We start from the raw sequence: 55603 nt of genomic DNA on the forward strand, positions 1-55603 counted from the left end.
GCGCCCCGAAACCGGTTCAGCCCAAAGGCGAGTCGGCATCGTGGATGTGATCCTCGGCAGCTTTCAGCAGATCGCCGTCCTTTAGCGCGGTATAGGTTTCATCCAACGCTTTCTTGGCGCGGGTCATGAAGGTGTTGATTTCTTCGGGCGTGATGACCAGCGGCGGGGAAATGATCATGCGGTCGCCGACATGGCGCATCACCAGATTGTTGGCAAAGCACCGTTCGCGGCACATGTAGCCGACGGTGCCCGCGTCGCTGGCAAATTTCGACCGTGTTTCCTTGCGCGGGGACAGTGGCAAGGACGCCATCATGCCCGAGATGTTGACGCCGCCCACAAGCGGATGTTCGGACAGCTTATCCAGCCCTTCCTTGAGGGCGGGACCGGCGACAGTGTTCACGTGATCAAGGATGTTTTCGTCTTGAAGGATACGCAGGTTTTCCAGCGCGACGGCAGAGCAGACCGGGTGACCGGAATAGGTGTACCCGTGATTGAATTCGCCTGAATTGATGACTTCGGCAATTTCGTCGCAGACGATCGACCCACCGATGGGCTGATAGCCCGAGCTGAGCCCCTTGGCGATTGTCATGATGTGCGGCTTGATCCCCATGGTCTGCGAGCCGAACCAGTTGCCGGTACGACCGAACCCGCAGATCACTTCGTCAGCGATGATCAGGACATTGTATTTGTCGCAAATGCGCTGGATTTCGGGCCAGTAGGTGCTGGGCGGAACGATAACGCCGCCAGCCCCTTGGACCGGCTCACCGATAAAGGCCGCGACGTTGTCCGCACCAAGCTCAAGGATTTTCGCCTCAAGTTCTTGCGCACGGGCAAGGCCAAAGGCTTCGGGCGTATGATCGCCACCCTCGGCCCACCAATCGGGTTGGTTGATGTGGTGGATGCCGGGGATCGGCATGCCGCCCTGTTCGTGCATGTAGCTCATTCCGCCCAGCGATCCGGACCCCATGGAGGACCCGTGATAGGCGTTCTTGCGGCTGATGATGTGGGATTTCTCGGGCTTGCCCTTCATCGCCCAATAGGTGCGGACCATGCGGATGTTGGTGTCATTCGCCTCGGACCCCGAGCCGGCAAAGAAAACATGGTTCAGGTCGCCGGGGGCGAGGCTTGCGATTTCCTTGGCCAGTGCGATGGCAGGCACATGCGATGTCATGAAGAAGGTGTTGTAATAGTTCAGTTCCAGCATCTGGCGCGCCGCGACATCCGCCATTTCCTGACGGCCGTAGCCGATGTTGACGCACCACAGGCCTGCCATGGCGTCCAAGATCTTGTTGCCTTCGCTGTCGGTCAGGTAAACGCCCTTGGCGCTGGTGATGATGCGCGCGCCCTTTGCGGCAAGTTCATCATTGGTTGTGAACGGGTGCATGTGATGCGCGGCATCCAGAGCCTGGAGTTCAGCGGTGGGCATGTGGTTGGTGATATGGGACATTTGTGCACCTCAGGGCATGAGAAAAAGCTTTGGCCAAACAATATGATCAAATTATGCCGAGTCAATCGAATCGCTGCAGATGTGTCGGAAATTAAAGCGAAGCCTGAATTTGCCGCATGCCTTGGGCGACGTCTTCGGCCATGGCATGGGCTGCGGCAGCCGCGTCGCGGTTCTGGAAAGCGGCGAGAAGATCGGCGTGTTTGTCGGGCAGGTTCAAGGTGCCGAAACGTCCGCACACAACCCGCAGCGATGGCCCGAAACGCAGCCAAAGCCGGTCCACGGTTTCGCTGGTGATCGGAGCATCGGCGCAGCTGTAAATCTGGGCATGAAACTGGTAGTTCCGGGTCAGGTATTCGCCGATATCACCGCGCGCAATGGCCGAGTTGAGCAGGACATCGGTCTGCGTCAAGCGGTCCAGTCCTTCGGGTGTCATCCGTGTTGTGGCGCGGCGGGCCAGCTCTGGTTCCAGTGTTTTACGGATAAAACCCAGTTCTTCCGTGTCAGCAGCGGTCAGGCTGGGAACAACGACGCGGCGATTGCCCTGATGGATCAGGGCACCTTCGGCGATCAGGCGGCGCAAGGCTTCGCGCACGGGCGTCATCCCGGCATTCAGAAGGCTGGTCAGCCCTTGGATGGTGACGGCTTGTCCCGGTGCCAGATCGCCGAAAAGGATCAAGGTGCGCAGATGTGCATAGACATGTTGATGCGCCGGAATTTTCGACGCAATGTCCGGTGTCAGATCGGGTGAAATCGTGACGTCAGTTAATGTCATGTGCCTGCTCAAAATATGGTCAACGGGTGAAGCTTGCGAAGGGTACGCTTGCATGAAACGATAAATCAACTTGTCGCAAGACGCAAAACTTGATCAAATTGATGAAAGGCCGGGATCAACCGGGTCTAACCAACGGGAGCAATCGAATGAAATACGGCATATTAAGCGGCGTGGCCGCAACTGCCCTGATCGCAACCTCTGCCTTTGGCGAAGAGGTGCGTGTTTACAACTGGTCCGATTATATCGACGAATCCTTGCTGCAAAAGTTTGAGGACGAAACCGGGATCGACCTGATCTACGACGTGTTCGACAGCAACGAAGTGCTTGAAACCAAGATGCTTGCGGGCGGGTCCGGCTATGACGTCGTCGTGCCGTCGGGCACCTTCCTGCAGCGCCAGATTTCGGCGGGCGCGTTTCAGAAGCTGGACAAATCCAAGCTGCCCAACCTCGCGAACATGTGGGATGTGATCGATACGCGGGTGGCGAAATATGACCCCGGTAATGAATACGCGATCAACTACATGTGGGGAACCACCGGCCTTGGCGTGAACATCAACAAGGTCAAGGAAGTGCTGGGCGAAGATGCGCCGGTTGATTCGCTTGCATTGGTCATGGACCCCGCGAACATGGAAAAGCTGGCGTCCTGCGGCGTTCAGTTTCTGGATGCACCGGTCGAAATGATCCCGGCGGCGTTGAAGTACATCGGTGAAAACCCTGACGCGCAAGACGTCGAGACCATCGAGAAGGCAGAACCCGTTCTGACCGCCATCGCGCCTTACGTTCAGAAATATCACAGTTCCGAATACATCAACGCATTGGCCAACGGCGAAATCTGCGTGGCCTTCGGATGGTCTGGCGATATCCTGCAGGCGCGCGACCGCGCGGCAGAGGCCGACAATGGTGTGGAAATCGAATATTACGCCCCGAAAGAAGGTGCGTTGATGTGGTTTGACAACATGGCGATCCCGGTCGATGCGCCGAACCCCGATGGCGCGCATAAGTTCCTGAACTTCATCATGGATGCGCAGAACATGGCGGCGGCGTCCAACTACGTCTATTATGCCAACGGCAACAAGGCGAGCCAGGAGTTCCTGGTCGAAGACGTGATTGGCGATTCCGCGATCTATCCTGACGAGGCAACGCTCGAGAACCTCTATACCACGTCGCCTTATTCACCCAAAGTGCAGCGTGTCGTCACGCGCCTGTGGACAAAGGTCAAATCCGGTACCTAATCTGATTTGATCAGGGGCAGGGCGTTTTGGTCCTGCCCTTTTTTTCTGCCCCCCGTCCGTTTCCGGTCTGTGCAAAGGAATGCCCCAAAGTGAGCCAGAAAATATTTGCCCCTTGGGATGACCCGGATCAAAAGCCGCTGATCCGGTTCGAGAATGTCACTAAGAAATTCGGTGACTTTACGGCGATCGATGATCTGACGCTGAATATATACGAAAAGGAATTTTTCGCGCTGCTTGGCCCATCCGGCTGCGGCAAGACGACGATGATGCGGATGCTTGCAGGGTTTGAAAACCCGACCTCGGGCAAGATGGAGCTTTCTGGCAAGAATATTGCGGGCATCCCGCCGAACAAGCGCGCGGTGAACATGATGTTCCAGTCCTACGCGCTGTTCCCGCACCTGAGCGTCTGGGAAAATATTGCCTTCGGTCTGAAGCGTGGCGACATGGCCAAGGATGCGATTGCGGCACGGGTTGATGAGATGCTCAAGCTGACCCGGTTGACGAAATTCGCGCGGCGCAAACCGCATCAGATTTCCGGTGGCCAACGGCAGCGCGTGGCGCTGGCACGGTCCCTGGCGAAGGCACCGAAGCTGTTGCTGCTGGATGAACCGCTCGGCGCGCTGGACAAGAAGTTGCGCCAGGATACGCAGTTCGAATTGATGGACATTCAAGAGAGTACCGGCACCACCTTTGTGATCGTGACCCACGACCAGGAAGAAGCGATGACCGTTGCCAGCCGTGTGGCTGTCATGGACGAAGGCCGCGTCATTCAGGTCGCCACGCCGGACGGCATTTATGAGGCCCCGAATTCAGTCTATGTTGCTGATTTCATTGGGGATGTTAATATCATCGAAGGCAAGGTCAAAGCCGCAGGTGACGGGATGTACCACCTTGACTGGGCCGCCAACGAAGCGCCATTGCTCGCGACGTCGGAAGTGCCGTTTAGTGACGGGCAAACTGCGCATCTCGCGATCCGCCCCGAAAAGATCGCGATCACGACGGAAAAACCGGACGAGGCGAAGAACGCCGTGCAGGGCAGCGTGCTGGACATCGCCTATCTGGGCAACCTCAGCACCTACTATGTTCAACTGGCGGGGGGGATGATCATCAAGGCGCAGACCGCCAACACCCGCCGTTTGTCCCGCCGCAGTATCACTTGGGAAGACAAGGTCTGGGTGTCGTGGAACGGCACCGCTGGCGTGTTGCTGGAGCGATGAACATGCGTCGGTTCTTTCTGATCGCGATACCCTATGCGTGGCTATTGGCGCTGTTCCTGATCCCCTTCGTGATCGTGTTCAAGATTTCGCTTTCCGATCTTGCGCTGTCGATCCCGCCTTATGCGCCAACGATGAAAGACGGTTTTGCGCAGATGTTCGCAGATTTCGATCTGGAAAACTTTGTGTTTCTGACGACCGACGATCTGTATTGGAAGGCCTATCTGAGCAGCTTGAAGATCGCCCTGTTTTCAACGGCATTGGCGTTGATGGTTGGCTATCCGATGGCCTACGGGATGGCGCGTGCGCCGGAAGAATGGCGGCCAACACTGATGATGCTGGTAATCTTGCCGTTCTGGACCAGCTTTCTGATCCGGGTCTATGCGTGGGTGGGCATTCTAAGCAATGAGGGGCTGTTGAACCAGTTCCTGCTTTGGACGGGCATCATCGGTGAACCGCTGACCATTCTGAATACGACGACAGCGGTCTATATCGGGATCGTCTACACTTACTTGCCGTTCATGATCCTGCCGATTTACGCCGCACTTGACCGACTGGACGAATCCCTGATCGAAGCCGCCGAGGATTTGGGCTGTTCGCGCAGCAAGGCGTTTTGGCTGGTGACGGTGCCGCTGTCGCGCAACGGGATCATCGCTGGCTGCTTTCTAGTGTTCATCCCTGCGCTAGGCGAATTCGTTATTCCGTCGCTTCTGGGTGGGTCCGGCACGCTGATGATCGGCAAAGTCCTGTTCGAAGAATTCTTCAACAACCGGGATTGGCCCGTCGCAAGTGCGGTGGCAGTGATCTTGCTGCTGATCCTGATCGTCCCGATCATCCTGTTCCAGCGCAACCAGCAGCGCCAAGCGGAGGCTGAAACGTGAAGCGCACAAGTTGGTTTACCGTCACGTCGCTGACCCTTGGGTTCGCATTTTTGTACCTGCCGATGGTGCTGTTGGTGATCTACAGCTTCAACAGCTCGAAACTGGTGACCGTCTGGGCCGGTTTTTCAACCAAATGGTACGGCGAATTGATGCAGAACGAAGAGTTTCTGGATGCCGCTTTGGTCACGTTGAAGGTCGCCGTGGCATCGTCGACCTTGGCGACACTTCTGGGGACAATGGCAGCCTACGTTCTGGTGCGGGGCGGGCGGTTCATGGGGCGCACTTTGTTTTCCGGTATGATCTATGCCCCGCTGGTGATGCCCGAAGTAATCACGGGCCTGTCCTTGTTATTGCTTTTCATCGGCGTCGGCCTTGATCGCGGTGTGCTGACCATCGTGCTGGCGCATACGACATTTTCGATGTGCTATGTCTCGGTTGTCGTGTCATCGCGTCTGGTGTCCTTCGATCGCTCGCTGGAGGAAGCGGCGCTTGATCTGGGCTGTTCTGCCTTTGACGCCTTTCGGTTGGTGACCCTGCCGATCATCGCGCCGGCCGTAATCTCGGGCTGGCTGTTGGCCTTCACGCTGTCGCTGGACGATCTGGTGATTGCGTCGTTCACGACCGGACCGTCTGCAACGACGCTCCCGATCAAGATCTGGAGCGCCGTGCGCCTTGGTGTCTCTCCCGAGATCAACGCGCTGTCGACGATCATGATTGCCATCGTCACCGTCGGCGTGATTAGTGCATCGCTTGTTTCCAAACGTAGCGCGATAAAGGCACAGCAGGACATGCAGGCCGCAGAACGCGGGGCCACGTGAAACATATTTACGACGCCTTTGCCTACAGCGATGCGCCGCGGGCGCAGTGCTGGTGGGATCAGACCTGCGATATTCCGGTGCGACCAGCACTTGAACAGGATGAAACCTGCGATGTTGCTATCATCGGCGGTGGTTTCACGGGCATTTCAGCCGCGCTTCATCTGGCCGAGGCTGGCGTGAAAGCGGTCGTGCTCGAGAACCGGTATGTCGGTTGGGGTGCCTCGGGACGCAATGGCGGATTTTGTTGCCTTGGCGGCGGGCGGTTGGGCGACGCCGCGCTGGACCGCAAATTTGGCCGCGAAGACCGATTGGCGTACCGCGCTACAGAAATGGCGGCCATCACTTTGGTTGATGCCTTGACCAAACGTTTCGACATCGACGTTGACCGTCATTCGAACGGCGAAACCGAATTGGCCCATCGGCCCCGTGATATGGACGATTTGCGGGCGCGCGTTGCACAGATCAAGGAAAACTACGGGCTTGATGCAACGCTCATCGAAAAGAAAGACCTTGAAGCGCATGGTTTGAAGGGGCCCTTTCATGGGGGGCTGACGATTCCGGCGGGGTTCGGGCTGAACCCGCGTAAATATATCACCGGGCTGGCGGCAGCAGCAGAAGCGGCAGGCGCGCGGATTTATCATGATACGGCAGCGCAGCAGATCAATCGGCGCGGGGACAGCTACGAAATCAGAACGCAGGGCGGGATCCTTAGGGCTGATAAGGTGATCGTTGCGACGAACGGCTACTCCTCGGAAGATTTGCCCGAGTGGCTTGCCGGTCGCTACATGCCGGCGCAATCTTCGGTAATCGTGACACGTCCCCTGTCGATCCAAGAGCTGGCAACCGCTGGCTGGACCAGTGATCAAATGGTCTATGATACGCGCAACCTGCTGCATTATTTCCGTCTAATGCCAGACCGCAGGATGCTTTTCGGCATGCGGGGTGGACTTATGACAGGCCCGACCGCCGAAGGTCGCGCGCTTGATCGTGTCAGACGCGACTTTGAGGCGATGTTCCCGGCATGGTCCGGGGTGGAAACCCCCTATGCCTGGTCCGGTATGGTATGCATCGCGCGCGATCAGATGCCTTTCGTGGGCGGGATTCCGGGCCATAACAATCTCTTTGCGACCCTGTGTTATCACGGCAACGGGGTCGCGATGGGAAGTTATTCAGGTGCCATGATCGCAAACGTCGTGATGGGTAAGACCTTTGATGGCCCCTACCCAAAATCGATGCAGAGGCCGCTGAAGAAATTTGAATTCGGGTCGCTTCGCCGCGCGGTTATGCCTTTGGCCTATCTTGGTTTTGCGCTTGCTGATCGTTAGATGGAATTGACACGGGCGTGCGTTTGGCGCAGTTAAAAACCAAATTTAATTAGGAATACTGATTTATGAAAATTGCGATGATTGGCACCGGTTATGTTGGATTGGTTTCCGGCGTTTGCTTCTCTGATTTTGGGCATGACGTAATTTGTGTCGATAAAGACCCCAAGAAAATCGCCCAACTGGAAAAGGGGATCGCCCCGATTTACGAACCCGGCCTGGAAGATCTGATGGCGAAAAACGTGGCCGCTGGCCGGCTTTCGTTTACGCTGGACCTTGCGAAGGCGGTTGATGGGGCCGATGCTGTCTTTATCGCTGTCGGGACCCCAACGCGCCGGGGCGATGGCCACGCCGATTTGACCTTTGTCATGGCCGCAGCCGAGGAAATCGCTTCTGCCTTGACGGGTTATGCCGTGGTTGTAACCAAATCGACGGTACCGGTCGGGACAAACCGGCAGGTTAAAAATGTCATCGAAAAAGCCAATCCGGCGCTGGAATTCGACGTTGCATCGAACCCGGAGTTTCTCCGTGAGGGGGCTGCGATTGATGATTTCATGCGCCCTGATCGTGTGGTTGTCGGGGTCGAGAGTGATCGCGCAGCCGAGGTGATGAATGATATCTACCGCCCACTTTATCTGCGCGAGTTTCCAATCATGTCGACTGATTTGGAAAGCGCTGAAATGATCAAATACGCAGCAAATGCGTTTTTGGCGACAAAGATCACCTTTATCAATGAAATTGCCGCTTTATGCGAACGTGTTGGCGCAGACGTAAAAATGGTGTCGAAAGGCATGGGGCTGGACGGTCGGATCGGATCAAAATTCCTCCACGCAGGACCAGGATACGGCGGCAGCTGTTTTCCGAAAGATACGCAGGCATTGGCCCGCATGGGGCAAGATCATTCAAGCCCGATGCAATTGACTGAAACCGTCATCAAGGTAAACGATGAGGTTAAGCGCCGCATGGTCGATAAGGTTGTCGACATTTGCGGCGGGTCGGTGAACGGCAAGGTGATTGCTGTTTTGGGGGTGACCTTCAAACCTAATACGGATGACATGCGCGATTCGCCAAGCTTGACGATTGTCCCTTCTTTGGTCGGAAACGGTGCAAAAGTTCGTGTCGTCGATCCGCAGGGCAAGCGCGAGGGTGAAGCTTTGCTTCCGGGAGTGTCTTGGCTTGAGGATGCCTACGAGGCAGCACAAGACGCGGATGCCGTCGTTCTGATGACTGAGTGGAATGAATTTAGGGCATTGGACCTTGAGCGCATGGCCAAGCGCATGACATCGCCGGTCATGGCGGACCTTCGGAATATCTATAATCCCAAAGACGCTGAGCGGGCTGGCTTCACGGCCTATGTGTCAATTGGCCGTGAAGGATACGGTATTTAGTCAGTCTCACGCAGCGCTCTTATCTGATCAGCCGTAATCTCGCTCCCTCCTGCCAATATCAGGCGGGAGCCGCTATTCTCGATACGTGCCTCGACAATGCGAGAGTAGCTTTCGGCTGGCGTGGTACTGATCACTTGACCACTCGCTTTGCTTTCGACGCCAAAAGTATAAAGGCCGTTTGCGAATGGTGTACCATCACTTGAAACGCCAGCCCATTGCACTTGGCTTTCAGAAAGAGACAGCGGGCTGCGTTGGACCTCTTTGCCCTGTGCGTCGTAAACGATGAGTTGAGCCGAATCGGCCGACGCCGCTATGTTCGGTGCGATTGTGAGAGGGGCACCATTGAATTGCACTGGTGCCGTCGAACGCGCTTCCATCCCGATCCACCCGGCGACCTGCCCGATATTACCACCCCCGATCTGGGTGGTTAGCGCCGTCAACAAGTCGTTTGACTTCACCTGCTGTTCAACCATCGAAAACTGGGCCAGCTGTGCTGAATATTCTGAGGAATCAATGGGTTCAAGCGGGTCTTGATACCTTGCCTGTGTCGTCAGCATTTTCAAGAATGTTTCAAAATCTGAAGATATAACACTTTTTGATTTGGGCTGAGCCTCTGTGGCGGCAGGCGTTGCGGCTGTCAGGGAGGTAGCAGTTATACTCATGGTTTTTCCTTTATATCCGCAGGTCAAGACCGGCCTGAGGGCCTGTTGAAGGTTGTTCGCCATTCGCTGTTGAACGGGGCAACTGGATTTCTTGATCGGCGTTCGGCGAATCTCCAGTAAGGGATGAGCTGCGGTCCCTGCCGGGATCAGGGTTTTCATTGCTGAAAGAGAATCTAGGGTTTTGATAACCTAGTTCGCGAAGCTCTTGATTGAGCTGATCAATGTGACGACGAAGCAGCTCCAAAGTCTCAGGACGCTCGGCGAGAATGCTGACTACTACCCCGTTATCTGCCGCAACAATCGAAAGCTTGACGCGTCCCAATTCTTCCGGGCTTAGTGCAACATCTACGGATTTCCCGTTGTTTGCATGAACGACCTCAGCCAGTTGTCTTGGAATATGCTGCGGCATATCTGCTTTCCCGACTGCGAGTCCCATGTTCTGGGTCGTAGCCCTTGGATGATCGGTGCCCGGCAGGGACCCCAGCTCATCAGAAAGAGGAGGGTCGATTTCTAGGTCCCCAGTGCTTAGGTTGGCTGTGGAGTCAGTGACGAAAGAAGGCCTTTGGTGCCCCTGTCCAGAAATTTGGGTTTTCGCACTCTGCCAAGCATTTGACTTGCCGACGACATACAGTGCTGTCGTCTGATCTGAATCCTTTGGAACAGTGTGACCTTCAACATCTCGTTGAAATACTTTTTCGCCTGTTGTTGATTTTTGTACGAGAGTGGCTTGCTCAACATTAATAGGAATATTTTGAATTGCCGAGCCTTGCTGAGTTCTTGAAGTAGAGGGTTCTTGGGTTGCTTGGCCGCCATGTAGCTGCGTCGGGAAATCCCCGTCACGCAGCAATGGTGGGGCTGTGTTTTGCTGCCTTGGCATCGCCGAGTTCTGTTGTACGGAACTCATAAACCTTTCTTCAGGAACGATGCGTGAAATCTGTTCATCGGCTGGCAGCTTTTCAATGCCTGTGTTGTGCTGGCGAATGTTATAGATTTGATCAGTTTTTTGCTGGCCGGTTTCGGCGATTGCCATCTTTGTCTCGGATTTCGGTATGTTGTGATTTTCCGCGCTTACTAACACCGGGGGCCGCGTAACATCTGAAAGTGTGCCTTCACCCGTTTGGGCCAAGGGTTGAGAGTTAAGGAGGACCAGTTGCTTTTCCGTTGCGGTCGGCGATTGAGACATTTTTATATCCCCGGTTTGGCCGCCTAGGCTGTCATGCTGGTTCCGTGGCACTAGATGTGCTTCTGAAGCCGTGACTTGGGTCCTTTCTCGCAAAGAAACTGTTTGCGAAGCCTGTGAATCTGGAAATTGTATCTTCTGGAGCCGAACTGCGTTCAGGGCTAGATCTGGATTAGGTGAAGGGGTGTTTTGGCGTATTTGCAGGCCCGGAGTTTGAAAATTCTTAGTCTCCGTTTCTCGGGCCGACTGAGGCCCAGTGGCGGGGGCAGAATTTCCGTTGTCATCAATTTGGAGTGCATTATTTCCTAGCTCGGCTGCATTGGGAGCATGGCTTAACGATGTCATCACCTTTGACAATGGCTGCACCAAGCTTGGCATTATCATACCCTCAAGCACGGGAATGATACGCGTTGTTTTCTGGGCGGATGTTGACGGGTCGGGTTGATCGATGTCGATTTGATCCCGTACTTCGTGCGGGTCTTTGCTGTCCAAAGCACGCTGGTCCTGAGGTGTTTCATCCAAAACCGCGTCAGTTTTCTCTCGCGCTGTTTTTGCTTCTGGGGCGGTATCGGATGCTGTGTTGTGGGCCTTATCAACAGCCTCGCGCTTTGTGGGAAGCGCCTGATCAGACACTTCCGTTTCAGGTGTATCCTTAGAAACCCCTTCGAAAACATCTGAGAAAAGTTGGGTTCTCGATGACTGGTTTTCGCTATTCGCATGAGCATATGCGGGATTGGCCTGAGAGGTTTTGACCTCAGTTGGCGCAACTGGAAGCGCTTGAAGAAATTGCATTTGGATTCTCCGCGGGACATCGTTCATCGCCATATTCTTTGCACGGAGGTGGTTACCGGATGTTTACTGGTTTTGGGCAATCATCAGGAAACTAGATGCAATTTAAAGGATGTTGAGATGAATATCATAGAAAGGTCTTTGCCTGATCGTGTCATGCCGCCAAAAGACAAGCTGATTTTTGAAGCGGCGCAGAAACTTGAGGCCACGTTTCTAGCCGAAATGCTGAAATCGGCCGGTTTTGGTGAGGCGCGGGAAACCTTTGGAGGGGGGGCTGGCGAAGATCAATTCGGGTCGTTTCTAGTCCAGGAACAAGCGATGCAGATGGTGAAGGCGGGGGGAATCGGCCTGTCCGAAACGCTTTTTGAAGCCCTGAAGGAGAGACGTGATGAAAAGTGAAATCGGACCGATAATGGACTCTCTCAACGACCTGCTCGAGGCGGAAAAGGCCGCGCTTCTTGCTGGTGATCTGGAGAGATTGACAGGTATGGCAGAGCGCAAAGAGGCGCTGATTGAGGCATTAAACTCTGCGGAGCAGGCTGATCTTGAATTGCTGAAGGAGCTTGATTTGAAGGTAAAACGCAATCAGGGCCTGCTGAACAGTGCCTTGGATGGTATTCGAACAGTTGCCCGACGCATGGCGGCATTTCGGCGCGTACGCGGATCGCTGGAGACCTATGATGCCAAGGGTGAAAAAAGCATTATAGAGGTCGATCCTGAGACATCTTTCGAAAAACGCGCATGACGTTTGAATAAAATGATCGATATCAGGTCGGGCCGTATTAGGGCGCTGTTAAGTCAAAAAATGACATGTTGGCGATGCATCCGAGGTCGGATGGCGCACCATCAAGTCCATTGAATGTGTGCACAGGTCAGAATGGCATTTTGGTCCAGCCCCAAGGGGGAGGGCCGCAAACGGACGCAAAGCGTCAATGACTAAAGGAACATGTTCATGTCGAGCATTAATACAAACAACGGTGCAATGGTTGCGCTTCAGAGCCTTCGTTCGATCAACAGGGATTTGTCGGCAACGCAAAGCGCGATTTCCACTGGTAAAGACATCAACTCCGCGAAGGACAACTCAGCAATCTGGGCCATTTCAAAGGTTATGGAATCCGACGTTGCTGGCTTCGACGCAGTTCAGGATTCGCTTGCAGTAGGTGAATCGACAGTTGCTGTTGCATCTGCCGGTGCTGAGCAGATCGTTGAAACCCTCAAAGAGATGAAGGCCCTCGCGGTTGCGGGTCAGTCCGAAACGTCTGACTTCGCCAAGATCGACGCGGATATGCAAGAGAAGATTGCACAAATTACAGCGATTACAAACGGATCGCAGTTTAACGGCGTAAATTTGTTGAAAGACGATATTGATGGAAACGCCAGCACCTCATTGACTGTTGTCTCGTCCCTCGACCGTGTCGGTTCCAGCGCTCCGAGCGTTTCGACGATCGACGTAGCTACAGTCGATTTCACAACCAACCTCGACGCTACAACAATCACCACAATCACTGACTCGGCGACTGCGGCGACCGCGTTTGACGATATTGAGGCATTCTTGACAGTGGCGATCGACGGTGCGGCTGCTCTGGGCGCTTCGGCGCAGCGCATTTCTGACCAAGGTGAGTTTGTCAGCAAACTGACTGACGCGGTGAAGTCAGGGATTGGCTCGCTTGTTGATGCCGACATGGAAGCGGCGTCTGCGCGTCTGCAGGCCCTGCAAACACAGCAGCAGCTTGGCGTTCAATCGTTGTCGATTGCGAACCAGGCACCACAAACGATCCTGTCTCTCTTCCGATAAGAAGTGAATTTCGGGCGCGATACGTCGCGCCCGAGAACCCGCTTCAGTTTTTTCATGATACAGGTAAGGCTATTCCATGAATGTAATCAACATGGCTCAGCGCGCCTATGCGCCTACGGCTGCCCCGACGCGGTCTAACAGAAGCATAGAGTATGATGTAATCGCACGGATTACATATCGGTTGAAGAAAGCAATCGAGAAGAAAGATCTTGGGCCACTTCTTGAAGCGCTTCATGAAAATCGCAAGCTATGGCGAACTTTGGCGCTTAACGTTTCACAATCTGATAACGGCCTTCCCGAAGAATTGCGCGCCCGGCTCTATTATCTGAGTGAATTCACAAATCACCATACCAGTGAAGTAATCAGAAATAAGATCTCCGCAATTCCACTGGTCGAGGTGAACACTGCAATATTGCGCGGCCTTAAGACTGAAGGGGCAATGCAATGAGTGGTCTTGTTTTGAAATTGAGCCCCAAGGAAAGGGTTCTGATCAATGGTGCGGTGATCGAAAATGGCGATCGACGTAGTCGGCTGGCAATCATGACGCCAGACGCAAATATTCTCCGTCTGCGGGACGCGATTCATCCAGAAGATGCCAAGACACCCGTCCGTCGGGTTTGTTATGCGATCCAGCTGGTACTGACCGGTGACAGTGCGCCGGAAGCTGTGCACTTGTCTTTGCTACGTCAGATTGAGGAGCTGAGCCAAGTCTTTACGGACAATGATAGCCGGACAGTTCTTGGGGATGCCAGCCAGGCGTTAATCCAAATGCAGCATTACCGTGCTATGAAGCTCCTAAAGGGGTTGTATCCGCGCGAGGATAGGCTCATGGCTGTGAGGCTAGACTAATGTTTCAACCGATCATCCCACTTCCCGGTCTATCGGGGTGGCGCTTTTTGCAAACCACCTACGATCGGCAGTTTGAGACTTTTACAAAGTCTGTCGAACTGAAACGGGATACTGAATACTTTCAAAAAAATATAGGCGCGATAGAAACAGCAGAAGGTCTTGTTAAGGATCGTCGCCTTTTGACAGTTACTTTGGGTGCGTTTGGTCTCCAAGACGATATCAACAATCGATACTTTATCAGGAAAGTGCTGGAAGAAGGCACGACCAATGATGATTCATTAGCAAACCGTTTCGCAGATCCGCGTTATGCTGAACTGTCAAAGGCCTTTGGGTTTGGCCCCAATGAGTCGCGTAAGAACGGTGCTTCTGGCTTTGCGGCAGAAATTTCAGCGAAATTTCAAGCCAATAGCTTTGAAGTTTCGACGGGTGATCAAGATCAAGCGATGCGCATTGCGCTGTATGCGCAAAGGCAGCTGGTAGACATCGCGGAATCTGACGGATCAGTTGATACAAAATGGTTCACGATTATGGGGGACCCTCCCCTGAGAAATCTCTTTCAGAAGGCGCTGAACCTTCCGGAATCTTTTGGGCAGATTGATATTGATCAGCAGCTCGGTGTCTTCAAAGAACGTGCAAAGAAAGCGTTTGGAACAGAAGATATTGCAACCTTTGGCGACACAGAAAAGCTGCAGGAGCTAATCACGAAGTTCATTGTCAAAGATCAAATAGACAACCTCGGAAGCTCTCTTTCGTCAGGGTCTATCGCCCTTACTTTATTGCAACGCTAAACAGATTTTATGAAATTTTTCTTTAACTATGTTGGTACGGCTTTCGCCCTGCGCAGTATGATTTCAAGCTTCCGAAAGCTCTGACTTATTTCAGCTGACTCACGGGCCCCAAAAAAAATGTCTAATTCTGGCCAGAGTGCAATGGACTGGTCTATCTCAGGGTCACTGCCAGAGGTATAAAGCCCGGCACTGATCATCATCGAGTTCCGTTCATAAACTCCCAGTATTTTCCTCACCTGCTTAAGTATCTTGTTTTCTCCTTCGGTAGCTGCCGCAGGCAAGCTGCGTGAAACGGAGCGTAAGACATCAATGGCGGGGAAACGCCCCCTTTCAGCGATCGCACGATCCAGAATAATGTGGCCGTCCAGGACTCCGCGCAAGATATCAGCGATCGGTTCATCCATGTCTGACCCGGCGACCAAAACGCTGAACAGCCCTGTAATATTACCTTGACCTAAATGCCCCGGCCCCGCGCGTTCGCAGAGTTGCATGATCATATGAGCTGTCGAAGGCGGGTATCCCCGTAAAACAGGAGCTTCGCCTGACGAGACGGCAATTTCACGGTGTGCCTCGGCAAATCGTGTGACTGAGTCGGCCAGAAAGAGAACTGACTTTCCCTGATCTCTGAAAAATTCGGCAACGGCCATTGCTGTCCACGCGCAGCGACGCCTTAGCAGGGCCGACTGATCTGATGTCGCTGCAACGACGACAGTACGCGCAAGGCCTTCTGGGCCAAGCACGTCATCAATAAAGTGACGTACTTCTCTCCCCCTCTCTCCGACCATAGCAATGACAACGACGTCCGCCTGCATCTTTGACGCCAATGTCCCCAACAAGGTGGATTTGCCAATGCCCGAACCGGCGAAAAGACCAACGCGCTGACCTTCGACGATCGGTAACAGCGTATTGGTTATCTCAAGCCCTGTTTCCAAGCGCTGGCCCAGCGGTTTTCGTTCTGCTGCCCCTGGAGGGGAAGCACGAAGCGGTTGGGCCTGCGGACCACAGGGTAGCGGTTTACCGTCCAGCGGATGCCCAGATGAATCGATGACACGACCAATCCATTGAGGTGACGGGAAAATTTCACCAGCCGATGCAAGGAAGACGCGATCGTGAACTGCTACGCCATCTGGGGCATTTTCAAGCAGTGCGGTCAGAATAGTACCGTCAAGCTGCACAATCTCACCAAATAAATCACTGCCTGACCGGCGGCGAATTTTTACCCTATCCCCAAGGCAAGCCTCTGTTCCCAAACCGGAAACCTGGACGGCTCCTTGGTCTACCAGAGTTATGCGTCCAAATGGTTGCACGGCCTTGAGGGCATTAAGCTGTCCGATCAGTCCATCGATCTCATCTACTCTTTTCATGTCGATCCTTTGTCCCCTGCAAACTGTTTCTAAAGGAATCAGGGTTAAGCCTTGATTGAAATTAGACGAAGGAGAATCCTTTGATGTTCGAACAGCTCGATGTTTTCAGAATGTCTTCAGCAATGGCGATCCATGCCGGGCAGCGGCAAGCCATTGCTTCCCAAAATGTAGCTAACTCGGACACGCCCGGGTATGTTGCCAAGGATATCGCTGCGTTTGAAACCTTGTATCAGTCAAGCCGTGATGGGACCGTGCAGCGCGCTACACGTACGGGTCATTTGAACGGCAGCGTTGATGGCATGCAGGTCACCGAACCCTTTGAGGTCCGCGATGAAGCATCGCCAAATGGCAATGCCGTGTCGCTCGAGACGGAAATGCTCAGGTCGCTGGATGCGAAGCGCCAACACGACCGATCATTGGCAATCTATAAATCAGCTTTGAGCGTGCTGCGCTCGACCATCGGTAAGTGAGGGGCTGAGATATGAGCGATTTTTCTAATGCCCTTGACGTATCATCAAGCGGGCTGCGCGCACAGGCAAACCGTCTTCGTCATTTGTCGGAGAATATTTCAAACGCTGATACGCCGGGTTACCGGCGCAAGCTTGTTTCCTTTCAAACGGCATTCTCCTTGGGAGATGCACCGGCAAAAGTGCAAACCGGGAAGGTCCACCTTGATCAAACGGCGCTTGAAAAAGTGTATGATCCCGCGCACCCGTTGGCCGACGATACCGGCCAATATGATGGATCGAACGTCAACCTGCTGATCGAACTTGCAGACGCGAAAGAAGCGCAGCGAAGTTATGAAGCCAATCTGAAAATGTTCGAACAGACCCGCAAGATGTCGTCAGGTCTAATGGATTTGTTACGGCGCTAAACCCCCTATTTCACGCGAAGGAGATCCAGAATGGATATCAAAGCTATTTCCGCAGCCCAGAAATACTCAGCTGCTATCCCCGCCGTCACTCCCGATGAAAATGCATCATCTTTTATGAAGGATATGGCATTGGACTTCGCGGATACCTTGGCTCGGGGTGACCACATCGCCAAAGAGTCGATGATCGGAGATGCCGACCCCCATGCCCTGGTGCAAGCGCTTGCCCAGACGGAGTTGGTCGTTGAAACGGCGGTCGCTGTGCGAAACAAGGTTGTCGAGGCTTACCAAGAAATATTGCGGATGCCTGTCTGATGATAGACGAAGTCATCTTTTATGACACTTTACGTCAGGGTCTTTGGGTCGCACTCATTATCTCGGTCCCGATCTTGACCGTGGCTTTGATCACCGGCGTTACCATCGGTCTGGTACAAGCCCTTACATCGATCCAGGAAATGACCCTGACATTCGTTCCCAAGCTCGCCGGGATCGGCGCGGTGTTCTGGGTATCAATGAGCTTCATGACGGAAACGCTCGTCTCGTTCTTCCACGATCGCATCATTCCGCTGATTATCGGAGGATAAAAATGGATAATGCCAGCTACACAATTCTGACCCGTCAAATGGGCCTTGCCCGCGAGATGCAGATGGTCGCGAATAATATCGCAAACGCCGCGACCACAGGATACCGGTCCGAAGGCGTAATTTTTTCCGAGTTTGTTCAGACCGTGGATCGCGGACCGTCATTGTCGATGGGTACCGCGAACGTTCAGAACACGAACTACATGCAGGGAGCCTTGACGCAGACAAACGGGACCTTCGATTTCGGCATTGAAGGCGATGGATACTTCCTGATCGAGACGCCAGCCGGCGAGAGACTGACCCGAGCAGGTTCTTTTACACCGAATTCAGCTGGCGAACTGGTCACATACGACGGTTTTCGGGTCCTCGATGCCGGGGGGGGGCCTATTTTTGTTCCGCAAGATGCAGGTGCATTGGGGGTCTCCAGTGATGGGACGTTCAGCGTCAATGGCGCGCCGATTGCGCAGCTTGGTATCGTCAGCCCGATTGCCCCATTGGACATGGTCCGCGAAGATGGTGTCATGTTCCGGGCTGACGAAGGCGTTGAACCGGCCGTAAATGCGCGTGTGGTTCAAGGCTTTACCGAAGGGTCGAATGTCGATGCTGTCAGCCAGCTCGCAAGGATGATCGAGGTTCAGCGAGCTTATGAAATGGGACAGAGTTTCCTCGAAAGTGAAGATGAACGCATTCGGACCGCCCTGAAGTCGCTTTCACAATAATTGCCTGAAAATCAACTGGAGGTGCATCATGCGTGCCCTAAAAATTGCAGCCACGGGAATGAGCGCCCAGCAAATGCGTGTCGAGACCATCTCGAACAACCTCGCGAACATGAGCACCACCGGCTACAATGCCCGCCGGGCCGAGTTCTCTGATCTTCACTATCAGCAATTGGCACGTGCCGGTTCTGTGAGCGCCTCGGACGGGACGGTTTTGCCCACTGGTGTGCAGCTTGGCCTGGGCGTCCGACCGGCTGCAGTTTCGATGCAACTTGCGCAGGGATCGTTGTCGGTAACAGGGGGCGATCTTGATCTTGCTATTGAAGGCAAAGGTTTCCTTGAGGTGACTCTTCCCTCTGGCCAAGCGGCATATACGCGCGATGGCGGGCTAAAACGGACTGGTGAGGGGCTGATCGTGACCTCTGATGGTTTCCCTGTCGCGCCGGAAATTGTGATACCGGAAGACGCTCGAAGCATTTCGATCAACGCCTCCGGCGAGGTCTTTGCTTACTTCGATGGTAACATCGCGGCTCAGCTTTTGGGGCAATTTACGATGTCCGGTTTCAGTAATGCCAAAGGGCTTGAGGCCATCGGCGGAAACCTGTTTGTCGAGACCGAAGCTTCCGGTGCCGCCTTGGTCGCTACACCTGGCCTCAACGGATTGGGCACCCTTCGGCAAGGCTATCTCGAGGATAGCTCGGTTGATGCGGTGCGCGAGATTACCGAGCTGATCGAAGCGCAACGTGGCTACGAGATGAATGCAAAAGTTATTTCAGCGGCGGACCAGATGATGGGTGCCACGACGCAGATACGCTGATGAAAATTACTTGGGTAATTCTTGCGTTCTTGGTTTCGACACCCAGTTTGGCTCAGGTCGTCGTGCCCACGCGCACCGTCCGTGCTGATGCGATCATTACGGAAATGGATGTGATGATTGGCAACGTCAGCGCCGCCGATGGGTTTGATCGTTTAAGGGACGTCATCGGACAAGAAGCGCGGGTTGTTCTTTATGCAGGGCGTCCGATCATGCTGGATCAGATAGGGCCGCCAGCAATCGTCGATCGAAACCAGATTGTCAGCCTGTTCTTCGAAGGCAGAGGGCTGCGAATTGCAACGGAAGGTCGCGCGCTCGAAAGGGGCGGGGTGGGCGACAATATTCGAGTGATGAATCTTGCGTCTCGCGCCACGTTATTTGGCCAAGTCCAGCAGGACGGCACAATTCAAATAAGGCAGTAGGGATCCGAAAAATGAAAAAAGTCATGCTGAGTTTGACTATTGCTGCCTTTTCGGCAGCTTGCGCGCGCACGGATCACATGGGGAGTACTCCGACATTCAGTGAGCCGATGCAAAGTGCGGAACATAATGCGATGGTCTACGAAGCACTGCCAATTCGGTTGGCACCTGTCCGGCTTGTCGACCGATCGTCGCTTTGGTCCGGGACCCGCAATTCGCTCTTGGGTGATCGCAGGGCGATGCAGCGGGGTGATATCATGACCGTTGTCATTGAAATCAATGAAAACGCTGAAATTTCCAATCAAACTGACCGATCCAGGTCCGGTTCGGAATCTTTGTCTGTTCCGAATTTGTTGGGAATCCCCCAGCGTTTGGACGAGAAGCTCCCTGATGGTGCGTCCTCCGCAGATTTGGTCGGGTTGAGTTCGTCCAGCAACTCTTCCGGAAATGGATCGGTAAAACGGAAAGAAAATTTAACTTTGCGGGTGGCTGCGACCGTGGTGGATGTGTTGCCGAACGGTGTCCTATCCATCTCGGGCACACAAGAATTAAGGGTCAATTTTGAACTGCGCGAATTGCTGGTAACCGGGTTTGTCCGGTCTGAAGACATCTCGCGCCAGAACGAGATTACCTATGATAAAATTGCGTCCGCGCGTGTGTCCTATGGTGGACGCGGGCAGATTTCGGACATGCAACAGCCACGGATCGGTCAGCAAGTGCTTGATGCCGTTCTTCCCTTTTAGGAGCTTTCGAAATGGCAAAACTGATCCCTATTCTTGTGCTTGTCATCTGTGCCGCTCTGGGTTTGACGGCGGGAAAGTTCTTGCGCCCCCCTCCCGCTGAACCTGCTGAAAGTGTCTCAGAGGAGATTGATGGGGAAAAGCCGGCAGAGGAAGCCGAGACTTCAGAGCAAGAACCTGAGGGCACCAGCCCGGACAGGGACTACGTCAAGATGAACAATCAGTTCGTCGTTCCAATCGTCACCGACAACCGTGTGTCTGCCATGGTTGTCCTGTCGCTAAGCATTGAAGCTCCTTTAGGCAAAGAAGACGATGTCCTGCGGCGTGAACCCAAATTAAGGGACTCCTTTTTGCGAGTCCTTTTCACGCATGCGAACATTGGCGGCTTTGACGGAGAGTTTACATCAATCGAGAAGCTTGGAGGTTTGAAACGGGCGCTAAAGGAAGTTGGCCAACGAGACGCCGGGGCTGACCTTGTCAAGGACGTTCTGATCGTTGAAATTGCGCGACAGGATTACTAGGCAAATAGCCGCATTATTTCATTCCAAACAGATCGATGGCCCGGGAAAGCTCATCCCGGGCCTTTCGCTTTTTGATATCACCGCGCAGGTTACCCGCAAGTTCCCGCGCGACGATCAGTTTCCCATAAGCTGTGCGAACTTGTTTCAGATGATGTTCCTTTATCGCCAACACCTGTGCAAGCTCTCCATTCAATGCTGCCTTCTTGCGGCCCAACCACGCTTGCCACGCGATATCAGCACCGACGGATCTCATCTTGGCATCCTCTGAAAGGGAGGCCCGCATTTCGATAGCATTTTCTTTAAGCCGCTCAATGTCGGTACGCAGCCTCGTCTCATGTGCAACGAGGCGCTGAAAGCTCTGCTGTTGTTTTTGGTATCGAACCTCCAGAAGGCTCTCAACCTGGAGGAGTTGATCCAATTTTTTCATCCGCGTGCCTTTGCCTTGAGGCGCATCGCTTCCGCAAATCTGATTGCAGCGGCGACGGCTTGAAAATGCTCTGGCGCAATCATGTCACCGATGTCTGTGGTTGCATGAAGGGCGCGTGCCGTCGGTGGGTCACTATGCAGGGGCACACCGGCTTCGGCACCCTTGAGACGTATGGCTTTTGCGATTTCATCAACGCCCTTCGCAACACAAACAGGGGCTTCTCCGGGCAGTCTGCTCCATTTCAGGGCGACGGCGTAGTGTGTCGGGTTGACGATAATCACGTCAGCCTTCGGGACATCCGCCATCATCTGACTTTGTGAAACAATCATCGCGCGCTGCCGTCGCTCTTGTTTCAGATGTGGATCACCTTCCGAGTTCTTCTGTTCATCCTGGATTTCTTTTCTCGACATCCGATTTTTGCGCAAATGTTCAAAATGCTGCCAGAGCGCATCTATTCCGCCGATTGTCGCTGATATCAGGATCGTAACAAGCAGAAAACTTAGACAAATCTCAATCATGAGTGAAATTGCAGATGCGGGATCCGTTTGAAGCGCGGCAATCATTTCGTGCAGATTTGCCCGTATGAACAGTACTAAACAGATCGAATAGATACAGAGTTTGAAAAAGCTTTTTGCAAATTCGAAAAGACCATTGCGGCCAAATTTATTTTTCGCGTTTGAGATCAATGAAATCCGCGACAGCTTCGGGGCAATTTTGGATGGCGCAAAGACGAACGCACGCTGTGCTGCAATCGCAACAAGCACAGCAATTGCAGGGAGCAAAAAAATCGGAAGCGCCGGGAGAATTATAGATATGATGAGACCGCTGGCGGGCGCAGCCGCACTACCGTCGAAGAAAATATCAATCAGGCGATCAGGTTGATCCAGCAAGACCATCAGCGCGGTGCTGATCAGGGCAATCCCTTCTGATCCAACATAGGCGAACGCAACGAACAGTCCTGCATAGCCGGCTGCTGTCATAAGATCGGTGGACTTCGCGATATCCCCCTTACGACGTGCTTCCAACAACTTCTCTGCGGTCGCTTCGAATGACTTGTCAGAATCGTCGTCTTCGCCGCTCATGGTCGGGCTCCGAATGGGTTTATCAGATACTGATCGAGAGCGCTTAACCAAGTGCCAAGCAAGAGTGGTGAGGCAATACAGAGAATGAACAAACCACCGGCAGTGATCACAGGCGCACCGACAAAGGCGACCATAAGCTGCGGCATTGCTTTGTTGATGGCACCTAATGCCAGATTATAGAGCAACGAGAGAATGACAAAGGGGGCCGCCAAAGTGAATGCCAAGGACATCGCGTGGCTGGTCTGGGCAAGCCCCCATTCAGACAGATCCGAAGGATTCGGGAACTGTCCCATCGGCAGGGTATCGTAGGAATAAATGAGCAGAGAGGCAGCTTTGACATGTAGCCCCGCGGTGACGGCCAAAGCCAAAGCCGCAAATACCAGAATATACCCCATGGCTGGAATGGGTTCGACGGCAGCGCCCCCCAGAATTTGTGAAAGCGATGTGGACTGTGCCGCGATTGATCCGGTTGTCTGAAGGGCCAAAATGAAGAGGCGAACGCCAATACCTAACAATAATCCATTCACAGTCTCGGAAAAAATCAACCAAAGGAGATCCCCAAGCAAAATTGTTGCGTATGGCGGTACCTGTATGGAAGGCGACACGATCAATGTAAAAGCGAAGGCAAGAACCAGCTTTACGCGTGCCGGCATGACGGATTCACCGAAAGCCGGCATGAGTGACACAAATGCGCCGACACGCAAAAAAACCGCAAAAGCGTGCCATAGCGCCTCCGCGATCCAAGGGGCCAAGCTGTCGTGGATCGGTATCAAGCCGCAATCATTCCAACAAGTGATGGACGCGCGTCCAAACCGATTTCTTCGAAAGAGAGCACAGGATTGGATATTCCTTTCGCGCGCATGACAGTTCGAAGAAAACGACGCCGTCGGGTATTCGTCACGATGGCGGCAAAAATCCCATTCTGGCTGGCCTGTGAAAGGCTGGCGGACATGCCGTCAGCCAAACGATTGAACACGTCAGGCGGCAACGCAATGTCCAGTCCGCGGTCTGCGTCAATCTGATAGGTCTCGAACGTATCCTCCCACTCGGGTGCCAGTTGGACGAGGGGAAGGCTACCGTCAGGCCGCCGCATTTCAGCGACCAACTGGAACCCCAGTTTTTGACGTACATGTTCGCAAATCGCTTCCGACTGTGAGTTGTGCGCTCGCGCTTCAGCCGTTGCCTCGAGGATAAGAGGAAGGTTCCTGATGGACACTTGTTCGTCCAAAAGCAGCCTTAGGACGTTGTGAAGCACGTCAATCGGGACCTTGTCAGGGATCAGTTCATCCAAGAGCTTCCGGTTTGCTTCGGCCCGCGCCGGATTTGAAATATTTACCATTTCTCTTAGCAACCGGCGCAGCGATTTGAGCGTGAGAAGACGGCTGAAGTTTTGTTTGACGATTTCCAGCACGTGGGTGGCTAGTATCTCGGTCGGCGTGACCAGGGTTATCCCCGCAAGTGCGGCCTCTTCCTGATCGCGACTGTTGATCCAGCGGGCCGGGGCACCATAAACAGGCTCCTTCGTGTCGCTTCCCGGTGGCAGTAGCACGTTATCTTCGGGTGCAAGGGCAAGGATTTGATCCGGGTTCAGCTGCGCGCGTGCTTGTTCGACACCTTGTATGCGCAAAATATAGGTTCCAACCGGCAGGCCTGGATGATCAGTCAGGCGAATTTCAGGTAATATCACCCCATAAACAGAGGCCACATGAGTGCGCATGTTTGCGATACGGGCATCCAGACCGGTCCCGGGGTCCAGCACCATATTCACAAGATCAGGTGCGAATTCCACATGAATATCATCCAACTCAAGAATATCACCCAACGGCTTTTGTTTGGGCGTTATGTCTTTGACGGTCGTGGATGACGTTTCCAATTTCGCCTTTTGGAGGCTTCGGTAAGTTAGATATGCGGCGACGCCTAAACCTGCTCCGCCAAATAGAAACGGGAGGAAAGGAAGCCCGGGAAACAGGGCAAACATTACCATAAGGACCGCAACGGTACCCAACGCAGCGGGATGTTTGCCAAGCTGGCTGAAAACGGCAAGGTCCGTCGCACCCAAGGTCCCGCCCCGAGCCAACAAAAGTGCTGAGGCAATTGAAATTATGACAGCCGGTATCTGTGATACAAGTCCGTCGCCAACAGTGAGGATCGCATAGGTTTCAAAGGCTTGCCCGACAGGCATCCCGTGAACAACGACACCCATGATCAGGCCTGCGACCAGATTGAGTATTGTTATCAACAGGCCTGCTACAGCATCACCCTTGACGAATTTCGATGCGCCGTCCAGCGACCCGAAAAACGTTGTTTCCAGCTGTTCCCGTTCCCGGCGTTCACGCGCTTGTTCATGGGTGATTGCGCCGGCGGACATGTCACTGTCGATCGCCATCTGCTTGCCCGGCATGCCGTCCAGGGCAAAGCGCGCGCCGACCTCTGCCATGCGGGTCGCACCCTTGTTGATCACCATAAAGTTGACGATCAAGAGCACACAGAAAACAACGAGTCCCAAGAAAACGGACCCGCCCATCACGAACTGTGCAAAACCCTCGATCACGTCCCCGGCGGCGTTTGTGCCCGTATGCCCCTGGCCAATAATCAGCTTTGTTGAAGAGACGTTCAAAGAGAGACGCAGCATCAACGAGGCAAGCAGGATTGTCGGGAACGCCGAGAAATCCAACGGGCGATCAATGAAGAGCGTTACCGTAAATATCAGAATCGCAAGCGCGAAGGATGCCGCGAGGCCCGCATCAAGCACCCACGACGGCATTGGCAAGATCATCATGACGATGACTGTCATCAGGGCCACAGCCAAAAATATGGTAGGATTCAAAAATGAAGAAAATAGTGTCTTTTCTCGCATGTAACTGCCTTTCCTAGTCATCTCACGTAAAGGGCCTGGAGATTAAGACGTCCCTAACCAAAGGGCTCAGGAAAACTTACCGTCAAATTATACCGATAAAATTAACGCTGATCGCGATTTCGAAAATTGGAGCTAAGTGGAAGGAGCTAAGATTTTATTTGTATTGCTCGGATGGTTTGAACCGATTGAAGCGAAGGCTGCCTTAATCATCGGCCTGCGGCACATCATGGTGCTTCGAAAGATTGACCTGATACCCTTGTCCGCTTTTTGGCTTTGTCAGAGATGATTGCTCAGGATGGCCCCTGTTTGAGAGGGGCAATATGCGGGCTAACGGCCTTAACTTAACCTCGGGGAACGGGCCAGGGCGGTGGGCTGTTCCAAGGTTTCCAGACCGACTTGTCCAACCCTGCCAGCGTGCTGCCCATTTGAGCAGCCAAGCTTTTAGATACAATTTTTTGTAATCGAGCAGAAAAATTGTTTTGCTTTCGGGCCTCACTGTGCAAACCTTCAAGTGAGTTCAACAAATGTAAAGGAGGTGATCCAGTGTCAAGAACGGTATTGGAGCGAGGTGTCGGAACAGCTTGGGAGGATTCCCGCTAGGGCAGCCCTTGGCGGTTGAAGAAACCCAGGTGGATCGCTGATCTAACCGATCCTGCCTCCTTAAACCTTTCGATTGGGCCGCTCCTGTGTTGGGGCGGCCCTCTTCGTATCTGCCCCTTCACCTCGGACCGCAGCAGTGCGATAGTGAAACTGAAGGGTAAAACATGCTGCATATCGCCAATGACATTGCCATCCAGGATTGGGAACTGACCGAGACGTTCATGCGTGCCTCTGGTCCGGGTGGTCAGAATGTGAACAAAGTCTCAAGCGCGGTCGAGTTGCGGTTCGAAGCCGCCACGTCGCCTTCTCTGAGCGCGCCGGTCAAGACACGTCTGCGCAGGCTGGCAGGTCGCCGATGGACTACTGAGGGTGCATTGGTGATCCAATGTGACGAAACCCGGAGCCAGGCCCGCAACCGGGAGATCGCCCGTGACAGGCTTAAGGCTTTGATCATTTCTGCGCTTACCCCGCCCAAGCGCCGCATCCCGACGCGGCCTACTTTGGGGTCGAAAAAACGCCGCCTGAAAGAAAAGAAGGTCCGCGGTGAGGTCAAGAACCTGCGTGGCAAGGTTGACCCGGATACCTAGACCGTAACGGCAATCCTGTCGGATTTCGGTGGCCAAAACGATCGCCTCTGTTAGCGTGCTGCAAGCGGGAGATGCCCCGCAAAGGTGCGTTGACATATGCCGATGAACAAAACGACCCTCGCGATCATTTTCTCGCTGATTGCCTTGCTGCTGTTTGATATGATGGGATTGATCATCAAATATCTGTCGCCGCATTACGGTGCAGCCGAACTTTCTGCCTATCGCAATGTCGCCGGACTGATTCCGGCGGGCATCGCGCTCTGGTGGTCACCCGAGTGGCACAAGAACGGGCGCAAGCTGAAAATCCGCCAGTGGCAATTTGCGCTGATGCGCGGGGTCGTTCTAACCTTCGCGCAGTTCTTCTTTTATCTGTCGCTTGGCTTGCTAAGCTTTGCCACCGCGTCGACCATCACCTATGCCAATGCACCGATCATGGTTGCCCTTGCGGTGCTGCTGCTTGGTGAAAAGGTCGGTGTGCTGCGGTGGGGCGCAGTCCTGATGGGCTTTGTCGGAGTGATAATGGTTGTCGGGCCGGGGCGCGATTCATTCCAGCCTGCGGCCCTTTTGCCGTTGGCCGCTGCAGCGTGCTATGCGCTGGTCGCCGTCACCACACGTATGATGGACGATGACGTTCCAAGCGCGTTGATTAACCTTTATTCATCCGCCTTTGCCGCTGTTGGGTCGCTAGGCCTTGCCTTCTTCACCGTGGGATTCAGCCCATTGCACGATGCCACGGATGTTTTCTGGATTATCGCCATGGGTGGGTTCGGCGGTACGGCAGTGCTGTTTCTGGTCATTTCCTACCGCATGACCGAACAAAGCAACCTTGCTCCGTTCAGCTACTTCGGGATTCCCTTCGCCTTTGGGTTGGGCTGGCTTTTCTATGGCGAAGCGCCGTGGTCCGAACTTTTCCCCGGCGCTTTGCTGATCGTTGCAGGTGGTCTTCTCATTGTCTGGAGAGAGCGGCGGCAGCGTGTAAAAGACGCAATGGCTGCCGCCTAGACGATCACCTTTTGCGGCGTTTGGTCGCCGACGCCGAAAATGCGTTTGTAGCGGTCTATCTCGCTTTGGGGGCCCATCGCCTTGTTGGGATTGTCCGAAAGTTTGACTGTCGGGCGACCGTTTGCCGCCACGGCCTTGCACACAAGGCTGAACGGGGCGAGGGCATCGTCGGGCACCAAGCCGCGGAAATCGTTTGTCAGCAATGTACCCCAGCCAAAGGATGTGTGGACCTTGCCTGCGAATTGGCTGTGCAATTCCTTGATCTTGGGCACATCCAAGCCGTCGCTAAAGATCAAACGCTTCGTGCTTGGGTCTTCGCCGCGCGATGCCCACCAGTCGATGGCGATCTGGGCTGCTGTCGCCGGATCACCGCTGTCAATTCTGATGCCCGTCCAGCCAGCGAGCCAATCCGGCGCATCGTCCAGAAAGCCCTTTGTACCAAAGGTATCGGGCAGAATAATCCGCAGATTTCCTTCATGTTCATCCTGCCAGTCTTGCAGAACATCATACGGCGCTTGGGCAAGTGCGGCATCATCTTCGGCCAAGGCGGCATAGACCATCGGCAGTTCATGGGCATTCGTGCCGATCGCCTCGACCTCGCGGTCCATGGCGATCTTGCAATTTGACGTCCCGGTAAAGGCGCGCCCCAGCCCTTCTTGCATGGCCTGAACGCACCAGTCCTGCCACAAAAACGAATGGCGCCGGCGTGTGCCGAAATCTGCGATGGACAGGTCGGGAAACGCACGCAACTCTTCGATTTTTTCCCAGACCCTCGTCATTGCACGGGCATACAGCACTTGCAGTTCGAACTTGCCCATCCGGTCAAGCACGGCGCGGCCGCGCAGCTCCATCAACACCGCGAGCGCTGGAATTTCCCACAGCATCACCTCCGGCCACGACCCTTCAAACGTCAGTTCGTATTGGTCGCCGACACGTTCCAGATGATAGGGGGGCAGGCGCAGACCTTCAAACCACTCCATGAAATCGGGGCGGAACATCTGGCGCTTGCCGTAGAATGTATTGCCACGCAACCAGGTGCTTTCCCCGCGGCTGAGGCTAAGCGAGCGGATATGGTCCAGTTGTTCGCGCAGTTCGCCCTCGTCTATCAGATCGGCAAGGGGAATGTGCTTGGATCGGTTGATCAGGCTGAAGGTGACCTGGGTTTTCGGTTTGTTGCGGAAAACCGACTGGCACATCAAAAGCTTATAGAAATCCGTGTCGATCAACGACCGCACGATCGGATCGATCTTCCATTTGTGATTCCAGACACGTGCGGCAATATCTACCATTGCGATCCCCTTTTGCGGATAACCCGCTTTTGGCAAAGATACAGGTCTGATGACAAGGGGAAAGGCGTGGCGGTAAAAACCCGCCTTTGCCGGACGTCTGTCATGTTTATGCCACGCTGCGCCGCCAAGCGACGTGTCAGGACCCGGTCAAGGAAACGCCAGCGCCCGTCATCGCCTGAACGGCAGCGTCCAGCGACCCGTTCATGTCAATTGCGCGGCACAGATCGCGGCGCACGTCGACCTGAAACCCCAGTTTCGCAGCATCCACGGCTGAATAGTTTACGCAGAAATCCAGGGCGAGGCCGACCATCGTCAGGTGCGTTATTCCCCGCGTGCGCAGATACCCTTCCAGGCCCGTCGGGGTCGTCCGGTCATTCTCGAAGAAAGCGGAATAACTGTCGATGCTGGGCGTATAACCTTTGCGAATGATCAGATCGGCGCTTGTTTGATCAAGCAGGGCGTGGAAATCCGCACCCTTGCTGCCTTGAATGCAGTGATCCGGCCAAAGAACCTGCGGACCGTAAGGCATGTCGATCATGTCATAAGGCGCTTTGCCAGCATGCGAAGATGCAAAGGACGAATGCCCGGCTGGATGCCAGTCCTGTGTCAGAATGACGGCGTCAGCCTCGGCCATCAGGGCGTTGATCCCCGGGATGATTCCATCCCCGTCCGGCACCGCAAGCGCCCCGCCCGGGCAAAAATCATTTTGCACATCAATCACGATCAGGGCGTTGGTCATCATAGTCTCCTTGTTCCATGGTCATTTTAACATTGTTTGCGTCATGCGGCAGTCTGAAACCACCCTCTTGCCCCAAACTGTCCAGAGGCGTATCTGAACGCCCATGTATACAATAGCAGCCCTATATCACTTTACCCGTTTCAGCGACCCGGACAGCTTGCGCGCACCGCTTAAGGCGACGTGCGAGGCGCATGATGTGAAGGGCACGCTGCTTGTCGCCGGTGAAGGAATTAACGGTACGATCGCCGGCCCGGCCGCCGGGATCGATGCCGTCATCGCGCATATCCGCGCTCTGCCCGGATGTTCTGATCTTGAATGGAAGCGCAGCACTGCGACAGAGCCGCCTTTCGGCAAGATGAAAGTGCGCCTCAAGCGTGAAATCGTGACGATGGGGCAGCCCGACGTGGATCCGTTGGCGCGGGTCGGCCACTATATTGATCCAGCCGAATGGAACGATCTGATCGGGCGTGACGATGTCGCCGTGATCGATACCCGCAATGATTACGAAGTCGCGATCGGTACATTCGACGGTGCGATCGACCCCCAAACCCAAAGCTTTGGTGAATTTCCAGCGTGGTGGGAGGCGAACAAGAACCGGTTTCACAACAAGAAGATCGCGATGTTCTGTACGGGCGGAATCCGATGTGAAAAATCTACGAATTATCTGATCGGTCAAGGTGTTGAAGACGTGTTTCACCTGAAAGGTGGCATCCTGAAATATCTCGAAGACGTTCCTCAGGAGAAGAGCACCTGGAAGGGCGATTGTTTTGTGTTCGACAATCGGGTGAGCGTGGGACATGGCCTGAAAGAAGGCCCTCATATGCTGTGCCACGGGTGTCGCAGGCCTATTCTGCCGGAAGATACGGCGCGCCCCGGCTATGAAGCCGGCGTAAGTTGCCACCAGTGCGTCACGGAAACGTCCGAAGCCGACAAGGCCCGGTTTCGCGAACGGCAGCACCAAATCTTGTTGTCCCGTGCGCGCGGCGAAGACCATCTGGGCTAAGATTACCTCGAATTGGATATGTTAAGCCGAGTGTAACGCCTTTCCCGCTACAGCTTATTCTGGGTGAATAAGAGGTGGTGGAAATGGCAGCGCATGCAAATGCGGCACCAGTCATCATTAAACGTAAAAAGGTAGTCAAAGGCGGCGGGCATCATGGTGGTGCCTGGAAAGTCGCTTATGCGGACTTCGTGACCGCAATGATGGCGTTTTTTATGTTGATGTGGCTGCTGAACGCGACAACGGAACAACAACGTAAAGGTCTTGCAGATTACTTTACCCCTACGATTGCGATCAATCGAATTTCGGGGGGCGGGGATGGCCTTTTCGGGGGCGAAAGCATTTTCACGGAAATGACTTTGCCCAAGAATGGGACAGGTGCGACATCTCCGATGACGCCGGTAGAGGGTCAGGAGAGCGGGGATGTCGGCGCGGGAACAAATGGTCCGGACGAAGAAGGCAACGCCGAACTTTTCAAAGTCGTTGATGCCCAATTGATGGGGCGCGGGGGCGAATCCATGGTGATGGACAACATCGCCCGCCATGTCATCACGCGTCAGACCGAAGAAGGCATGGTCATTGAACTTTTTGATGTCGAGGATGTTCCCCTGTTCAAGAACGGGGGCGATCAACCGACCCAAATGCTGAGAGAATTACTGGAAGTCATCGTCGATGCTTCCAAGATTGTGACCAACAAGATCGCTGTCGCGGCGCATGTCCGGTCCAACCCGATCGTTGCAGTTGAAAACCCCGTTTGGGATTTATCTGCAAAAAGGGGTACCCAGACCCGAATCTTGCTTGAAAAACTGGGTGTCAAACCTGCCCGGATCGAACGCGTGACAGGTTTTGCCGATCGCAAGCCCGCCGCAATCGATACCATGGATGTCCGCAATAACAGGGTCGAAATCATCTTGTTGAGATAGATTCAACTAGATCAGATTTTATCTGTTAGCGCGGTGTTAAGTGAGCGTGCCCTATCAGTTGATTTAACTACGGTTGGAACAGCAGAAAGGCTCGCGCATGACCATATCATCTTCGCTCAATGCAGGGGTTGCAGGATTGCAAGCCAATGCGACACGGTTGGCATCCGTTTCCGATAACATCGCAAACTCGTCAACCTACGGCTACAAGCGCGTCGTGACCGACTTTAACTCGTTGGTTTTGTCAGAGGGATCTTCATCATATACAGCTGGCGGGGTACGGGCCAGTTCGCAACGCTTGCTCGGTGAGGATGGTGCCCTTGTCAGTACGACAAACTCTACGGACTTGGCGGTGCGTGGCCGGGGTTTCTTGCCGGTAACGACAGCGACGGAATTTAACGCGAATTCCGAGACACCGGAAATGATGCTTACCACAACCGGTTCCTTCCGCTTGGACGCCGAAGGTTTCCTCAAGACGGAAAGCGGTCTTCTGTTGATGGGATGGCCTGCGAATGCAGACGGGTCGATCCCTATTTATCCACGTGATACGGACGATGGGTTGCGACCTGTGCAATTTGCACTGAACCTTAACGGTGATCCAACGACACGTGTTGATATGAGCCTGAATTTGCCCGCGACAGCAACCGCTGCGGGCGGGAGCGGCGAGCCGCAGATTCTATCGATTGAATACTTCGACAACCTGGGCACCTCCAAGAGTATCTCGATGGAGTTCACGCCAAATGTTCCAGCGACTGGTACGACGAACGAATGGAATGTGAAACTGATGGATTCTGCGCAGGGCGGTTTGCTTGTCGGCGAGTATACGATCCTGTTCGATGACAGTCGCGCATCGGGGGGGACAATTGCATCAGTAACGACAATCACTGGCAATGCTTATGATCCGGTCACCGGTGACCTTATTGTCGATGCACAAAGCGGACCAATTGAATTCAATATCGGTGCGATCGGCAGTTCGTTTGGCCTTTCTCAGCTTTCTGATAGTTTTGCGCCCATTGCATTGACGAAAGATGGCTCCCCAATTGGGAATATGGCTGGCGTAGAAGTTGACGAAAACGGCTATGTCAACGCGATCTATGATAACGGGCTTCGCAATACGATCTATCAAATTCCGCTGATCGATATGCCGAACCCCGAAGGAATGGTTTCACTCGACGCGCAAACCTATCTGCCATCGACGAAAAGCGGGGCTTATTTCCTATGGGATTCCGGCGAAGGGCCAACGGGTGACATCAAAAGCTATTCCCGAGAGGAATCCACCACAGATGTAGCGACCGAATTGACAACCATGATCAGGACGCAACGGGCATATTCTTCAAATGCGAAGGTCATTCAGACTGTGGATGAAATGCTTCAGGAAACGACGAACATTAAACGATAACTTTGCGCTTTTGACTAAAGGGTGAGTTGGAAAAAGGGGTCGAGATGAGTATTTCCGGTGCATTATCAAGCGCTATGCAAGGTCTTCGCGCGGCTGGGCGAGGGTCAGAAGTCATCGCGTCAAATCTGTCAAACGCGCTCACGCCTGGCTATGGGGTGCGTTCGCTTGAACTTTCTGCTGATACCACTGCAACACATGGGGGTGTCAAAATCGATGGTGTCAGTCGACTTGTAAACGAGAGCATTGTTCATGACAAACGTATCGCGGAGGCGGGCCAAGCAAACGCATCTGCGATCCTCGATCTTTATATAAAAATCGAGGACTTGCTTGGCGCGCCGGACGATCCTGCATCTTTGTCCGCGCAAACCGCGCAACTCGAGAAAAACCTGATCACGGCCGCAAGCCGTCCCGACGCACCTGAGCGGTTGTCTACAGTCGTTGCATCAGCGCGTATTTTGGCAAACACTTTCAATGAGGCGTCGGATGGGCTTCAAAAAGTAAGAACCACCGCAGATCGAACGATCGAACTTCAGGTTGATCAACTCAACAATGCACTTTTGCAAGTTCAAGAGTTGAATGCGCAGATCACCAAAACACAAGTTCAGGGCAACAACAGCTCTGGCCTTCTTGATCTGCGACAGCGGGTTATCGACGAGATCAGCGTTTTGGTCCCGGTACGGACAGTCGCAAGGGATAATGGTCAGGTCGCGATCTATTCAACGGGCGGCGCGGTGTTGCTGGATAGTCTTGCGGCCGAGATCGGCTTTGAGCGTTCCAATCTAGTCACACCCTACATGAGCGAGAGCGCAGGTACGCTGTCGGGTCTGACGATCAACGGCATTGCGTTCAGAACAGGGTCTTCGAGTGGGGTATTGTCAGGCGGATCTATCGCTGCACAGTTTGAAATTCGGGATGAGATTGCTGTAGAAGCTCAGGCGCAAATTGATGCTTTGGCACGAGATCTGGTGGAGCGGTTCCAAGATCCTGCCGTTGACCCTGGTCTGGCGATTGGTGACGCAGGACTGTTTACCGACGAGGGAAATTTCTTCGACCCTGCAAACGAAAACGGGCTGGCGCAGCGGCTTGTCCTGAATGCAGCCGTCGACCCGGATCAGGGTGGAGAAACCTGGCGGTTAAGAGATGGGATTAATGCTGCGGGTCCCGGCGATGTCGGAGATGCAACGCTTCTCAATAACATGATTTCTGCGCTTTCAACGGGCCGCGTTTCCTCCAGTGGGATTTTCAGCGGGGGATCCTATTCAACAATTGACCTGACATCGACACTTACATCGCATTATGGGGCTGAACGTCTGAACGCCGAGCAAATTCAGAGCTTTAGTGCGACACAAGTGACGGAATTAACCGAACGCCTCTTAAGTGAAGGGGTGGATAGCGATCAGGAACTGCAAAAACTCTTGCTCGTTGAACAGGCCTTTGCTGCCAACGCGCGGATGGTTCAAGCGGTTGATGAAATGATGCAAACTTTGCTGAGGATATAAGACCATGAGCCCTACATCACTCGGGGATCTTGCACAGTCTTTCATGCTGAGGCATCGAAATACTGCCCTGAAACAAGAAATGACACGTCTGACCCAAGAGCTTTCGACTGGACAGGTCGCTGATATACGTCAGGCGCTAGCCGGAAATTACAGCTATATTACTGAACTTGAACGAAACATGGAGGTTTTAAGTGCCTATCAGGTGGCGACAACTGAAGCTCAAATATTTGCCGAAGTCACCCAAACTGCACTTGGTCGGTATGAGGAAGTTGGCGAAAAACTTGCAAATAGCCTGATCGTATCCGGGACGTCGACAGTTGGCGCACAAGCAAATGACACAGCGGAAGAGGCTCGGGTCACCGTTTCCGTTTTGATTAGTACGCTCAATACGAAATCAGCCGGACGCAGTATTTTTGGCGGTACGGCAACCGATCGTCCTGCAACTGCGTCGGCGGAGACGCTACTGAGCGAACTTAGAGCCGCTATAGCTGGCGCTGTGACGCCTTCCGATATGTTTGCTGCTGCGGAAGCCTGGTTTGATGATCCGGCTGGGTTTGACACTGTCATCTATCAAGGGTCGGCAGATGCTCTTGCGCCAGTCCAGCTAACGAACAGGGAAACAGTTTCATTCGATACCCGGGCAACCGACCCGAGGCTCAAGGACATGCTACGGTTTGCCAGTCTTGCAGCACTTGCGGAGGATCCGTCACTTGGATTCACTGGAAGCCAAAAAGGTGAAGTTTTCGTAGACGCAGGAACATCGTTATTAGGGGCTCGCGATGCGATAATTTCTTTGCAGGCTAGAACAGGTTTTGTGGAGGCGCAAATCGAAGGTATTTCGACGCGTAACGCAGCAGAAATAACGAGTACCGAATTTGAGAAAAGCGCTCTTTTGAATGTAGATCCTTTCGAGGCCGCAACGAAGCTTGAAGACGTCCAGTTCCAACTGCAAAGCCTGTATTCGGTAACTGTTCGAATGTCGCAGCTTTCCCTGGTCAACTTCCTATGATTCGCGGTTGGCTTATTACGTTTGCTTTGATCGTTCTGATCTTGCCAGCCTATGCTGGCCCAGTGCGCATTAAAGACCTCGTCGATTTTGACGGCGTGCGGGAAAATGATCTTGTCGGATATGGTCTCGTGGTCGGATTGAACGGTTCGGGCGATGGCTTGCGCAACGCACCTTTTACCGAAGATATCATGACAAATATTCTGGAACGGCTTGGCGTAAATGTTACCGGTGAACAATTCAGGCCAAAGAACGTTGCTGCGGTTCTCGTAACTGCAACACTGCCCGCTTTTGCGCGAACAGGCAGCCAAATTGACGTGACGGTTTCGGCCATCGGTGACGCAAAAAGCTTGATGGGTGGAACTCTGATCATGACTCCACTGAATGCAGCAGATGGAGATATATATGCTGTGGCACAAGGCACTATTATTGCCGGCGGTGCCGTGGCAGAGGGCGATGCCGGCGCTGTAATTCAAGGTGTTCCTACCTCAGGGGTGATCCCGTCCGGCGCGCGGGTAGAACGAGAAATCGATTTTCAGTTATCAAGCCTTTCGGATCTTAGGCTTGCGTTGCGGGAAGGGGATTTCACGACTGCCACCAGAATAGAGCGTGCCATTAATCTAGAGTTCGGACGGGAAGTCGCTGTTATGCTTGATAGTGGAACAGTCCAACTCAATATTGAGCGGACGAGGATGCCATCTGTTGCTCATGCGCTTGGAAGAATTGAAAATCTATCAGTTGAGCCTGAGCGAAAAGCACGTGTCGTCGTTGACCAGAGATCCGGCACAATCGTCATGGGCGAAGACGTGCGCATATCACGAGTAGCAGTGTCCCAAGGTAACCTTGTTCTTCGCATCCAAGAGGAACCTATTGTTGTCCAACCGAACCCTTTTGCCGAAGGTGAGACGATCATCGTACCGCGCACCCGAGCCGCAATTGAAGAACAGCCAGGAATAGGTCTTGCAGAAATCCCCAATGGAACGTCGCTCTCAGAAGTTATCGGTGGGTTGAATGCTTTAGGTGTCTCACCGCGTGACATGATCGATATACTGAAAAGTATTAAAGCTGCCGGCGCTTTGCATGCCGAGTTTGTTGTGCGGTAATTATATTAGAACTTGATTTTTGGTTTGCGCCGGAAAATTAATTTCGATTTATGTTAGTTATATCGGCTCGTACGGATTTCACATGCGGTTTGGCACTGTCACGTTGGACTGTCGAGCTTAACTCTGAAGTGACTTGGATTTTTCATCAAGAACTGACCCACCTTTAGATTTTGTTTTGGGGGCAGTCTTGGGCCGAGGCATGATTTTCCACTACTTTTTCCCTGCTAGGGCTGAACTTGACCTGAATTGGAAGCTGTCCTTTCCGGTCCCAAGGATGTGGCAGCGGTGGGTCAGGCGTTTGAGGAGCGCGGAGGTCATCTTGGCATCCACTGCCCGGCAATGTGTTTCAAAGCAATGCCAAGATAGGGGCCGAGGATCGTTGACCAATCGCAAAAGCTGAGGTCTGTCGTGATTATAGCGCTGGTGCGTTCGTAAAGTTGCTGAGCAACTGGGCAAGTATCGGGATCACGCCGCAGGCGTGTCCTTCGCACGTTGATCAGGCAATGTATCTTCAGACTGAGCAGCATTATGATAAGGACACCGCTGGCGGGATCATGATGCATGGCGGTTCGACCCGCAGGCCATCATCGTGTTCGACTTTGGCGTTTGGCTTACGGTGCAGAGCCCGTGCCTGCGGGGTCTGAAGAACTGGGGCGAATTGGAACGAGACTAGAGTAAGTGGCACGAGACTATACAGAAGGCTAAATCGTAACCCACTAGGAAGAATGAAATTAACGACCTATCCCGCCCGTCCTAAGGGGCAGGTTGCTGGTTCGAACCCAGCCGGGATGACCATTTAACCCAGTTTGTTAGGAGGGCGCGGACCGGCCTAAGTGGCAAGCGGGGTGAGATCACGACCAGGCATGCTGTCTGTGAAAAAAACCTCCGACAGTTTTGCGGTTTTCGGCAAGTGCCACCGCTGGTTTGAAAAACACACGCACCGGTGCCTGATACTGGTCGAAAATTTTTGCCGAACGCTGTGGTGACACATCGCTCGGCAACCTTACGGCATCAATTTGCGAAGGTGACATGTCCCTCTTGGTCAATTGGCCAGACCGGGTTCCACGCGATTTCCCAGATGTGGCCGTCGGGGTCTTTTACATATCCCCGCCGCCCGCCGTGGGACGGCGCATCTGCCTGGCGAAGCAATGTCGCGCCCGCAGAGACGAACTTGTCGATGACAACCTGCACGTCGCGTTCTCTGGCGACATTATGCGCAAGGGTGACGGCACCCTGCGGCGGAAGACCCTGTTGCTTCGTGTCTTCCTCAAGGGAAGATTTCAGCCATGTGCCGAGGACGAATCCGTTCATCTGATAGAACGCAATTTCCGCGTTTTCGAAGACCGGGTTCCAGCCGAAGCCCTTTTGATAGAATGATTTCGATCTGGCGAGGTCGGATATCCCCAATGTAATCACTGCGATCTGTTGTTGCATTTTCATGTCCTTTGCTGTGCCCGCACGACATGCGCTGGCGATTGGACCATGGGACGCGACGATCGGGGCACCGGTGCGCGAAAGGACCCGGTTGGACCGGGGGCCGGGCCAACCGCACCGACCTAACCTGTTTCTGGTGCATCGAGCCTAGTTGAACATGCCAGCGCGTCAACCGGATGCAAGCGCCTGTCTGGGGGGCTTGCTATAACAACTGGCATGCTGGGGCCTGAAACGACATTCGCCATTCCAAGCGTCACGTTTTGCTTTGGGGCGCGCGTCTTGGTGTCCGATTTTTCTTTCATACAGCTGTTCCAAATCACTTGAGGGGTGTGTCAATCGAGAGGGAATTTAGACGTGACACATATGCCAAAAACGTCTTGCCTCGATAGGGATCGCTTCAAGTTTACCTACCCTTCGCTCCGACCAATCCGGACTGGGCGCATTTGTCTTTTTGTCTGTTCGCCGGACTGATCACGCGGAAATCACAACCTTGGCTGACTCCCTCGAAATCACCGGCAGGGCATGGATCTCCGACCTGGCGTCCTGGCGTTGTGCCGCACGAGGGATTGGTACCGGGGCCAGACCATGCCGGTCTCAAACTTCAGGGTCAAAGCCCCCTGATCATGCCGCCATCGACCCGCAGCAGAGATCCCGTGACATAGGACGCTTGCTGTGCGCAAAGGAACGCGACCACGGCGGCGAACTCCTCGGGTGTGCCGTAGCGTCCGGCCGGGATTGATTTGCGGCTGGCCGTCTGCACGGCCTCTAGCGGGGTGCCGGTCTTGTCGGCCTTCAGGCCATCCAGTTCGGCAAAGCGGTCGGTGCTTATCCGGCCCGGCAACACCATGTTGACGGTGATGCCATCTGCCGCGACCTCTTCGGCCAGCGTCTTGGACCACCCCGCGATGGCACCGCGCACACCGTTCGACAGGGCAAGGTTGGGGATCGGCTGCACGATGCCCGACGATCCGATGGTAACGATCCGGCCCCAGCCTTTGGTGATCATGCCTGGCAGGGCCGCATCGCTAATGGCAAAGAACGGGGCTGCCATAGTATCGAAAGCGGTCTGCCATGCGGCGATGGTTTGCCCCTTGGCGGGACCGGCAGCGGGGCCGCCACAGTTGTTCACAAGAATATCGACCGGCTGCGCTTTCAGCCGCGCGATCAGTGCCGCGATGTTGGCGGGATCGGACAGATCAAGCGCCACCCCCTCAATACCCGCCGCCGGAGCGGTGCCGCTGCGCGAGGCCGCGATCACATGCGCGCCTTCAGTCGCCAGAAGCGTGGCGCTTGCAGCACCAAGGCCGCGGCTTGCCCCCAGAACCAGCGCGGTCTTGCCCGTCAGTCCGAAATCCATCAGTTCAACTCCTTCAATCGTTTCTCCTGCCGGACAAGCAAACGCTCGACTTCGGCGATGGCGGCAGGTGCCAATCCTGCACCCGGTGCGCGCAGGGCCGCCGATGCAATCGCGCCCCGTTTGGCCAGCACGTATTTGCGCACGGCAAGGCCCACGCCGGGCTGTTGTTCGTAGCGCACCAGAGGCAGGTAAGCGTCAAAGATATCCTGCGCGCGATCCATGTCGCCCGCGCCGGCAAGCCGTACGACATCGGCCAGCATCTCGGGATAGCCAAACCCGGTCATTGCCCCGTCTGCGCCACGCGCGATCTCTTCGGGCAGGAACACACCGCCATTCCCGCACAGCACCGAGATCCGGCGCCGGCCCTCTGCTTCGGCTTTGCGCAGGGCGGTGATCTTGGCCAGACCGGGCCAATCCTCGTGCTTGAGCATCACAACCTGCGGCACGTCGTCAATGATCCGGCCCAGCACCTCGTCCGAGATTTGCACCCCTGTGGCCAAGGGGAAATCCTGCAACACGACGGGCACAGTTTCGCCGACTGCCCGGGCGGCCTGAGCGAAATAATCACGGATCTGCGGATCGGTCTTCAGATTGCCCGGTGTCGTGACCATGCACCCGTCAGCACCCATGTCCATCACTGCGCGCCCCAATTCGCCAACGGCGGCAAGTCCGGGTGCCGAAACGCCCACCACCACCGGCTTGCCAGCAGCGCGTGTGATCACCCGCTGCGCAACGGCGCGGCTTTCGGCCTGGGTAAGTTTTTGCGCCTCGCCCATCATGCCAAGGATGGTCAGCCCGTCCGCGCCTTTTTCAAAGTAGAAATCAACCACCCGATCAAGGCTGTCGAAATCGATGGCACCCGTCTGGGTGAACGGGGTGACAGAAATGACATAGACGCCTTTGGCATCCGATGTGAGCAGGGTCATGGGTAATCCTTGTCTTTGGGATAGCGGGTCCGGCCCGCACAACAGGGCACCGCCCCCTTGGGGGCTGGTGCGTTCCGGGGTGGTCAGGCCGCGACCGGTATCGCAAGCTTGCGCAGCGCGTCCGTGGCGCGGTGCATCGCCGCGCGCAGGCGGTCATCTTCCAGCGCATAGGCCAGACGCAGGTGGCCAGGGGTGCCAAAGGCGGTGCCGGGCACCACGCCGATCCGCCCCTCGACCAGCAGGTAATCTGCGACATCGATATCGGTTTCCAGCACGGTTCCCTGGGGGGTGCGTGCGCCGAAAAGACCGCTGCAATCGACGAAGACATAAAACCCGGCGGGCGGGGTGGGGGCCGTCATCCCGGGCATATCGGCGATTGCGGCGATCACCATGTCGCGGCGGGCCTTCAGGCGCGCATTGCGTTCGGGCAGGAAATCGGGGGTCTGCTTCAGGGCGGTCACCGTCGCCGCCTGCGAGATCGCGGACGCATTCGATGTGCTTTGCGATTGCAGGATATCCATCGCCCGCACCAGCCATTCCGGCCCCGCAGCAAAGCCCAGCCGCCAGCCGGTCATCGCATACCCTTTGGACACGCCATTGACCGTAAGGATCCGGTCGGCAAGCTGCGGTCTGACCTTCGCGGGTGTGGCAAAGCTGCCCTCATGTACGATCATTTCATAGATATCATCGGCCATGATCAGGGTGTGGTGATCGGCCAGCACGTCACACAGCGCGGCGATATCGGCTTTGGAATAAAGCGCGCCGGTGGGGTTGTTGGGCGAATTCAGCAGCACCCATTTGGTCAGGGGGCTTAGCGCCTCTGACAGCGTTTCGGGCGTCAGTTTCCAGCCGTCTTGCGCGCGTGTGGGCGCGATGATGGGGGTGCCACCGGCAAGGCGAACCATGTCGGGATAGCTCACCCAATAGGGCGCTGGGATCACCACCTCGTCTCCGGGGTCAAGGGTGGCCAGCAGGGCATTGAACACCAGCTGCTTGGCGCCATTGCCCGCGATGATCTGCGCGGCGGAAAATTGCAGATCATTATCCCGCAAGAACTTGTGCGCAATCGCGGCTTTCAGCTCCGGAGTTCCGGAACTGGCGGTGTATTTCGTCTGCCCGTTACGGATCGCGGCGATGCCGGCCTCGGCAATGTGTCCGGGGGTGGCAAAGTCCAGCTCCCCCTGGCCAAGGCTGATGATATCATGCCCTTCGGCCTTCATCTGCTGAAGATTGAGCGCAAGTTCGATGGTGGGGGACGGTTGGACAGAGGACATGCGGCTGGCAAGGTAGCGGGTCATGAGGTGGGTCCTTTTGGCGGATCGTATGGTCTGGCAGGGGGCGGCGCGGATCAGGCAGGTGCCAGCGCGGCGGCGCGCCGCGTTGCGATATATTGTGTGCGCAGATCGCGGGTCAGCGCGCCGGGGGTGCCGTCGCCGATCACCTGATTGTCGATGCGCACCACGGGCACCACGAAATTGGTCGCCGACGTGATAAAGGCTTCGCGGGCCGCGCGGGACTCGTCGGGGGTAAAGGCGCGTTCTTGCACTGTGATCCCGTGGGTCTGGGCCAGCGACAAGACTGCCGCGCGGGTGACACCGGCCAGCAGCGCATGGGACAGATCGCGGGTCACCAGATGGCCGTCGGCAGTAACGATATGGGCGGTCGCAGCGCTGGCTTCGGTCACAAAGCCGTCTTCGTAAAGCCAGGCGTCATCGGCACCGCGGTCGCGCGCTTCCATCTTGGCCATTGAGGGGTAAAGCAACTGCACCGTCTTGATATCTCGCCGGCCCCACCGGAGATCGGGCAGCAGGGCCACCGAAATGCCGGTGTCGGCCGCGCGGTTCGCAAGCACATCCTTGGCCTGGGTGAACATCACCAGCGTTGGCGGCGTGTCGGCAGGCGGGAAAGCGAAATCGCGTTCTGCCACGCCCCGGCTTAGCTGAAGGTAAATCATACCGCTTTGCATCTTGTTACGGGCGACAATCTCGTGATGCGCCTGCAACAGCGCGTCTTCGTCCAACGGTAGGGTCAGGCGCAGTTCGCGGGCCGATCGGCGCAGCCGGGCAGCATGGCCCTCGTAATCCAGCAATGCACCATCCAGAACGCAGGTGACCTCATAGATGGCATCGCCCATCAGAAAGGCCCGGTCAAAGATCGAAACCTTCGCCTCGTCCTCGGGCAGCCATTGGCCGTTCAGGTAGACAATACGCGACATGGCTCAGCTCCGTTTCGGTGTAGCAAAGGGTGCGATTGTCACACCGTTGTCTTCAAGGGCAGCGCGCAAGGCGGCTGCGATTGCGGGCGCACCTTGGGTGTCGCCATGAATGCACAAGGTTGCGGGTTCGACCGGCAGGCGCTTGCCGCCGGTCGTCGGGATGTGCCTGTTCAACACCATCTCAAGCACCTGATCGGTGCTTTGTGCGATGTCGTGAATCACCGCGCCGGGGGCGCTGCGCGGTGTCAGCTCTCCCGTATCGGTATAGCTGCGGTCGGCGTAAATCTCGCAGGCGACGGTCAGACCGGCCTTTTCCGCAGCGGCGTAGGTTTCTGAATAGGGCAGGGATACATAGACCAATGTCGGGTCCACCGTGGCGACAGCGCGGGCGCAGACGGCGGCCAGATCCGGATCAACGGCGGCCATATTCCCAAGCGCGCCATGGGTTTTGACATGGGTCATCGGATGCCCCTGCGCGGCGGCCATCCCCTGCATCGCGGCAATCTGGTAGATCAGATGCGCCTCCAGATCCTCGGGGCGGTCGCCCAGAATGCGGCGGCGTCCGAACCCGTAGAGATCAAGAAAAGACGGATGCGCGCCAATCGCGACGCCAGCCGCCTTGGCCAGAGCGATGGTGCGACGCATCACCACCGGATCCCCGGCGTGAAAGCCGCAGGCGACGTTTGCCGTTGTCACGGTTTCCATCATTTTTGCATCATCGCCTATTGTATAGGCACCGAAACTCTCGCCCATATCGCAGTTCAGGTCCAATGTGGCCGTCATATGCTCTCTCCCTGGGTTGGGTCGTCCAGCCAAGATAGAACGCTGGAGCGGGTCCGCTGTTTGCTTGATTGACATCCCGAAGACAAATTACGCTCCGGAGAATTGCATTCCGGATACATATGGTATACTGAAATTACAAGTCAGGAAAAAGGTTTTGAGATGAACGCCCTCGCGCATACCGCAAACGGACAAAAGGCAGCGAACCCCGTCTTTCTCGCGGTTGGCGACTCGGCGCTAGCCGTTCAGTTTGGCGACAGCGTCGATCCGCAGGCGAACCGCAAAGTGATCGCGCTTGGCCACAGCCTTGACAGTGACCCGGTTGCAGGTGTGCTGGAATGCGTTCCGACGTACCGTTCGCTGCTGGTGAACTATGACCCCGAAATCCTGCGCGGTGCCGAGCTTGAGGTGCTTTTGGCACTGCGGCTGGCAGATCTGGAACTTGGGGACGAGGCAGGCCGGCTTTGGCATGTGCCGGTGGTCTATGGCGGCGCGGTGGGCATGGATCTTGACGCACTTGCCGAGGAGAAAGGTATGACGCCGGAGGCACTGATCGCCCTGCATTCCAGCGTTGAATGCCGTGTCTACATGATTGGTTTCGCGCCCGGATTTACCTATCTCGGGGGGCTGCCTGCCGCGATCCATACGCCGCGCCTTGCCGTTCCGCGCCAGTCGATCCCGGCGGGGGCCGTTGGCATCGGCGGACAGCAGGGCAGCATCAATTCTGTGACCGGTCCGTCGGGGTGGCGCTTTATCGGCTGGACACCTTGGCGTGCCTTTGATCCCGCGCGGGCAGAACCGTTTCTGTTCGCCGCAGGGGACCGGATGCGCTTTGTGCCCGTCAGCGCCGAAGCGGGGACCGAAATCGCTGAAAATATCGCTGCGGGGCGTCTGCTCCCCACGCCGGAGGGCAAGGCATGAGCCTCGAGATTCTGCAGGCCGGGCCGATGCTGTCGATACAGGATCACGGGCGTCATGGCCGCAAGCGGTTTGGCGTGCCCTCTGCGGGTGCAATGGATCGGCCGGCGATGGACCTTGCCAATGCGCTTTGCGGCAATCCGCTGGACGCTGCCGCACTGGAATTTGCCGCGTTCGGCGGCCATTTGCGGGCCGCGCGCCCGCTGCGCCTTGCCGTGACGGGGGGCGAATGTGACATCCGGTGCGGGCAACGGCAGCTTGCTGCAGGTCAAAGCCATGCTATTGCCGCGGGCGAGGTCATCAGGATCGGTGCGCTCAAGGGGGCCACATGGGGGTATATCGCGGTCTCGGGCGGGATCGCCGTGCCAGAGGTGTTGGGGGCCCGCGCCACCCATCTGCGGTTTGCCCTTGGCGGGGTCGAAGGGCGTGCCTTGCGTCCGGGCGACGTGCTGCCGCTGGGCCAAGATGATAGCAGCGCGCCTTGCCTGCGCCCGCGCGAACCGATGGTGCGCCCCGGTGCGAATCTGGCAGGCCGCCCAATCCGGGTGATGCTTGGGCCGCAGGACGACTCTTTCGACGCACAGACCCTTGCACGGCTTTGCAGTGCCACCTTTACCGTTACGCCCAAACGCGACCGCATGGCGATGGTGCTGGGCGGCACCTCGCTGTTCGCCGCGCGCGGGCATGACATTGTCTCCGATGGTATCGTGCCGGGGGTGATACAGGTGCCGGCCTCGGGGGAACCTATGGTGCTGATGGCGGATTCCCAGACCACGGGCGGCTATCCCAAAATTGCCACGGTGATTTCCGCAGACCTGCCGCGGCTGGCACAGATGCCGGTGGGCGCAGAACTGCGCTTTGAGGTGATCCCCCGCGAAACGGCCGAAGACATCACCCTTGCCGAACGCGCGCGTTTGCGCGACTGCTTTTCGGGGCTGGTCCCGGCCAGCGGTGCGCAGCTAAGTTCGAGTTTCCTGCTGGGGTGCGATCTAGTAGGCGGTATATTTGCGCCCGAGGCAGTAATGGGGCGCGACCTGATGACGGCAAAGGAACAGCAGACATGAGCGGGACCTCTCTATCCCTGGCGGCCACGGCCTATCGTGAATTGATCCGCCGGATTCTCGAGGGAGAGCTGAAGCCCGGCGACACCTTGCAGGAATCCCGCCTTTGCACCGAACTTTCCATGTCCCGCACCCCCGTGCGCGAGGCCATCGCGCGCATCAACAGCGAAGGGCTGGCGGAACAATCGGGGCGGTTCTTGCGTGTGCGCCGCATCAGCCCCGAGGAAATAGACGAGATATTTTTCCTGCGCCGCGCGCTGGAGCCTGCTGCCATTCGTGCCGCAACCACGCGGCTTCTGCCCGAACAGATCGACGGTCTGGCCGGTGCGGTGCGCGCCCTTCTGGCAGGGGATACCGGCACGGACGACGCCCAATGGCAGGTCGATCGCAGCTTTCACAGCACCATCGCAGAAGCCGCCGGAAACCCCGCTGCGGCCAAGGTGATCCGCGACCTTCAGACCCGTACCTGCATCTTTGACCACCGCATCGTGCCTGAACGCTTTGCCCTTGGCTGTCACGAACATCTGGCCATGCTGGATGCAATCCGGCGGGGTGCCCGGGACGAGGCTGCGACCCTCATGGAAGCGCATCTTGATCACGCGCGCGACGCCATCTTTGTTCATCTGGACAAGCTCCAGCCCGTTTCTTCCGAAAAGGCCCCCCTTCTATGAAATGTCTTATCGTTCAGCCGGTGCATGAGGCCGGACTTGACCTGCTGCGCCGCAACGGCATCCAGCCTGTGACCTGTCCCGGCACCGATCCCGACAGCATCGCCCGCGCCGTCATGGGTTGTGATGCGGCCATCACCCGCGATGCCGGTTTCCCCGCCTGTGCGTTCGAGGCCGCGGACCGGCTGCGCGCCGTGGTCGTGCATGGCACCGGCCATAACGCGGTGGACAAAGACGCCGCCACCGCACGCGGCGTTCTGGTGGCCAACACCCCCGGGGCCAATGCCCAGTCCGTCGCGGAACTGACGCTGGGCCTTGCCGTGGCGCTGGCGCGTGGCATCCCCGCCGCAGACCGTCAGGAGCGGGCAGGGCAGGCGGGTTTTCGTGAATCCGCGTCCTTTGCAGAACTTTCGGGCAAGACCGTCTGTGTGGTCGGGTGGGGCAGCATCGGCAGCCGCTTTGGCCAGATGGCAGCAAGCGCCTTTGGCATGAAAGTGCTGGTGCATTCCCCGCGCGCCCGTGACATCGGAGCATTCCACCGCGCGGACCGGCTGGAGGAGGCGCTGGCAGAGGCCGATCTGGTGACGCTGCACACGCCGCTGCGCCCTGAAACCCACCACTTGATCGAAGCCGAGCGTCTGGCCGCGATGAAACCCGGCGCGCTTTTGGTCAACGTGGCGCGGGCTGAACTTGTGGACGAGGATGCGCTTACCGCAGCGCTTGCGGCGGGCCACCTTGGCGGCGCGGCGTTGGATGTGTATTCGCCGGGGGCCCCGCAAGGCCCGCTTGCCGCCTGCCGGAACGTGATTTTCACCCCCCATCTTGGCGGCACCACCCTCGAGGCGCTGCGCCGCGTGGCGATCGGCGCTTCACAGCATGTGATCACCGCCCTGCGGGGGGACATTCCGGACACTGTGCTGACCCCGATCCCCCCCGCCCAAGCAGCCCCCGCCAAGGAGGTGACCGTATGAGCGACCTGCCGACATCCGCATCTGCCCCCCCGCGCGCGGTGATCGCGCAAACCATCGCCCGCATTCTGGAACGGGTCAACGCGATCTCTGCAGACGGTCCGGGCTTTACACGGCCCTCTTACAGCGCGCTGGAAAGCCAGGCCCACGCGGTCGTCGAGGCCGAGGCCGTGGCGCTCGGTTGCCTGGTGCGGCGCGATGCTGCGGGCAATTTGTTTGCGACCATGCCGGGGCAGAACCGCGCGGCGCGGCCGCTTTATATCGGGTCGCATCTCGATACGGTCAGTCAGGGCGGGGCCTATGACGGACAGGCCGGGGTGATCGGCGCGCTGGCGGTGCTGACCGCGTTCCATTCCGCGGGGCTGACCCCGCCGATGGATTTGGTGCTGACCATCACCCGCGCCGAGGAAAGCGTCTGGTTCCCGGTTTCCTATGCCGGGTCACGCGCGGCGCTTGGGCGGTTGAACCCCGAAGATTTCGATGCGCCGCGTTCGGATACCGGGCTGTCGCTTGCCGAACATATGGCGCTTGAGGGGTTTGACCCCGAGGCCGTGCGCAGCATCACCCCGCCCGAACCCGCGCGATTTCTGGAATTCCACATAGAACAAGGGCCGGTGCTGCATGACGCGGGCGAAGCCTATGCGGTGGTCGACCGGGTGCGCGGCGGGCTGCGCTACCGCAGTGCTGAGGTACATGGCATCTGGGCCCATTCCGGCGGGGCCCCCCGTGCCAGCCGCGCCGATGCAGTGGTCGCCTTGGCCGAACTGATCCTGTCGATGGATGCAGTCTGGGATAGATTTCTGGACGAAGGTAACGATCTGACGGTCACCTTTGGCAAGGTGGATGCCGCGTCACCGCAACACGCGATGGCAAAGGTGCCGGGTCATGCCGAATTCTGCCTTGATCTGAGGTCGGACCAGACCGACACGCTCGAGGCCGCGAACGCCGCCTTGCTGAGGGAGGTCGCGCGGATCGAGAAGGCGCGCCCCGGTGTCCGTTTTGACCTTGGTGCGCAGACCCGACCGGCACCGGCGCAGCTTTCGGGCGAGATGGCGCGCTTTGTGACCGCCGGCGCTGCGGCGCAAGGCGACGATCCGCGCCATATGCTGTCGGGCGGTGGCCATGATGCGGCGGCCTTTGGCGCAGCGGGGTGGGACAGCGTGATGGTCTTTATCCGGAACTGGAACGGCAGCCATTGCCCCGAAGAGGGAATGGACGAGGCCGATCTTGCCCGCGCTGTGGGGGCGGTTTTCCTTGCCATCCTGCAAGAGGCCGCAGGATGACCGGCGTGACCCTTGCCGAAACCGCCTATGAGCGGTTGCGCGACGACATCGTCACCGGGCGGATCCCCGGCGAAACCGTGCTGTCGGAACGCGCCCTGACAGAGACGCTGGGCGTGTCACGGACGCCGCTGCGCGCCGCGATATCGCGGCTAGAAACCGAAGGTGTGGTGGACCGGCTTAACAACGGTGTGGTGCTTGTGCGGTCGGTCACGATTGAACAGCTGCTTCAGATCGTGCAGCTGCGCCAGACGTTGGAACGCGCCGCAGCAGGCCGCGCCGCCACCTATGGGGCCACGGATGAGCTGATGCAGATCCGCGCCCGGATGCAGCAGATCGTCGACGGCGCGCCGGTCAGCTTTGACGACTTCTGGCAGGCCGATGGTGCCTTTCACCGCGCGGTGGCCGAAGCGGCGCGGCTGGCGTTGCTGCCTGCGATCATCGCGGAACAGCGGGGCATTGCGCGGCGCTGCTCTTTGACGCGGACCTACGACACTTTCGTGGATCAGGCGCGCGAACATGTGCAGATCATTGATGCCATCGCTACCCATGACAGCGATACAGCCGCCGCGCTGATGGCGGGGCATTTCGATCATGTGCGCGCCCGCTTTCTTGGCACGTTTTCGGAAAATTGAGGACCGCAATGAACTCTATCACTACGTCGTCTGCATCATTGGCGGGCAGCGCTGCCGTTTTCCCGGCGCAGGAATTTCACGCCCGCGCTGCAGCGCTTCAGGCCCGCATCCGGCAAGAGGGCGCGGATGCGCTTCTTCTGACCGGGCCAGAGAACATCTTTTGGGTGTCAGGGCGTCAGACCGCAGGCTATTTCGCGTTTCAGGCGCTGCTTGTTCCTGCCGACGGCACGCCCCTGCTGCTGGTGCGCCAGCTGGAAGAGACGGGCGCGCGGGCGGATGTGTGGTTTGACGACATCCACACCTGGCAGGACGGACAGGACCCGGCCATTGAACTTGCGCGGCTTTTGCGCGGGCAGGGTATTTCGCGCCTAGCGACAGAACGCGCCGGCTGGTTCGTCAGCCCCCAGATGATGGGCAGCCTCGAGGCCGCGCTTGGCGGTATCGCACTGCTGGACGGTTCAGGCTGGGTCGAGCGGTTGCGCATGGTGAAGTCGTCCCGCGAACTGCAAGCGATCCGCCATGCCGCGCAATATGCCGAAGCTGGCATGGCTGCGGCCCTTGCCGCCTGCCGCGCCGGTGCCAGCGAAAACGAGATCGCCGCCGCGATGACCGCCGCCACGATCACCGCAGGGTCCGAGGCGATGGCGATGGAACCGCTGATCAGTTCCGGGCCGCGTTCCGGCATTCCCCATGCGACATGGCGGCGGCGGCAGCTAGGGGCTGGTGACGGCATCTTTCTTGAGCTGGCCGCAAGCCATGACCGCTATCACGCGGCCCTGATGCGCGCAGCTTGGGTCGGTACGCCGCCGGACGCCGCCCAGCGGATGATGGACACCAGCCTGCGCGCGTTGGATGCCGCCCTTGCTGCCCTGCGACCCGGCGAACCCTGCGCCGCCCCCCATGAGGTGGTCCAACAGATCATCGATGCGGCGGGCTTTACGGCAGCCTTTCGCAAACGGTCAGGCTATTCGATGGGCGCGGCCTTTGCACCGGACTGGGGCGAAGGTGCCATTTTATCGCTGTTTACCGGCGTAGCGACCCCGCTGGAGCCGGGCATGGTGTTTCACCTGCCCATCACCCTGCGCGATTATGGCCGGTTCACCGTCGGGGTTTCAGAAACCGTGATCGTGACCGAAACAGGGGCCGAACCGCTTTCGACCCTCCCCCGCCAGATCACCCTTTGCTAATCACAGACAAAACGGAGCCCCCCTATGCAATCACTTTTTCACCTTGCCATCCATGTGACCGACCTTGACGAAACACGCGCCTTTTACGGCGATGTGCTGGGCTGCGCCGAAGGCCGGTCGACCGATAACTGGGTCGATTTCGACTTTTTCGGCCACCAGCTTTCGATGCACCTTGGAACGCCCTTTGCGACGACCCGCACGGGGAAGGTCGGCGATCACATGGTGATGATGCCGCATATGGGCGCTGTGCTGCGTCTGGACGATTGGAAGGCGCTTGCCGACCGGCTTGAGCAAAAGGGCGTTGCTTTTGACATCCCTCCGGTCATTCGCTTTGAAGGCGAGCCGGGCGAACAGCGCACGATGTTCTTTTTCGACCCCTCGGGCAATCCTATCGAGATCAAGGGATTTGCTGATTTCGAAGGCCTTTTTGCCGCCTGATCCTTCGGTGCAACACAGACGGAAAAAGCCCCCGGTCGCATCCGCAACCGGGGGCTTTTCCATTCCTGTCCTGCGCTAAAGCGCCAGTCAGCGGCGCATGAGGTCGGGCACGATGCTTACGATCTGCGGAAACAGCGCGATCAGAAACACAAAGCCTGCCATGATCAGAAAGAACGGCATCGTGGCGCGTGTCACCTTCCCGATACTGTCGCCGGTGAGGCGCTGGATCACTGTCAGGTTGAACCCTACGGGGGGCGAAATCTGCGCCATTTCGACCACGATCACGATGAAGACGCCGAACCAGATTTTATCATAGCCCGCAGCTTCGACCAGCGGCAGGGTAATTGGTAGGGTCATCACGATGATTGCCAGCCCCTCCATCACCATGCCAAGCAGGATGTAGAACACCAAAAGTACCGCGATCAAGGCGAGCGGCGACAGGCCCCAGCCGTTGATCAGCCCCGCGATATAGCGCGGCAGGCCCAGATACCCGATGGCGGTGGACAGGAACATCGCCCCCACCATGATCAGCCCGATCATCGCCGAATTCTCTGCCGCCTGACGGGAGGCCGCGAGGACGCCGCGCAGGTCCAGTTTGCGCTGCGCAAAGCCGATCACCATCGAACCGATGACCCCGGCTGCAGCCGCCTCGGTCGGGGAGGCAAAGCCGCCGTACATGGAACCGATCACAAACAGGATGAGAAGCAGGAGCGGGCCCAGATCCGTCAGCGCGCGCAGCTTTTGCACAAATGTGGTGGGAGGCGGCGCTTCGCCGATCTTTTCCGGGGACAGCACGGCGCGCAGCCCGATATAGCCCATATAGGCGATCGCCAGCAGTGCGCCGGGTAGAATGCCGGCCATGAACAGGCGCAGGATCGATTCTTCGGCCATGACGCCATAGATGATCATGATGGTCGACGGCGGGATCAGAAAGCCCAACGTCCCCGCTCCTGCCAGCGAGCCGATCACCAGATCGCGGTCATAGCCGCGCTTGAGCAATTCGCCGGCTGTGATACGGCCCACGGTAACGGTGGTCGCTGCAGAGGATCCGCAGACCGAGGCGAACAGGGTACATCCCAGCACGTTGATATGCGTCAGCCGTCCCGGCACCCGGCGCAGCTAGGGGATCAGACCGGTAAAGAGAGAGGCGGAGATATTGGTGCGAAACAGCACCTCGGCCATCAGGATGAAAAGAGGCAGCGCCAGCAGTTCGGGAGAGGAAAGTACATTCCAGGATTGTTGCGCCAGCAGTTTCACAAAGGGCAGCTGCGGACGGAACAGCGCAAGGATCGTCGCGCCCGTGGCGATCAGCCCAAGGCCGATCCAAAGGCCGGACCCGAGCAGCAGAACCATGATTCCGGCCAGGCTGGTTGCTATTTGCGTCATTGTAGATCCTTTCGCGAGGCGCATTGGCCCCCTTTGGTCATCACTCTATCGCGGTGCCTTCGGCAAGACGTTCGCCGCGCGCCAGTCGGAGCAGTTGTGCAAGGCACTGCAGGGTCAGGATGATCGCGCCAAGCGCCACAAGGCTTTGTGGCCAAACAAGCGGCGTGCGCACGACCGTCGCCGAGGTCGAGCCGCGCTGAAACGACAGCCAGGCCATTTCACTCAGTGCCCAGGCCAGCGCGGCACAGGCCAGAAGTCCGGCAAGACATGCCCCGAATTCCAGTCCCCGCGACAGCGGACGTGGTACCGTTTCCAGTACCGCCGTGACGCGCACATGTGCGCCATTGCGCAGCGCATCGGCGGCCCCCATCATAAAGGCGGTGCCCATCGCGTAGGCGGCATAATCCCAAGAGAACGCCAGCGACTTTCGTATGAGGTTTCGGGAGAAGATTTCGGCAGTGATCAGGCCGAGGATCATCAGCAGGGCCAGCCCGGCAATCAGGTTTCCTGCGCGTGTCACCGCATCAATCGGCGCGATGATGGCATCGAAGGTCTGGCGCGGGGCCGGGTCTGTGCGTTGATCCATGACATTGGCCATCGGGACTGCCTTTTTTGAAACGGGGGCTGGGATACAGCAAAGGCCGGGCACCGTCGGATGCCCGGCCCGTTGGCTTATTCTCCGCGTACGGCGAGATAGTTGTCAATCACCGGGGCCGCCTCGGGTACCCGTTCCTTGAACGCGTCCCAAAGCGGGCGCGCGGCGTCGATCAGCCCGGCCTTGAGTTCGGGCGAGGGCGCGGACACGGTCATGCCGTTTTCTTCCAGCGTGGCGATCTTGGCCTCGTCTTCCTGGGCCGAATTCATCCAGAAACTGCCTTCCAGCCCAGCGGCGGTCGTCTCGATCGCGGCTTGATCTTCGGGATGAAGCGCATTCCATGCATCAAGGTTGACGGTGACGATATTGGACGATGCCTGCCAGTTGAAGCTGCTCATGTTGTCCATGAATTCCCAAAACGCGCCGTCTACCCCCGAAGAGGACGACGTGGTCACGCCCTTGATGGTGCCGGCAGCAAGCGAAGGCACAACTTCGCCCCAGGGCATTTGCAGCGGGGCCGCGCCAAGCGCGTTAAAGAAGGAGTCGCCGTTGGCATCGACCACACGGATGGTCAGACCTTGCAGGTCATCCAGCGTTTCGATCTTGTTGGGGGAATAGACCGCCTGGCCGGGCCAAGGCACCATATAGAGCAGCTTTTGATTCATATCCTCGGCGATGTCTTCGATCATCGGGCGGTAGAATTTGTGCAGCAGGGCAAGATCGGGCAGCGTGGGCGCAAGGAAGGGCAGTGTCTCGACCCCGAGCGCCGGGTTTTCGCCGACTTGCTGGCTCATCAGGATGTCGGCGATGGGCACCAGCCCGTCACGCACGGCGGCCATGCCTTCGGGACCCTTGATGCCAAGCGCGCCACCGGAATGCACGGTGATCTTCACTTCGCCATCGGTGGCAGCGCTGACCGCTTCGGCAAAGGTCATTGCGTTCTGGGTGTGAAAGTTTCCCTCGGGCCAGACGACTGACATATCCCATGCGGTCTCTGCCATTGCGGCTGTCCCCAGCATGAGGCTTAGCGATGCGGCCCCAATCCCAATTCCATGTTTCATGTCTAAAACCCCTGTTGATGTTTTTGGAAACGGCCCCTCGGCAAGCGGCCTACTGTTTTTTCAGTATACCAGATGTATTCGGAGTGAAGCTTTGAGAGAAGAAAATATCGTCCAAGATCGAATATGCCCGTTATTCGGGCGAAGTTTTGCGGAAAACGTCTGATTTTTGCGCAATTCGAAAAACGAGTTGCGGCCCGTCCGGTGTTTGGGACCGCTCTTGCAGAGTGTGGCAGACGGGTCGCCCAGGATCCAAGCAGGCCGCATCAGCGATAAGCTGTGGCTATCATCCCCTGGAAAGTTTTGACTATTTATAATCACCCCTGCTCGGGTAAAGCGGTAGCAGAGGAGACTTTTAGGCGGGGAGGCCTGACATGACAATCACACTACGAACACTTGTATATAGCGCTCTGGTTGGTGCCATGCTTGGCGCGGCACCGGTCAGTGCCCAGCCGTCAGGCACGTTCCATTTCGCAGATCAGGCAAAACTGATCACGATGGATCCGCACCAGCACACGGGCGGCGGATCATCGTACCTGCGCCCTGTCTATCAGGCGCTGTTTGACCGTTCGCCAGAGGGACAGATCGTTCCCGTCCTTGCAGACGCCTACGAGGTCGACGGCACCACGATCAAGGTAACCCTGAAATCCGGTATCAAATTTTCCGACGGTAGCGACCTGACTGCCGAGGTTGCCGCGCAAAACATCAACCGCGTGATCGAATTGGGTGTGAATGCGTCGATGAAACTGGCTGACAAGGCCGAAGTCACCGGCGAAAACGAGATTACCATCACGCTGAAAGGCCCCGACCCGTCGATCGTCTAGGCGTTGACCGGTACTGCTGGTATGATGGTAAGTGCCGCGGCGCTGGACGATCCGGCGCTGGACCGCAATCCGGTCGGCACAGGCCCCTATGTCTATGTTGCTGACCAGTCGCGCGAGGGTGAATTGCGCGTCTATGCGCCGACACCGAACTATCGCGCGCCAGAGCAACAGGGGCTGGAACGCATCGAGATTTCTGAAATTCCTGACAACACTGCCCGTTTGAATGCGTTGAAAACCGGTCAGATCGATTTGGCTGTCTTCCTGTCATCGCCCCAAGCTGCAATTGTCGAACGGACTGCGGGCATCACGCTGCTCAAGCAGCCGGGCGGGACGACGTATCACTTGTCCATTTTGGACCGCGCGGGCACTCTGGTTCCGGCTTTCGCCGATCCCAAGGTCCGCATGGCGATGAACTATGCCATCAACAGAGAGGCGTTTTCCAAGGCCATCGAATTCGGTCTGTCGTCGCCCGCGTCGCAGCCCTATGTCGCGGGTTTGTGGCAACATGATCCTTCTCTCGAGGGGCGCTATTCCTATGATCTGGATCAGGCGCGCGCCCTGATGAAAGAGGCGGGTTACGAGGACGGGTTTGAATTTACCATGCCGTCGATCCCGATATTTGCCTCGCGGCTTGAAGCGGTGGCGGGATTCCTGAAAGAGATCAACATCACCATGAACATCCAGACCGTCGAACCGGGCACTTTGGCGCGCCGCAGCCGGACCAGGGATTTTCCGGCGACAAACCTTGTCTGGAACAACGCAATCGACCCCAAGTTTCTGACGACCTATTATGTCGCGGAAGACGCGGTGTTCAATCCGTTCAAGATCAAACCCGATCCCGAACTGACAGAGCTGAGCGCGCAAGGACTGGCCACAGCAGCCGAAGCCGCGCGTGCGCCTATCTATTACAAGATGCAGCACAAGTTGGCGGATGAAAGCTATATGATCTTCATTACCACCACGCCGGTCCTGTTTGGGGCATCTGACGCAGTGGCCGCAAATCCGACGGTCAAGTTCCGCCCCGGAACCGATACGCCGTATTTCAGCGGCCTTCGCGTTGACAACTGAAAGCCGGAAAGACCTGCGTCATGATTAAGCTTATCGGGCAGCGCCTTCTGGCCATGCTGCCGCTTCTGTTGATCGTGTCGGTGCTGACGTTCTCTTTCACCGCACTTTTGCCAAGTGATCCGGTGGACCTGA

The 55603-nt window shown here is 56.6% G+C and carries 57 protein-coding genes and 3 pseudogenes (1 of these 60 cut by a window edge); 39 read left to right on the forward strand and 21 right to left on the reverse strand.

The genetic code is table 11. The annotated features are described in order from the left end of the window. Positions 1 to 16: 16 nt before the first annotated feature. Both RGAI101_RS13095 and RGAI101_RS13100 read right to left on the reverse strand, forming a co-directional pair. Positions 17 to 1447, reverse strand: a complete 1431-nt coding sequence (locus RGAI101_RS13095; protein ID WP_008228742.1) for an aspartate aminotransferase family protein — start codon at positions 1445 to 1447, stop codon at positions 17 to 19. A gap of 91 nt (positions 1448 to 1538) precedes the next feature. Continuing rightward, positions 1539 to 2219: a GntR family transcriptional regulator gene (locus RGAI101_RS13100; protein ID WP_008224973.1), complete on the reverse strand. Its 681-nt coding sequence runs from the start codon at positions 2217 to 2219 to the stop codon at positions 1539 to 1541. A 146-nt stretch (positions 2220 to 2365) separates the two neighbouring features. Here RGAI101_RS13100 and RGAI101_RS13105 point away from each other — a divergent pair, with 146 nt between their 5' ends. The 6 genes from RGAI101_RS13105 (at position 2366) to RGAI101_RS13130 (ending at position 9074) form a co-directional block, all read left to right on the forward strand. Further along, on the forward strand, positions 2366 to 3451 hold the full coding sequence (locus RGAI101_RS13105) for a polyamine ABC transporter substrate-binding protein (RefSeq protein WP_008228752.1): 1086 nt from the start codon (positions 2366 to 2368) through the stop codon (positions 3449 to 3451). Between the two features lie 89 nt (positions 3452 to 3540). Then, complete coding sequence (locus RGAI101_RS13110) at positions 3541 to 4668, forward strand: ABC transporter ATP-binding protein (RefSeq protein ID WP_008225770.1); 1128 nt, start codon at positions 3541 to 3543, stop codon at positions 4666 to 4668. A gap of 2 nt (positions 4669 to 4670) precedes the next feature. After that, entirely contained in the window at positions 4671 to 5546 is an 876-nt protein-coding gene (locus RGAI101_RS13115; protein ID WP_037229577.1) for an ABC transporter permease subunit, read from the forward strand. Beyond that, positions 5543 to 6364 (forward strand): ABC transporter permease, encoded by an 822-nt coding sequence (locus RGAI101_RS13120; RefSeq protein ID WP_008225434.1) that lies wholly within the window; start codon positions 5543 to 5545, stop codon positions 6362 to 6364. The genes RGAI101_RS13115 and RGAI101_RS13120 overlap by 4 nt, the downstream gene beginning before the upstream one ends. After that, positions 6361 to 7689 carry an NAD(P)/FAD-dependent oxidoreductase gene (locus RGAI101_RS13125; protein ID WP_008225967.1) on the forward strand — a complete coding sequence of 443 codons (1329 nt, stop codon included), beginning with the start codon at positions 6361 to 6363 and terminating at the stop codon, positions 7687 to 7689. The genes RGAI101_RS13120 and RGAI101_RS13125 overlap by 4 nt, the downstream gene beginning before the upstream one ends. 65 nt (positions 7690 to 7754) lie before the next feature. Further along, positions 7755 to 9074, forward strand: a complete 1320-nt coding sequence (locus RGAI101_RS13130; RefSeq protein ID WP_008225249.1) for a UDP-glucose dehydrogenase family protein — start codon at positions 7755 to 7757, stop codon at positions 9072 to 9074. On the opposite strand, the gene RGAI101_RS13135 is transcribed toward RGAI101_RS13130, so the two are convergent. Both RGAI101_RS13135 and fliK read right to left on the reverse strand, forming a co-directional pair. Then, positions 9071 to 9736 (reverse strand): flagellar hook capping FlgD N-terminal domain-containing protein, encoded by a 666-nt coding sequence (locus tag RGAI101_RS13135; RefSeq protein ID WP_037228228.1) that lies wholly within the window; start codon positions 9734 to 9736, stop codon positions 9071 to 9073. The genes RGAI101_RS13130 and RGAI101_RS13135 overlap by 4 nt on opposite strands. 10 nt (positions 9737 to 9746) lie before the next feature. Next, positions 9747 to 11708: a flagellar hook-length control protein FliK gene (fliK, locus tag RGAI101_RS13140; RefSeq protein ID WP_198133699.1), complete on the reverse strand. Its 1962-nt coding sequence runs from the start codon at positions 11706 to 11708 to the stop codon at positions 9747 to 9749. 153 nt (positions 11709 to 11861) lie between these two features. Between fliK and RGAI101_RS13145 the strand changes: the two genes are divergently transcribed. The 6 genes from RGAI101_RS13145 (at position 11862) to RGAI101_RS13170 (ending at position 15137) form a co-directional block, all read left to right on the forward strand. Continuing rightward, positions 11862 to 12104: a rod-binding protein gene (locus RGAI101_RS13145; protein ID WP_254655306.1), complete on the forward strand. Its 243-nt coding sequence runs from the start codon at positions 11862 to 11864 to the stop codon at positions 12102 to 12104. Continuing rightward, positions 12094 to 12450, forward strand: a complete 357-nt coding sequence (locus tag RGAI101_RS13150; protein WP_037228232.1) for a flagellar export chaperone FlgN — start codon at positions 12094 to 12096, stop codon at positions 12448 to 12450. Before RGAI101_RS13145 ends, RGAI101_RS13150 begins: the two co-directional genes overlap by 11 nt. A gap of 207 nt (positions 12451 to 12657) precedes the next feature. Further along, a complete protein-coding gene (locus RGAI101_RS13155) occupies positions 12658 to 13500 on the forward strand; it encodes a flagellin N-terminal helical domain-containing protein (protein WP_037228234.1) in 843 nt (280 codons plus the stop codon). A gap of 76 nt (positions 13501 to 13576) precedes the next feature. After that, on the forward strand, positions 13577 to 13948 hold the full coding sequence (flaF, locus tag RGAI101_RS13160; RefSeq protein WP_037228236.1) for a flagellar biosynthesis regulator FlaF: 372 nt from the start codon (positions 13577 to 13579) through the stop codon (positions 13946 to 13948). Continuing rightward, a complete protein-coding gene (gene flbT / locus RGAI101_RS13165) occupies positions 13945 to 14349 on the forward strand; it encodes a flagellar biosynthesis repressor FlbT (RefSeq protein WP_037228239.1) in 405 nt (134 codons plus the stop codon). The genes flaF and flbT overlap by 4 nt, the downstream gene beginning before the upstream one ends. Further along, entirely contained in the window at positions 14349 to 15137 is a 789-nt protein-coding gene (locus RGAI101_RS13170; protein ID WP_008229226.1) for a DUF1217 domain-containing protein, read from the forward strand. Before flbT ends, RGAI101_RS13170 begins: the two co-directional genes overlap by 1 nt. 26 nt (positions 15138 to 15163) lie before the next feature. Here the strand turns inward: RGAI101_RS13170 and RGAI101_RS13175 are convergent, their stop codons facing one another. Continuing rightward, entirely contained in the window at positions 15164 to 16501 is a 1338-nt protein-coding gene (locus RGAI101_RS13175) for a FliI/YscN family ATPase (protein ID WP_008225658.1), read from the reverse strand. An 83-nt stretch (positions 16502 to 16584) separates the two neighbouring features. Between RGAI101_RS13175 and RGAI101_RS13180 the strand changes: the two genes are divergently transcribed. Genes RGAI101_RS13180 through RGAI101_RS13220 form a run of 9 tightly spaced genes read left to right on the forward strand, consistent with a single transcriptional unit; the run spans position 16585 to position 21163 of the window. Beyond that, positions 16585 to 16971: a FlgB family protein gene (locus RGAI101_RS13180; RefSeq protein WP_037228242.1), complete on the forward strand. Its 387-nt coding sequence runs from the start codon at positions 16585 to 16587 to the stop codon at positions 16969 to 16971. An 11-nt stretch (positions 16972 to 16982) separates the two neighbouring features. Continuing rightward, on the forward strand, positions 16983 to 17375 hold the full coding sequence (flgC, locus tag RGAI101_RS13185; protein WP_008224960.1) for a flagellar basal body rod protein FlgC: 393 nt from the start codon (positions 16983 to 16985) through the stop codon (positions 17373 to 17375). 30 nt (positions 17376 to 17405) lie between these two features. Beyond that, positions 17406 to 17687: a flagellar hook-basal body complex protein FliE gene (gene fliE / locus RGAI101_RS13190; protein ID WP_037228246.1), complete on the forward strand. Its 282-nt coding sequence runs from the start codon at positions 17406 to 17408 to the stop codon at positions 17685 to 17687. Beyond that, positions 17687 to 17956 (forward strand): flagellar biosynthetic protein FliQ, encoded by a 270-nt coding sequence (locus RGAI101_RS13195; RefSeq protein WP_008226233.1) that lies wholly within the window; start codon positions 17687 to 17689, stop codon positions 17954 to 17956. The genes fliE and RGAI101_RS13195 overlap by 1 nt, the downstream gene beginning before the upstream one ends. A 2-nt stretch (positions 17957 to 17958) precedes the next feature. Then, on the forward strand, positions 17959 to 18672 hold the full coding sequence (locus RGAI101_RS13200; protein WP_008225395.1) for a flagellar hook-basal body complex protein: 714 nt from the start codon (positions 17959 to 17961) through the stop codon (positions 18670 to 18672). A gap of 28 nt (positions 18673 to 18700) precedes the next feature. Beyond that, positions 18701 to 19486, forward strand: a complete 786-nt coding sequence (gene flgG, locus RGAI101_RS13205; RefSeq protein WP_008228614.1) for a flagellar basal-body rod protein FlgG — start codon at positions 18701 to 18703, stop codon at positions 19484 to 19486. Next, complete coding sequence (gene flgA / locus RGAI101_RS13210) at positions 19486 to 19905, forward strand: flagellar basal body P-ring formation chaperone FlgA (protein ID WP_037228250.1); 420 nt, start codon at positions 19486 to 19488, stop codon at positions 19903 to 19905. The genes flgG and flgA overlap by 1 nt, the downstream gene beginning before the upstream one ends. A gap of 11 nt (positions 19906 to 19916) precedes the next feature. Next, entirely contained in the window at positions 19917 to 20645 is a 729-nt protein-coding gene (gene flgH / locus RGAI101_RS13215; protein ID WP_008226032.1) for a flagellar basal body L-ring protein FlgH, read from the forward strand. An 11-nt stretch (positions 20646 to 20656) separates the two neighbouring features. After that, positions 20657 to 21163 (forward strand): flagellar basal body-associated FliL family protein, encoded by a 507-nt coding sequence (locus RGAI101_RS13220; protein WP_008225979.1) that lies wholly within the window; start codon positions 20657 to 20659, stop codon positions 21161 to 21163. Between the two features lie 13 nt (positions 21164 to 21176). On the opposite strand, the gene RGAI101_RS13225 is transcribed toward RGAI101_RS13220, so the two are convergent. Genes RGAI101_RS13225 through flhA form a run of 4 tightly spaced genes read right to left on the reverse strand, consistent with a single transcriptional unit; the run spans position 21177 to position 25529 of the window. After that, a complete protein-coding gene (locus RGAI101_RS13225) occupies positions 21177 to 21590 on the reverse strand; it encodes a hypothetical protein (RefSeq protein ID WP_037228252.1) in 414 nt (137 codons plus the stop codon). Next, on the reverse strand, positions 21587 to 22672 hold the full coding sequence (flhB, locus tag RGAI101_RS13230) for a flagellar type III secretion system protein FlhB (RefSeq protein ID WP_008228704.1): 1086 nt from the start codon (positions 22670 to 22672) through the stop codon (positions 21587 to 21589). Before flhB ends, RGAI101_RS13225 begins: the two co-directional genes overlap by 4 nt. Continuing rightward, positions 22669 to 23445 (reverse strand): flagellar biosynthetic protein FliR, encoded by a 777-nt coding sequence (locus tag RGAI101_RS13235; protein ID WP_037228254.1) that lies wholly within the window; start codon positions 23443 to 23445, stop codon positions 22669 to 22671. Before RGAI101_RS13235 ends, flhB begins: the two co-directional genes overlap by 4 nt. Continuing rightward, a complete protein-coding gene (gene flhA, locus RGAI101_RS13240) occupies positions 23442 to 25529 on the reverse strand; it encodes a flagellar biosynthesis protein FlhA (protein ID WP_037228256.1) in 2088 nt (695 codons plus the stop codon). Before flhA ends, RGAI101_RS13235 begins: the two co-directional genes overlap by 4 nt. A gap of 764 nt (positions 25530 to 26293) precedes the next feature. On the opposite strand from flhA, the gene arfB reads away from it, so the two are divergent. Then, on the forward strand, positions 26294 to 26716 hold the full coding sequence (gene arfB / locus RGAI101_RS13245; RefSeq protein ID WP_008226016.1) for an alternative ribosome rescue aminoacyl-tRNA hydrolase ArfB: 423 nt from the start codon (positions 26294 to 26296) through the stop codon (positions 26714 to 26716). Between the two features lie 96 nt (positions 26717 to 26812). Continuing rightward, the gene (locus tag RGAI101_RS13250; protein ID WP_008226285.1) at positions 26813 to 27718 is read left to right on the forward strand and encodes a DMT family transporter; all 906 of its coding nucleotides are present in this window, start codon (positions 26813 to 26815) and stop codon (positions 27716 to 27718) included. Here the strand turns inward: RGAI101_RS13250 and pncB are convergent. Both pncB and pncA read right to left on the reverse strand, forming a co-directional pair. After that, positions 27715 to 29007, reverse strand: a complete 1293-nt coding sequence (pncB, locus tag RGAI101_RS13255) for a nicotinate phosphoribosyltransferase (protein ID WP_037228258.1) — start codon at positions 29005 to 29007, stop codon at positions 27715 to 27717. The genes RGAI101_RS13250 and pncB overlap by 4 nt on opposite strands. 136 nt (positions 29008 to 29143) lie before the next feature. Beyond that, the gene (gene pncA, locus RGAI101_RS13260; RefSeq protein WP_037228260.1) at positions 29144 to 29746 is read right to left on the reverse strand and encodes a bifunctional nicotinamidase/pyrazinamidase; all 603 of its coding nucleotides are present in this window, start codon (positions 29744 to 29746) and stop codon (positions 29144 to 29146) included. A 103-nt stretch (positions 29747 to 29849) separates the two neighbouring features. Here pncA and trhO point away from each other — a divergent pair, with 103 nt between their 5' ends. From trhO to RGAI101_RS13290, 6 genes are all read left to right on the forward strand, one after another. Continuing rightward, positions 29850 to 30749: an oxygen-dependent tRNA uridine(34) hydroxylase TrhO gene (gene trhO / locus RGAI101_RS13265; RefSeq protein WP_008228794.1), complete on the forward strand. Its 900-nt coding sequence runs from the start codon at positions 29850 to 29852 to the stop codon at positions 30747 to 30749. Between the two features lie 83 nt (positions 30750 to 30832). Further along, positions 30833 to 31669, forward strand: a complete 837-nt coding sequence (locus RGAI101_RS13270; RefSeq protein WP_037228263.1) for an OmpA/MotB family protein — start codon at positions 30833 to 30835, stop codon at positions 31667 to 31669. A 97-nt stretch (positions 31670 to 31766) separates the two neighbouring features. Further along, positions 31767 to 33065 (forward strand): flagellar hook protein FlgE, encoded by a 1299-nt coding sequence (locus RGAI101_RS13275; protein ID WP_008228753.1) that lies wholly within the window; start codon positions 31767 to 31769, stop codon positions 33063 to 33065. A 44-nt stretch (positions 33066 to 33109) separates the two neighbouring features. Beyond that, complete coding sequence (flgK, locus tag RGAI101_RS13280) at positions 33110 to 34564, forward strand: flagellar hook-associated protein FlgK (RefSeq protein WP_037228269.1); 1455 nt, start codon at positions 33110 to 33112, stop codon at positions 34562 to 34564. Between the two features lie 4 nt (positions 34565 to 34568). Further along, positions 34569 to 35573, forward strand: coding sequence for a flagellin (locus RGAI101_RS13285; RefSeq protein ID WP_008228227.1), 1005 nt, complete (start codon positions 34569 to 34571; stop codon positions 35571 to 35573). Next, positions 35570 to 36673, forward strand: a complete 1104-nt coding sequence (locus RGAI101_RS13290) for a flagellar basal body P-ring protein FlgI (protein WP_008229387.1) — start codon at positions 35570 to 35572, stop codon at positions 36671 to 36673. The genes RGAI101_RS13285 and RGAI101_RS13290 overlap by 4 nt, the downstream gene beginning before the upstream one ends. Positions 36674 to 36883: 210 nt before the next feature. On the opposite strand, the pseudogene RGAI101_RS21585 reads toward RGAI101_RS13290, so the two are convergent. The 7 genes and pseudogenes from RGAI101_RS21585 to RGAI101_RS13320 all read right to left on the reverse strand — a co-directional run. Continuing rightward, positions 36884 to 37113: pseudogene (locus RGAI101_RS21585) on the reverse strand (ATP-binding protein); the annotation flags it as partial. Between the two features lie 571 nt (positions 37114 to 37684). Beyond that, entirely contained in the window at positions 37685 to 38107 is a 423-nt protein-coding gene (locus tag RGAI101_RS13295) for a VOC family protein (RefSeq protein WP_008225463.1), read from the reverse strand. Between the two features lie 607 nt (positions 38108 to 38714). Next, complete coding sequence (locus tag RGAI101_RS13300) at positions 38715 to 39464, reverse strand: SDR family oxidoreductase (RefSeq protein ID WP_008225056.1); 750 nt, start codon at positions 39462 to 39464, stop codon at positions 38715 to 38717. Beyond that, positions 39464 to 40390: a dihydrodipicolinate synthase family protein gene (locus RGAI101_RS13305; RefSeq protein ID WP_008225726.1), complete on the reverse strand. Its 927-nt coding sequence runs from the start codon at positions 40388 to 40390 to the stop codon at positions 39464 to 39466. Before RGAI101_RS13305 ends, RGAI101_RS13300 begins: the two co-directional genes overlap by 1 nt. 83 nt (positions 40391 to 40473) lie before the next feature. Then, the gene (locus RGAI101_RS13310) at positions 40474 to 41688 is read right to left on the reverse strand and encodes a pyridoxal phosphate-dependent aminotransferase (RefSeq protein WP_008225837.1); all 1215 of its coding nucleotides are present in this window, start codon (positions 41686 to 41688) and stop codon (positions 40474 to 40476) included. Positions 41689 to 41738: 50 nt separating this feature from the next. Continuing rightward, a complete protein-coding gene (locus RGAI101_RS13315; RefSeq protein WP_008228190.1) occupies positions 41739 to 42605 on the reverse strand; it encodes a D-amino-acid transaminase in 867 nt (288 codons plus the stop codon). Positions 42606 to 42608: 3 nt separating this feature from the next. Beyond that, the gene (locus tag RGAI101_RS13320) at positions 42609 to 43388 is read right to left on the reverse strand and encodes a LamB/YcsF family protein (RefSeq protein ID WP_008225941.1); all 780 of its coding nucleotides are present in this window, start codon (positions 43386 to 43388) and stop codon (positions 42609 to 42611) included. Positions 43389 to 43547: 159 nt separating this feature from the next. On the opposite strand from RGAI101_RS13320, the gene pxpB reads away from it, so the two are divergent. Genes pxpB through RGAI101_RS13360 form a run of 8 tightly spaced genes read left to right on the forward strand, consistent with a single transcriptional unit; the run spans position 43548 to position 50540 of the window. Beyond that, a complete protein-coding gene (gene pxpB, locus RGAI101_RS13325; protein ID WP_050763208.1) occupies positions 43548 to 44306 on the forward strand; it encodes a 5-oxoprolinase subunit PxpB in 759 nt (252 codons plus the stop codon). Further along, positions 44303 to 45367: a biotin-dependent carboxyltransferase family protein gene (locus RGAI101_RS13330; RefSeq protein WP_008229145.1), complete on the forward strand. Its 1065-nt coding sequence runs from the start codon at positions 44303 to 44305 to the stop codon at positions 45365 to 45367. The genes pxpB and RGAI101_RS13330 overlap by 4 nt, the downstream gene beginning before the upstream one ends. Further along, positions 45364 to 46035, forward strand: a complete 672-nt coding sequence (locus tag RGAI101_RS13335; RefSeq protein WP_008229429.1) for a GntR family transcriptional regulator — start codon at positions 45364 to 45366, stop codon at positions 46033 to 46035. The genes RGAI101_RS13330 and RGAI101_RS13335 overlap by 4 nt, the downstream gene beginning before the upstream one ends. Continuing rightward, complete coding sequence (locus RGAI101_RS13340; RefSeq protein WP_008228351.1) at positions 46032 to 47003, forward strand: hydroxyacid dehydrogenase; 972 nt, start codon at positions 46032 to 46034, stop codon at positions 47001 to 47003. The genes RGAI101_RS13335 and RGAI101_RS13340 overlap by 4 nt, the downstream gene beginning before the upstream one ends. Then, complete coding sequence (locus RGAI101_RS13345; protein WP_008228224.1) at positions 47000 to 48283, forward strand: hydantoinase/carbamoylase family amidase; 1284 nt, start codon at positions 47000 to 47002, stop codon at positions 48281 to 48283. Before RGAI101_RS13340 ends, RGAI101_RS13345 begins: the two co-directional genes overlap by 4 nt. Then, positions 48280 to 48915, forward strand: a complete 636-nt coding sequence (locus RGAI101_RS13350; RefSeq protein ID WP_008227354.1) for a GntR family transcriptional regulator — start codon at positions 48280 to 48282, stop codon at positions 48913 to 48915. The genes RGAI101_RS13345 and RGAI101_RS13350 overlap by 4 nt, the downstream gene beginning before the upstream one ends. A gap of 8 nt (positions 48916 to 48923) precedes the next feature. After that, positions 48924 to 50102: a M24 family metallopeptidase gene (locus tag RGAI101_RS13355; RefSeq protein ID WP_008225705.1), complete on the forward strand. Its 1179-nt coding sequence runs from the start codon at positions 48924 to 48926 to the stop codon at positions 50100 to 50102. A gap of 24 nt (positions 50103 to 50126) precedes the next feature. Then, entirely contained in the window at positions 50127 to 50540 is a 414-nt protein-coding gene (locus RGAI101_RS13360; protein ID WP_008226034.1) for a VOC family protein, read from the forward strand. Between the two features lie 87 nt (positions 50541 to 50627). On the opposite strand, the pseudogene RGAI101_RS13365 reads toward RGAI101_RS13360, so the two are convergent. The 3 genes and pseudogenes from RGAI101_RS13365 to RGAI101_RS13375 all read right to left on the reverse strand — a co-directional run bounded on the left by RGAI101_RS13365 (position 50628) and on the right by RGAI101_RS13375 (position 53582). Further along, a pseudogene (locus RGAI101_RS13365) lies at positions 50628 to 51950 on the reverse strand (TRAP transporter large permease). 16 nt (positions 51951 to 51966) lie between these two features. Next, the gene (locus RGAI101_RS13370; RefSeq protein WP_050763257.1) at positions 51967 to 52512 is read right to left on the reverse strand and encodes a TRAP transporter small permease subunit; all 546 of its coding nucleotides are present in this window, start codon (positions 52510 to 52512) and stop codon (positions 51967 to 51969) included. 86 nt (positions 52513 to 52598) lie between these two features. Then, a complete protein-coding gene (locus tag RGAI101_RS13375; RefSeq protein WP_037228273.1) occupies positions 52599 to 53582 on the reverse strand; it encodes a TRAP transporter substrate-binding protein in 984 nt (327 codons plus the stop codon). 494 nt (positions 53583 to 54076) lie between these two features. Here RGAI101_RS13375 and RGAI101_RS13385 point away from each other — a divergent pair. Both RGAI101_RS13385 and RGAI101_RS21275 read left to right on the forward strand, forming a co-directional pair. Then, a pseudogene (locus RGAI101_RS13385) lies at positions 54077 to 55471 on the forward strand (ABC transporter substrate-binding protein). A 20-nt stretch (positions 55472 to 55491) separates the two neighbouring features. After that, positions 55492 to 55603, forward strand: the beginning of a protein-coding gene (locus RGAI101_RS21275) for an oligopeptide ABC transporter, permease protein (RefSeq protein WP_008228757.1). The gene runs 275 nt beyond the window's last position; the window shows 112 of its 387 coding nt (coding positions 1–112); its start codon is at positions 55492 to 55494; its stop codon lies off the right edge, out of view.

The organism is Roseobacter sp. GAI101, assembly GCF_000156335.1.
Lineage (GTDB): Bacteria > Pseudomonadota > Alphaproteobacteria > Rhodobacterales > Rhodobacteraceae > Sulfitobacter.

What these genes read in the sequence shown, in the direction of transcription:
- RGAI101_RS13180 (WP_037228242.1), top strand. Translation starts at nt 16,585, where the DNA reads ATGTTCGAACAGCTCGATGTTTTCAGAATGTCTTCAGCAATGGCGATC.
- fliE (WP_037228246.1), top strand. Translation starts at nt 17,406, where the DNA reads ATGGATATCAAAGCTATTTCCGCAGCCCAGAAATACTCAGCTGCTATC.
- arfB (WP_008226016.1), top strand. Translation starts at nt 26,294, where the DNA reads ATGCTGCATATCGCCAATGACATTGCCATCCAGGATTGGGAACTGACC.
- pxpB (WP_050763208.1), top strand. Translation starts at nt 43,548, where the DNA reads ATGAACGCCCTCGCGCATACCGCAAACGGACAAAAGGCAGCGAACCCC.
- RGAI101_RS13155 (WP_037228234.1), top strand. Translation starts at nt 12,658, where the DNA reads ATGTCGAGCATTAATACAAACAACGGTGCAATGGTTGCGCTTCAGAGC.
- RGAI101_RS13225 (WP_037228252.1), bottom strand. Translation starts at nt 21,590, where the DNA reads ATGAAAAAATTGGATCAACTCCTCCAGGTTGAGAGCCTTCTGGAGGTT.
- trhO (WP_008228794.1), top strand. Translation starts at nt 29,850, where the DNA reads ATGTATACAATAGCAGCCCTATATCACTTTACCCGTTTCAGCGACCCG.
- pncB (WP_037228258.1), bottom strand. Translation starts at nt 29,007, where the DNA reads ATGGTAGATATTGCCGCACGTGTCTGGAATCACAAATGGAAGATCGAT.
- RGAI101_RS13145 (WP_254655306.1), top strand. Translation starts at nt 11,862, where the DNA reads ATGCCGCCAAAAGACAAGCTGATTTTTGAAGCGGCGCAGAAACTTGAG.
- RGAI101_RS13105 (WP_008228752.1), top strand. Translation starts at nt 2,366, where the DNA reads ATGAAATACGGCATATTAAGCGGCGTGGCCGCAACTGCCCTGATCGCA.
- flhB (WP_008228704.1), bottom strand. Translation starts at nt 22,672, where the DNA reads ATGAGCGGCGAAGACGACGATTCTGACAAGTCATTCGAAGCGACCGCA.
- RGAI101_RS13130 (WP_008225249.1), top strand. Translation starts at nt 7,755, where the DNA reads ATGAAAATTGCGATGATTGGCACCGGTTATGTTGGATTGGTTTCCGGC.
- RGAI101_RS13370 (WP_050763257.1), bottom strand. Translation starts at nt 52,512, where the DNA reads ATGGATCAACGCACAGACCCGGCCCCGCGCCAGACCTTCGATGCCATC.
- flaF (WP_037228236.1), top strand. Translation starts at nt 13,577, where the DNA reads ATGAATGTAATCAACATGGCTCAGCGCGCCTATGCGCCTACGGCTGCC.
- RGAI101_RS13355 (WP_008225705.1), top strand. Translation starts at nt 48,924, where the DNA reads ATGAACTCTATCACTACGTCGTCTGCATCATTGGCGGGCAGCGCTGCC.
- RGAI101_RS13340 (WP_008228351.1), top strand. Translation starts at nt 46,032, where the DNA reads ATGAAATGTCTTATCGTTCAGCCGGTGCATGAGGCCGGACTTGACCTG.
- pncA (WP_037228260.1), bottom strand. Translation starts at nt 29,746, where the DNA reads ATGACCAACGCCCTGATCGTGATTGATGTGCAAAATGATTTTTGCCCG.
- flgH (WP_008226032.1), top strand. Translation starts at nt 19,917, where the DNA reads ATGAAAAAAGTCATGCTGAGTTTGACTATTGCTGCCTTTTCGGCAGCT.
- RGAI101_RS13295 (WP_008225463.1), bottom strand. Translation starts at nt 38,107, where the DNA reads ATGCAACAACAGATCGCAGTGATTACATTGGGGATATCCGACCTCGCC.
- RGAI101_RS13315 (WP_008228190.1), bottom strand. Translation starts at nt 42,605, where the DNA reads ATGTCGCGTATTGTCTACCTGAACGGCCAATGGCTGCCCGAGGACGAG.
- RGAI101_RS13360 (WP_008226034.1), top strand. Translation starts at nt 50,127, where the DNA reads ATGCAATCACTTTTTCACCTTGCCATCCATGTGACCGACCTTGACGAA.
- RGAI101_RS13135 (WP_037228228.1), bottom strand. Translation starts at nt 9,736, where the DNA reads ATGAGTATAACTGCTACCTCCCTGACAGCCGCAACGCCTGCCGCCACA.
- flbT (WP_037228239.1), top strand. Translation starts at nt 13,945, where the DNA reads ATGAGTGGTCTTGTTTTGAAATTGAGCCCCAAGGAAAGGGTTCTGATC.
- RGAI101_RS13170 (WP_008229226.1), top strand. Translation starts at nt 14,349, where the DNA reads ATGTTTCAACCGATCATCCCACTTCCCGGTCTATCGGGGTGGCGCTTT.
- RGAI101_RS13345 (WP_008228224.1), top strand. Translation starts at nt 47,000, where the DNA reads ATGAGCGACCTGCCGACATCCGCATCTGCCCCCCCGCGCGCGGTGATC.
- flhA (WP_037228256.1), bottom strand. Translation starts at nt 25,529, where the DNA reads ATGCGAGAAAAGACACTATTTTCTTCATTTTTGAATCCTACCATATTT.
- RGAI101_RS13330 (WP_008229145.1), top strand. Translation starts at nt 44,303, where the DNA reads ATGAGCCTCGAGATTCTGCAGGCCGGGCCGATGCTGTCGATACAGGAT.
- RGAI101_RS13305 (WP_008225726.1), bottom strand. Translation starts at nt 40,390, where the DNA reads ATGACCCTGCTCACATCGGATGCCAAAGGCGTCTATGTCATTTCTGTC.
- RGAI101_RS13095 (WP_008228742.1), bottom strand. Translation starts at nt 1,447, where the DNA reads ATGTCCCATATCACCAACCACATGCCCACCGCTGAACTCCAGGCTCTG.
- flgA (WP_037228250.1), top strand. Translation starts at nt 19,486, where the DNA reads ATGAAAATTACTTGGGTAATTCTTGCGTTCTTGGTTTCGACACCCAGT.
- RGAI101_RS13290 (WP_008229387.1), top strand. Translation starts at nt 35,570, where the DNA reads ATGATTCGCGGTTGGCTTATTACGTTTGCTTTGATCGTTCTGATCTTG.
- RGAI101_RS13285 (WP_008228227.1), top strand. Translation starts at nt 34,569, where the DNA reads ATGAGCCCTACATCACTCGGGGATCTTGCACAGTCTTTCATGCTGAGG.
- RGAI101_RS13175 (WP_008225658.1), bottom strand. Translation starts at nt 16,501, where the DNA reads ATGAAAAGAGTAGATGAGATCGATGGACTGATCGGACAGCTTAATGCC.
- fliK (WP_198133699.1), bottom strand. Translation starts at nt 11,708, where the DNA reads ATGCAATTTCTTCAAGCGCTTCCAGTTGCGCCAACTGAGGTCAAAACC.
- RGAI101_RS13150 (WP_037228232.1), top strand. Translation starts at nt 12,094, where the DNA reads ATGAAAAGTGAAATCGGACCGATAATGGACTCTCTCAACGACCTGCTC.
- RGAI101_RS13220 (WP_008225979.1), top strand. Translation starts at nt 20,657, where the DNA reads ATGGCAAAACTGATCCCTATTCTTGTGCTTGTCATCTGTGCCGCTCTG.
- RGAI101_RS13350 (WP_008227354.1), top strand. Translation starts at nt 48,280, where the DNA reads ATGACCGGCGTGACCCTTGCCGAAACCGCCTATGAGCGGTTGCGCGAC.
- RGAI101_RS13310 (WP_008225837.1), bottom strand. Translation starts at nt 41,688, where the DNA reads ATGACCCGCTACCTTGCCAGCCGCATGTCCTCTGTCCAACCGTCCCCC.
- RGAI101_RS13275 (WP_008228753.1), top strand. Translation starts at nt 31,767, where the DNA reads ATGACCATATCATCTTCGCTCAATGCAGGGGTTGCAGGATTGCAAGCC.
- RGAI101_RS13320 (WP_008225941.1), bottom strand. Translation starts at nt 43,388, where the DNA reads ATGACGGCCACATTGGACCTGAACTGCGATATGGGCGAGAGTTTCGGT.
- RGAI101_RS13375 (WP_037228273.1), bottom strand. Translation starts at nt 53,582, where the DNA reads ATGAAACATGGAATTGGGATTGGGGCCGCATCGCTAAGCCTCATGCTG.
- flgK (WP_037228269.1), top strand. Translation starts at nt 33,110, where the DNA reads ATGAGTATTTCCGGTGCATTATCAAGCGCTATGCAAGGTCTTCGCGCG.
- RGAI101_RS13195 (WP_008226233.1), top strand. Translation starts at nt 17,687, where the DNA reads ATGATAGACGAAGTCATCTTTTATGACACTTTACGTCAGGGTCTTTGG.
- flgG (WP_008228614.1), top strand. Translation starts at nt 18,701, where the DNA reads ATGCGTGCCCTAAAAATTGCAGCCACGGGAATGAGCGCCCAGCAAATG.
- RGAI101_RS13250 (WP_008226285.1), top strand. Translation starts at nt 26,813, where the DNA reads ATGCCGATGAACAAAACGACCCTCGCGATCATTTTCTCGCTGATTGCC.
- RGAI101_RS13300 (WP_008225056.1), bottom strand. Translation starts at nt 39,464, where the DNA reads ATGGATTTCGGACTGACGGGCAAGACCGCGCTGGTTCTGGGGGCAAGC.
- RGAI101_RS13200 (WP_008225395.1), top strand. Translation starts at nt 17,959, where the DNA reads ATGGATAATGCCAGCTACACAATTCTGACCCGTCAAATGGGCCTTGCC.
- flgC (WP_008224960.1), top strand. Translation starts at nt 16,983, where the DNA reads ATGAGCGATTTTTCTAATGCCCTTGACGTATCATCAAGCGGGCTGCGC.
- RGAI101_RS13335 (WP_008229429.1), top strand. Translation starts at nt 45,364, where the DNA reads ATGAGCGGGACCTCTCTATCCCTGGCGGCCACGGCCTATCGTGAATTG.
- RGAI101_RS13100 (WP_008224973.1), bottom strand. Translation starts at nt 2,219, where the DNA reads ATGACATTAACTGACGTCACGATTTCACCCGATCTGACACCGGACATT.
- RGAI101_RS13115 (WP_037229577.1), top strand. Translation starts at nt 4,671, where the DNA reads ATGCGTCGGTTCTTTCTGATCGCGATACCCTATGCGTGGCTATTGGCG.
- RGAI101_RS13270 (WP_037228263.1), top strand. Translation starts at nt 30,833, where the DNA reads ATGGCAGCGCATGCAAATGCGGCACCAGTCATCATTAAACGTAAAAAG.